The sequence below is a fragment of the Caldanaerobacter sp. genome (assembly GCF_049701115.1).
In the GTDB taxonomy this organism is placed as follows: domain Bacteria; phylum Bacillota; class Thermoanaerobacteria; order Thermoanaerobacterales; family Thermoanaerobacteraceae; genus Thermoanaerobacter.
The window spans coordinates 1-44648 of sequence record NZ_JBNATX010000013.1; the positions used below are offsets into that span (position 1 = coordinate 1).

Sequence of the window (44648 nt, forward strand, 5' to 3'; positions counted from 1 at the left end):
TTACAAAACCATATAACGTATATGAAGTAATAAAGCCATTTGAGGCATTGGAAGGTAAGACAGCATCATGGTTTAACCAGCCAGGAGGAGGGATACAATACAAAATGCCAAAGACAATAGAAGAATTAATAAATAAAGGATATATAAGATAGGTGGAGAAATAGTATGAATTTGAAGGAATTAAAAGAAAAATTAATAAAAAATAATATACCACAAGAATGGTGGGGTATTCCTGGACAATTTGCACCTTCTTCCGATTTCTGGTTAGAACAAAATGGTGATGGTACATGGATAGTGTATTATCAAGATGAGAGGGGAAATAAAGATACAATAAAAACTTTTAAATCGGAGGAAGAGGCATGTGAATTTTTTTACGATTTAGTAACTAAAGAATATGAAGAAGCAAAACCTTATATAGGTAAAGGCAAAAACTTGTAAAACTTATAAAACTTGGTACTACAGCTTTAAGCTATGGTACTGTTTTGAAAAATTATATAAATTTAACTGAGAAAACCTCGTAAAGACCAGATATAAAATTTTACCATAGTTTTTATTTTGTTATAACATCATTCTAACACAAAAATGATATGTTAAATTTATAAATACCCAAAATATAAAAGGGAATGATGTAATGAAAAACTTTTAATACTCACAATCGCCTTTTTGATATTGATTTCATACGTAATTTTACCTATCAGACAAAAGGGACGGTTCCTTTTGTCTGGTTTTTTCGGACAGGAGGAACCGTCCCCTTTGTCTGTGTGCTAAGGTGTAAACCCACATACAAGGGCTGTTGGAACATTTTCAATTCCTGTATCTTTTATAGGTATTACAATTGATGCAGCGGTTTCATAAGCAAGAAAATATCAAGCATATACCTCTTACTCAATATGCAAAAGAACTTAATGCACAAAAGTCTGATGAAATAAGGGCTATGAGTATATCATGGATAAAAGAAGGGGATATAAATATATGGCTTGTAGGAGATTTTAAAATTGGCCAATAAAAAACAGTAACGGGGGATGAAATTTATGTAGACACGGGGGACAGACACGGGGGACGGTTCCTTTTGTCTGGTTTTTTCAGACAAAAGGAACCGTCCCCTTTGTTTGATATGATTTTATTGTTTATCAATAAAAATATATTGAATTTCAACAAATCGTGTATTATAATTAAATAAAATAATTGGATTTGAGGTGGAGTTATGAAAATATGGATGTTGAACTCATTAAAAATTTCTTTAGTTATCATAGGCTTTACAATACTTATGATTTCAATTTTCTGGCTTCCAAGTGTTGCAAATACATTAGCTGACCAAAATCCAGAATACGCTTATCTAAAATATCCTCTTCTTTTTGGAATTTATCTGACTTGCATTCCTTTTTATATAGGCGTTTACAATGGCTTTGTAATTTTAAGGCTTATTGAAAAAGATAAAGCTTTTACAGAATATACTAACAGATCTCTTACCTATGTATTTTACTCGTCTATTGCTATAATTTTACTTTATATAATAGGCATGTTATATCTTTTGCTTAATAATGCATTGCATCCGAGCCTGTTTTTATTAGGTATAGGCATAATTTTTATGTCTTTTATCATAGCATCTACGGCAGGAGTAATTAAAGCGCTTTTAATAAAGGTTATAGAAATAAAAAATGAGCATGACCTGACAATTTAGGGGGTTAGAGCGTGATTAGAGTTAATCTTGATGTAATGCTAGCGAAAAGGAAGATGACCTTATCAGAACTTTCGGAAAAGGTCGGTATAACAATGGCAAATTTATCAATTTTAAAGACGGGTAAAGCTAAAGCGATTCGTTTTTCAACTTTAGATGCTATTTGTAGAGTTTTAGAATGTCAGCCAGGAGATATTTTAGAATATGTAGAGGATGAATAAAGAACCATTTCCGTTGTCTTTATGGTAATAGGTAAAGGTACTTGGGAACAGAAAAAATGGGTTTTTGAGTAAACCTGGAGGAAGTAAACTTATTTTACTTCCTCTGGGTTTTTAATTTACAGAGAAAAAAGGAGTAAAAGTTTGAAATTGAGAGTTTGTGAGAGATAAATTGGCTTAATCAATAATAGAGGGCATTTTTAACACTTTAATAAATTTTACTGGAAATTTAAATAATGTTATTATTAAAACAGTAAAATTTAAAAAAATTAATTTAAAATTTATATAATTTAAATAAAAGAATAAAAAATAGGAGGGAGTCGTTTGGACTTTGTAAGAAGAGGAAAAATTTTTATAGGCTCTTTGTTTATAGGTGCAGGTTTGGGAATATTCTTAGGTCATTTCATTGGAGGTCTTTTCTTAGGCTTTGGAATGGGAATTGTATTAGGAGAAATTTTTGGGAGGTGAGGGTGTGAAAAAGTATTTTTTTAAAAATAAATTGCTTTTTACTGGGAATATAATTTTAACTCTGGCAGAAAGTATTTTGAGCGTTATGTTAGCATTCATTTTAGCAAATTTTGTAGATGCAGCGGTAGAGTATGACATGGCACTTTTATATAAAACATGTATAATTTTTTCGCTGTATTTAATTTCTGTATTGATTGTATGGTATTCCCTTAGGATTGTAAGAGCAAGCTATATAAGGCAAATGCTTTTTGATTTAAAAAATGACATATTCTCTAGGGTAATAAATAAAGAGATTGACCAGTTTCAGAAAGGCAACAGCGCTTCGTATATTTCCACATTAAATAACGATATAACGATACTGGAGCAAGATTATTTTAAAAATATCTTGACGATGGTAGCGCTAATATTTTCTTTTATAATTGCAACAGTTGCAATTTTTAAATTGAATTTTTTCATCGCTGTGGGGGTTTTTGTTATAAGTATTTTTCTTGTGGCTATTCCTTATTTTTTTAGAGAAAAAATAAGTAGAGCTAAAGGTAGCAATTTATCAGGAGGGGAAAGGCAGAGGATAAGCATTGCACGGGCATTAATCAAAGGTACACCTATATTGGTTTCAGATGAGCCTACCTCATCACTGGATAAAAAAACAGCTTTGAGCATAGAAAATTCCATTTTAAGCATAGGAGGATTGACAGCACTGGTAATAACTCACAATACTTCTGAAGAAGTTCCTAAAAAATATGACAAGATAATTTTTGTAGAGGACGGAGAAATAGTAAAAGTAGGCGCTTTTGATGAGATTTTTACTCCCGCAAGTGTAGTTTTATCTATAGTAGGTTAATGAGTATAAGCCAAAAAGATTGTGAGAACTACGGAGATTACGCATTTGTAAAGTTAAAGGTAGTTTTTAAGAAGATTATAATAGGATATAATTTATTTTCCCAAAAAGAAGTAAAAATTGTGATAAGACAGATTGATCAAGCAACTTTTAGTATATATGGAATAAAAGTCAGTTTTATAGCTTGTCCTTTTTCTTTAGTTGAACCATTGGTGTCTGGAGACATAATAGACCCAAATCTTGAGGGCATTAATTTAGCGTCGGCTAAGGAAATAGCATTAATGAAAGCATATACCATAGGAAGGCGTCCCACCTACAGAGATTACATTGAATTTATATTTTTTGTTTAAGAAAAACATTGTGACATTGGAATATATTTTAGAAAAAGCACCTCAAAAATTTGTAATAGAAGGAGAAGCTGTTTTTTCAAGAAACCTGTTTTTAGAGCAATTGATGTATACAGAAGATATTTATGATAAAGAAAAAACAGCATTAGCATCTATAATAAAAGAGTATTGGGATTAGAGAAAAAGAAGAAGTAAAAGGAAACTTTCGGAGATATGGGAGCAAAAAAGGACTGTTAAGGGCAGTTTCTAATCTTGCGTTTATCAGACAAAGGGAACGGTTCCATTTGTCTATGTGTGCCATTTTCTATTTTTTAACATTTCACCCCGATTCAAATCGGGTTGAAATTATTTACTTTACCATATATTATATAGTTAAGGGGAAGATATGTAAAGGAGATAGAGAAGAAAGTTTAATAAGATGGTATTCTGTAATGTCTGGAAAGTCATGTGAAAGTAGTAATGAGAGAACTTAATTTAGTGGAAAGATGGGGTTTTAAATTTTTTTTAAATTTTTATTGAGTAAAATTTTAAAAATATTGGTATATAGGAGATATTTGTATGGGGAAAAAGTATTATATAATTGTCTTTTCGTTAGTTTTTATGTTCATTGCAATATTTCTCATAAACTTTTTAATTCTTTTTAATCAGCAAAACAGAGAGCATTTGGTTAAGGAAATGGACATAAAACGCGAAGTTACAAATCCGGGAATGGGAAATTTCAGAGATAAATTCGAAATTCAAAATATAGAGGCAAGGGAAGTATCATTTGAAGAAGGTGGATTGAATTTTAAAGGAATAGAGTATCAGTTGTTCTTCAAAATCTCTAAAGAAGTCAAAGAAATTAGTAGCGTAGGTATTGAGCTAAAATATCCTGATGTAATTTCAAAAGTTTTGGGCACTACCTCATCGGCGATAAGTTATGGTTTAACTAAGGTTAAAGAAGACGTTGATTATGATATTTTCAATATAAACTTTTTAGAAGCAAATAATAATTTATCTGACAGTGATATAAAAGAATTGATAAATAATAGAAACGAAATTGAGATAGTAATATATTTTAATGATGCCATTGTGAAATGTATTAAAAATTACCATTTTTAACTTTGTTTTTGATTATGGATTTATCAAAAGTTAATAATTATCTATGCATCCGGAATTAGGTTTATAAATAAAATAAATATTTATTTAAGGAACTAACGATGTTAAAATTTACTGTAGTATATGCAAAAAATTTTTGTATAAAATATTAATTTTCCATGGGTTAGGAGGGATTTTATTGACTGGGATCGACTTAATAGTATTGTCTATTTCTATATTAGTTTTTCTTCTAGTGTCCGTATACAAGTCTTGGAGTAATACAATTGAAATAAAAAAAGAACTGCAGGAAATTAAAGAATTATTAAAACGAAAAGATAATGAAAACTAAAATGTCAAACAGTGGGGACGGTTTTCTTGAATTCAGACGGTTAGAACCGTCCCTTTTGTCTGAGATAGTGTGTAAGCAAGGAAGCTAATTTTGTGTTTAAAAGATTTTATTAATATTTAGGAGGTAGAATTAAAAATGAGGAGAGGAAAAACATTAATTTTAATTAGCTTAAGTGTTTTGCTAATTTTTATTTTAGCTATCGGTGCCTTTTCATTTTCGGCAAAAAACCCTCAGGGAAAAGCAAACGAATTACAATTTGATAATATTATGAAAAAGGTATCTTCTTTTTTCAAAAGCAACAAGGATAAGTTAGAAATTAATAAAGGGGATGTAATTGCAGAAGTTAATGGTATACCCATATACAAAAATGAATTTGAATTGAGAAAGGGATTAGCATTAGCCTCTGGAGTGCAAGCAGATAATATAGACAATTATATACTGCAAAAATTGATTAGAGAAAAAGTACAAGAATACCTGGCAAGTAAATACAATATAAAGGTTTCAGAAGGAGAAATAAATGAATATATAGAAAAAGAAAAGAAAGAGTTTAATGAATACCCAGAAGCAAAGAAGAAATTAGATGAATTGATTGCTGCAAGTGGAATGACAGAAGATGAGTATTGGAACACTTACGAAAAGTATAATGCAAAAAGGATATTACTGTTTAACAAGTTGTACGATTTTATTATAAAAGAAGGGATAAAGAGCGGAGAACTGAAAAAAGCTGAACAAATGACGGCTAATTTGCAAAATGAATACAAAAAATATTTTGACAGTATAGTAGATAAGTATATAAGAACTGCTAAAATATCAATTAATAACGAGTATAAGGCTATGTTTAAAGGTTTTTGATAGATCTACGCGGACAGACATGAGGGACGGTTCCTTATGTTCAATTTTTTCATACGGGAGGAACCGTCCCCGGTGTTTGAAGTAAAATTCGAACAAAAAGGACCCCGTATAATATCAACAAGAACCATCTATTGGGATATCTATATTATAAAATTTCTTACAATTTTCTATAGCCATTGTTTTCAATTTTTCCTGCCCAAATATTTCAAACAAATGCATTGCCTTTATAAGAGAATCTTTGTAATTTTTCTTTTTAAGGTGATATTCTGCAATTCCTTTTCTGAAGTATAAAAGACTTAGGCCATCTAAGGCTCTGGCTTCTATGCAGGTTTTTATGCCCAAATCAGCATAATACAGTGCTTTTTCATGGTTTGAAAGCAAATGATAGGAATATGAAAGGTTATAATAAAGTTTTATCTTATCCTTTATATCTTCCGCCTCTAATTGGGACAGACAAAAAAGAAGAATTTCTATGGATTTTTCTATAGATTCTTGTTTTTCTAATATAAAGGCTATATTCATTAGGATTCTAATTTCTATGCTATTATAGACAAAGGCAGTATAATCAGAAAGAGCAAAATCTGGTATGGTTATTTTCATAGCTACGATTAATTTTTCTAAAGCCTTTTCATAATTATTATTTATAGTTTTTTCAATAATAGACTCAACCAGATATAAAAGCTGTTTTAATAATCGTTCATAGTAAAGGCTCATTTTACCTTCTTGAATTATTTTTTTAAGCTTTAAAGCTTCTTTTTCCAATTCTTCAAATTCGCCACTTTCAAGCTTAGTTTCAATAGAATTTTTTATTTTATCAAAAGTAGAGTAATCTTTTAATCTATATCTAAGTAATGTTTCATTTAAGTCCTTTTTAAAAACAACAGACAATAAATCAAGTGTCTCTTGGTGAGGCATAACTTTGCCATTTTCGATTTTTCTAAGAGTATCAATATTGATATAAATTTGTTCTGCTACATCTTTTTGAGTGAGGTTCAAAGATTTGCGAATATTTTTGAGTTCTTCACCAAAAGACTGTAAATCGTAATAGAATCCATCCATTTTTTAACACCCCATCCCGATTCAAATCGGGTTGAAATTATTTACTTTACCATATATTATATAGTTAAAGGAAAGATATGTAAAGGAGATAGAGAAGAAGATTTAATAAGATGGCATTATATGCCTGGGAGGTGATGCTGTTATATAAGAAAAAAGTTTAAATTATTTTTGTGAGGTGGTGATGATGGAGTTTTAATTTAGCGGTAAGATGAGCTTTTGAAGCTTGATTGAGTAAAATTGTAAAATATTGAAGACGAGAGGAAGAATATGTCAAAAAAGCAATTTCATTATTTTTAATTTTGCTGCTTTTTACTGTCTCATCCTTTGAGGTAGTATTTGCTGCGGATAAAGCATCTGCTAATAAATCATAAATTTCCTCTGAAATGTATATTTCTGAAATGTATATTATAGAAGGAAATAAATATGCAGTAAAAATAGTTGAAGATAATAACAGTATAAGGAAAGTGTTTGTAGAGTAGGAAGATAAGTTAACGGTTGTTACATGTAATAATAAAGATACTACGGTAGGGATAGGAACTATAATTGGATTACTTGCAGGAGCAGGTGGAGTGGTAAGTGCTGCAATATATTTTTACAATGCTAAACAAGATGCTAATCATTGTGATTATTATTTTAATAGAGTTCAATTTTAAGAAGGTGTTTTTATGATTCTTCTTAGGCTTATGTTAATTACGGTCTTAATACTTAATAACATTTTAGTTTATCAACATTACAAGTATTTACATAAAAAAAATATCAGCGACATCGCACCACGAATAATAGTTCTTGTTTTGGTAGCAAATGTTCCAGCATTATTTGTTTTAATTAGTACATTTATTCCTCCTGGTAGATGAGGATTATTATCAAACAAAGGGGACGGTTCCTTTTGTCTGATTTTTTTCGGACGGGAGGAACCGTTCAGTATCTTGATGATATCTTCTGCGTTTTTTAACAGCTTAAATACATCTATAACCAAAATAGTCAGCTATTTTTCTCATAATAATTTTGACTAATCAGTAATGTTATAAACATGACCACTATTAAGGCAAATAGAGTTAATCCCATGACCATAAAAAGAAAATTGGATGTGATACCATACAGTACTAAAAATAAAACTCCAAAAACCCAGCAAATGTTGTTTATAAACTTTAAGGTGCCCTGAGCGCTTTTCATGGCAATATAAAGATCTCGTTCATCTGCATTTTTAAGTAAAACATCTTTAAAAACCTCATTTTTTCTAGCTAGAAATATGCTTATTACCACCAAGCCAAAGGCAAATGCAGCAGCAATTAAGAATTTTATTTCATGCCCTTTTGTCATATAAGCATAAAAACTTACAATTAGCAAAGAAATACCGAGGATTATATTTATAATTTTTTCACTTTTTATTTTCATATTTTTTATCCTCCTCTTTCATATTTTCCTCTAAACAGTACAAATCTTCAATTGTTGTCCCAAATAAAACAGCCAAGCGGTACGCCAGCATTAGTGATGGATTGTATTTTCCTTGTTCTAATGAAATAATGGTTCTTGTCGAGACGTGTACAGCTTCGGCTAATTGTTGCTGAGTCATGCCTTTCTTCAATCTATATTCTCGTATTTTATTTTTCAATAACATCCCTCCTAAATATGAAGCAAACTTCACGTGAAGTTTGCTTCATATTATAGCTGGTATTTTTTATTTTGTCAATATCAAGAAATGAGGTAAATGACATTTCTATGAGATTGGAAGTTTACGCTTTATTCTCTGAATCGGGTGGCTGTTTGTTTTTCAAAATATATTTATAATAAATAAAAATGGCTATTAAAAGAGCTATGCCGCCCAAAATGAAATATTTTTTAAGATGTGTATGGATTAAAGTCCAGTTATATCCTAAAAATCTTCCCAATGTAACAAATGTAGTTGTCCATATTAATGCTCCAGGGTAGGCATGTACCGCAAATTTTAAGAATGATAGCCTTGTTATGCCAGAGAAATATCCTGTTATGTGCCTTACACCTGGAATAAAATAGGCAAAGAGAAGCAAATGATTTCCATATTTATCAAACCACTTATGAGCTTTTTCCAAATTTTGGGGAGTAAGGTGTATGTATTTGCCGTATTTTCTTATAATAGTTTCATTTAGAAGGATACCAAGGAAGTAAGAAGTTGTTATGCCTGTAATAACAGCGACTGTAGCGATTATTATAGTCAAAAAATAATTTAGCTTGCCCTGGAAAACTAAAAAACCACAGTAAGTAAGGAGGGTTTCACCAGGAGTTGGAGCTCCAATTAGTTCTATAGTCAGAACAGAAAAAATGATGATGTATCCATGTAAAGCAAACAAATTGGCTATGGTTTCAAAATTCATTTCTCATTCACTCCTATGAAGGGTAGATATAATGAATAATATCACAAAAAATCTTTCTTTTAAATACAAAACAGACAAAAGGGACGGTTCCATTTGTCTGAAAATAACGGACAAACGGAACCGTCCCCTTTGTCTGAGTTATAAATTGCGGTTTTCTTTGAATCTTGATAGGAAAGCTTGCAATCTTTCGCTTTTTGGGTCATTGAGGATTGATTCGGGTTTTCCCTGTTCTAGAATATATCCTTCGTTTATAAAAATTATGCGGTCAGATATTTCACGGGCAAAATCCAACTCATGGGTTACAAAAATCATAGCCATGTCTTTTTCTTCTTGTGCTATTTCGTTTAAGACATTTAAAACTTCTCCTACCATTTCTGGGTCAAGAGCAGAGGTAACCTCGTCAAGTAGAAGGATTTTAGGCCTCATTAAAACTGCTCTTGCAATGGCTACTCTTTGTTTTTGTCCTCCTGACAATTGATTCGGATAGTAGTTGATTTTGTCTGCCATTTTGACTCTTTTTAACATTTGAATGGCTTGCTCTTTTGCTTCTTCGGGGTCCACTCCTTTTACTTTTATAGGCGCAATAGTACAATTATCTAAAACTGTCATGTGAGGAAACAGATTATATTGCTGAAATACCATTCCTACTTTTGACCTCATTTTTCTAAGGTGTGCTTCATCTGCAGGAACAATTTTTCCATTCTTCGTCATAGTCCATAGGGATTCTCCTTCAATTTCTATGGTTCCGCTTGATGGCTTTTCTAATGTCATAAGCATTCTTATGAGGGTTGTTTTTCCTGAACCTGAAGAACCTATAATAGTTAATTTTTCTCCATAACCTACTTCAAGGTCAATTCCTTTTAAAACCTGCAATTTCCCAAAATTTTTCTTTACATTTATATATTTCACTAAAGGATTGTCAAAGCTAGTTATGGTACCTTCATGTACAATCATCTCTGGCTTTATATCCTTTTTTTGAACCCTACTTTTTCTGGTGGTTTTTATAATAAAGTCTGTACTTTCCATTGTTAACCTCCCCTTTTACATTCTTTTTTCTGCAGGACTTTTAAATTTTATTTCTAGATACTGTACGAGCAAAGAGGAAGGATAGCTAAAGATGAAAAATATTATCCCTACTAAAGTGAATACTTCTAGATATTGAAAATATTCTGAACCTATGATTTTTGCCTGTTGCAAAAGTTCAACAACAGAAATGGCGGCAAGTAAAGGTGTTTCTTTAAAAAGTGTTATTAAATAGTTCCCCATCATTGGTATAATTGGTGGGATAGCTTGAGGCAATATGACCAACGTCCAAGTTTGGTAAGGGGTAAAATTTAATGACTTTGCTGCCTCCCATTGTTCTTTTTCAACTGCTTCAATTCCGGCTCTGTAGACCTCTGACAAGTAAGTGCTGTAATGAAGTCCTAATCCGATTATTCCAACTGTAAGAGCGGGTAATCGTATATTAAAACTTGGTAATGTGTAGTACAGGAAGAATAACTGGATTAATAAAGGAGTACGGCGTATAAATTCTACTATGGCTGTGGCACTGGAGGATATCCATCGAATTTTTACTCTTTTTAAAAGTGTCCAGGCAAGACCTAAAATTGAGGCCAATAAAAACCCCAAGATTGTTGCAATAAAGGTGATTTTTGCGGCCGATAAAAGTTTTGGCAAGACTTTAAATGTAAATGGCCAACTCCACATTTTTATGCCCTCCCTACATTGGCGCGTTTTTCCAATAGCTTAAACCCTGATGCAAAGATTGTAGATATTGCATAGTAGATTAGCAGTATTAAGATGAATATTATAAAGGTATCTGCTATGTTATTTGTTCTCATTATCACTCCTGAGTAAGTTAAATCTTCTAGGCCTATTAAAGATACTAAGGCTGTACCCTTTATGAGTTCTATCATTTGGTTTCCTAATCCAGGTAGCATTATTCTGATGGCCTGGGGGAATATGATATATCTCATCCTTTGTGAAGACGTAAAATTTAGAGCTTTTGCAGCTTCTATTTGTTCTTTGGGTACGGATAAAAAACCCGCTCTTACTATTTCTGCCGAATAAGCTCCGTAGTTTAAGGCTATTGCTACGACTCCAGCTGTGAATTTAGGTAACTCTATACCGAAAAAAGGGAGAACGAAATATATCCAGTAAAGTTGAACAAGCAATGAAGTTCCTCTGAATATTTCAACGTAAGTGCGTACAAGAAATCGAATTATTTTATGCCTATTTAGCAATAAAATTCCTGAAACAAAAGCAATCACAGAGGCTAGTAAAGCTGCAACAATTGTTAAAGAAATTGTAACTTTTGAGGCATCTACTAATCTTAGCAAGATGTTTAATATCTTGTCTATTTTAATCACCCCCGTATTTGTTTGGTAAAAAGGAGTGCAGGGAGAAATTTTACTCCCTGCAAAATTTAAAAGGTCATTTGCATATGTCTTTGGCTTTTACGTCGCCAGGCAGTTCGTTTTCTGTGAATCCAAATTTTTTAAGGATTTTTAATAATTCTCCTGACTGTTTCATCTTTTCTAATTCTTCATTGTAAGCTTTGACAAAATCTGTATCTTCTTTTCTGAAGGCAGCTGCTCCATAGTTTCTCAAGACTTTTCCGTTGATTACTGGGTCTTTGAAGTCCATTACTCTTTCTATTTTGTCACTTTTAGCTGAGTCCAACATGGCCTGTAGTGAAGGTCCAGTCATTGTAACTGCGTCTACTCTTCCAGACTCTAACTCTGCGATGGCTGATGGCTGGTCATTAACAATCACAATTTGGTTTTCTTTTACTCCCACTTCTTTTAAGATTTTGGCTTCCTGTGCACCAGCCATAACAGCGACTTTTATACTCGAGTCTTTGGCTATGTCCTCATAACTGTGTAAATTTTTGGGGTTTCCTTTTTGAACAGCTAATGCTTCTCCGATTGAATATTCTGGGTTTGCGAAGGCAACCTGCTGGCATCTTTCAGGGGTTATAAACATTCCTGCTGTTATTACATCAAAGCGCTTCGCTTTAAGGCCAGAAATCAAAGAACCAAATTCTGTTAATTCGCCGTGTATCTTTTTTATGCCGAGCCTTTCAAAGATTACTTTTGCTATTTCTACTGCTTCTCCTGTTAGTTGTCCGTTGTCATCTTTATAGGCGTAAGGTTTTTCATTTGCGAATCCAATTTTTATTTCTCCCGTTTTTTGAGCTTTTTGTAAAGTCGTTTCTCCTGTCGTTGTGTTTCCACACCCGGCTAAAAATAGTGTGAAGGTCAGAGTTATAAACATTAAAATAACCAAAATTTTTTTGTACATTTTTTATTCCTCCCTTTTGATTAAAAATTTATAAAAAATAAAAGCCTGAACACTCTACCAGTAAAGAGGGTAGAGTGCCCAGGCTTCGCCTTCAACTTTTAGTTGAAGACTCACCTTAAACCATGCTTTCGCATAGTCTATCTTTGGCCCAGCGGACCAAAGCGAGCCCCAGCCTCTTTTAGCATTTTTCTGTACAGGTTTCGGAATTAAATTTCGTGATGACTTATTATAGTCTACTTTTGAGGTAAACTCAAAAGCATACTATAACTCGCCATCTTTCCTACTACCTGCACATACTTCATGATAAAAGAGGATATTTAATTTTTATTTTATATTATACCATATGTGAAATAATAGTCAACCTATTTTTTACAGTCCTTTTATAAATCCACCATCAATTGGCAGTACTACTCCTGTTATGTAGGAAGCTTTTTCTGATGCTAAAAACAAAACGGTTGATGCAAATTCTTCAACAGTTCCTAACCTTTTCATAGGAATGTCTGTAATCATGGATTTTTCAGCTTCTTCAAAGGTTATACCTTCTTTTTCAACTCTTGCTTTAAGGAGATTTTCTATTCTTTCTGTCATTGTGTAACCAGGGGCTACGGCATTTGCAGTAATTCCAAAGGGCGCTAGTGCATTTGAGACAGATTTTATAAATGATATTACTCCCATTCTTGAGACATTGGAAAGGATTAAATTATCAAGGGGCTGTTTTACTGATATTGATGTTGAAGCTATTATCCTTCCCCATTTTTGATTTATCATAAAATCTTTTACTGCATACACTGCATATATTGTGCTCATTAAATTTAATTCAACTGCTTTTAAATAGTCTTCAGGCTTTACATCAAAAAATCCACCAGCAGGAGGACCTCCTGCATTTGCAAAGAGGATGTGGATTGTGCCGAATCTTTCTACCGTTTCTCTTACAGCTCTTTCAATGTCTTCTTTACGGGTTACATCGCCTACAATTGTTAAAACTTCTTTTCCTGTTGCCGACTTTATTTCATCGGCCGTTTTTTTGAGGTTTTCTTCGCTTCTTGAGATTATAGCGACATTGGCTCCTTCTTTTGCAAGTTCTAAAGCGACTGCTTTTCCAAGACCTTTACTTCCAGCCATTACAAATGCTACCTTATTTTTAAGGCCGAGGTCCATTTTACCTTACCCCCTTGTAAAACCCTTATTAAAGTTATTTTATCACTTTGTAGAAATTTTTTCTACCAGAATCAATTCGGGTTGAAAAGGTGCAATGTTTGGTATATCATTTAAGTACACGAAAGTAGATGTGATGTTGGGGGTGTGATATTTGTTAAAGGCTATAGGAGCTATTATTCTGGGGATTGTAATAGCTGTGAGTGCTATTAGTGGAGGTATCGATAAAAAAGCAGATTTGGCTGTAATTGATAGTGTGAAAAGAGTTGAAACAGCTGACAATAAGTTTTCAAACGGGCTTATTGATGAGAAAAATTATCTTGCCAGCATAAAAACACTTTTTGTCGAGAGCTATGATGAGAGTAGAAATTGGGAAAGACGGTATCAGTTTTCAGAAGCTTTAACTGGGGACCATCTCATAAATATAGAAGTGGAAATTTCTAAGGTTTACACAAAAGGAGATAAAAAATATGTTTTTACAAGGGCTAAAGTTACTAAGGAGGCTTCTTCTTATCTCGAAGAGCTAATTATAACTAAAAAATATGCTTTTGTTAAAGAAAAGGGTGAATGGAAAATTTTCTACATCGATGTGGGAATTTATTCTTCAGATACTTCCCTTGATAAGATGGCTTTTACTACTTTTGAGGGGAAAGCTTTGGAGTATGTGGATAAATTTAATCCGCTCATATGATTTAGGTTATACGTTTGCAAATTTTCATTTGCAGGGTTATAATTTTGGTAGTGAAAGTAAAAATTAGAGAGGAGGATTTTTTTGAGTACTCATCTTTTGGAGAGAAAACAAGTGGATGAAAAGCTTACTTGGGATTTGTCTTCTATATTCAGGACAGAAAGGGATTATGAGGAAGCACTAGAAGAAGCAAAAGTGATGGCAGATGAGATAGAGAGGGAATTTAAGGGGAGGCTTGATTCGCCAGAAAGGATAAATAGGTGTCTAGACAAGTATAGAATGTTAGCAGAAATTGTAACGAAACTATGGCATTACGCTTTTTTAGCCGTAGCAGTTGACCAGACCGATGTTGCCCTGGTAGAAAGGCAGTCCAACTTAAAAAATATAGCTGCAGATATTGAAAGTCGCCTTAGTTTTATAGAGTCAGAAATTATACAGCAGAAGCAGGAAATTATAGAAAGAGCCATAGAAGAGTCAAAGGAGAATGCAAATTATCTCAAAGAGATTTTAAGAAAGAAAACACATGCTCTTCCTCCTGAAGTGGAGAAGGCTTTATCGGCGCTTTCCCCAATTATCGATTCCTTTGAAGATATCTACAACATGGCAAAACTAGCGGATATGAATTTTGGGACTTTTAAAGTAGAAGATAAGGAGTATCCTTTGAGTTTTTCGTTGTTTGAAACAAAGTGGGAGTACGAAAAGGATACAAAAGTAAGAAGAGCAGCTTTTGAAGCTTTTTATAGTAAATTAAAGGAGTACCAAAATACGATAGCCACTGTTTATAACTTGCATGTGCAAAAAGACAAGATACTGTCCAAATTGAGAAATTTTGATTCTGTCTTTGACAGCTTGCTTTTTCCCCAGAAAGTGGACAGGGAGATGTATGAGAGGCAAATAGACCTCATAATGGAGCATCTGGCTCCCCATATGAGAAAGTTTGCAAAGCTTCTTCAGAAAATACATGGGCTAGAAGAGATGACTTTTGCTGACTTAAAGCTGGAAGTAGATCCTGATTTTGAGCCGGAAATCTCTATTGATGATGCAAAAGTGTACATAGAAGAAGCACTATCGGTTTTGGGCGAAGATTATAAAGAGATGATAAAAAGAGCATTTGAGGAAAGATGGATAGACTTTGCCGAAAATAAAGGGAAGATGACAGGGGCCTTTTGCGCTACCCCTTATGGTGTACATCCTTATGTGCTAATAAATTGGGCTAATCGAATGAGAGAAGTTTTTGTTTTGGCTCACGAATTAGGGCATGCTGGCCATTTTTACTTGGCTCAGAAGTTTCAAAATATTTTCGATACCAGGCCTTCTCTCTATTTTATAGAAGCTCCTTCTACTATGAACGAACTTTTAATGGCAAATTACCTTATGAATAAGAACAGCAGCGATAAAAAAATGAAGAGATGGGTGTTATCCACATTGGTTTCAAGAACTTACTACCATAATTTTGTAACGCACCTTTTAGAAGCGGCCTATCAGAGAGAAGTTTATAAGATAGTTGATAGGGGAGGGTCTGTTACTGCACCTACTTTGAATAAGATTAAAAGGGAAGTTCTGGAAAAGTTCTGGGGAGATGCTGTTAAGATAAATGAGGGAGCAGAGCTTACCTGGATGAGGCAGCCTCATTATTACATGGGACTTTACCCATATACTTACAGTGCAGGACTTACTATAGCAACTCAAGTCAATAAGAGATATTTGCAAGAAGGGCAAAAAGCTTTGGAAGACTGGAAAGAGGTATTGAAAGCTGGCGGTACAAAAACTCCTCTTGAACTTGCTCAAATGGCAGGTGTTGATATAACTACAGAAAAACCTCTTTTAGATACAATTCAGTATATCGGGGATATGATAGACGAAATTATTCGGTTGACTGACGAGATAGGCAAGTGATTGGAAGGCATTGGCGGTAAGCCGATGCCTTTTTTAATGGGAAATTGTATTAAAAAGAAAAGCCTTATGGTATAATAAAATTAAAGATTTGCCAGGAAAGGCGGGATTTGAATGGAGAAAGAGACTTTAAAAAGATATGATGCATGGCTTAATGACCCGGCTATATCGGATAAGGATAAGGAAGAGCTTAAAAAAATGTCTCCGGAGGAAATACAGGATGCCTTCTTTATGGATTTGGAGTTTGGAACTGCTGGGTTAAGAGGCATTATGGGGCTTGGGGCAAATAGAATGAATTTCTATACGGTGGGTAAAGCGACACAAGCCCTTGCTAATTACATAAATAAGACAGTAGAGGGAGAAAAAAGTGTAGCTATTTCTTATGATACGAGAAGATTTTCAAGGGAATTTGCTGAAGAAGCTGCTCAAATACTTGCAGCAAATGGGATAAAGGTGTATCTTTTTGACGATTTTAGACCCACACCTCTTTTATCTTTCGCTGTCAGGTTTTTAAAGGCTACAGCTGGTATAATGATAACAGCGAGCCACAATCCTCCGGAATACAATGGATACAAGGTATATTGGTCAAATGGCGCTCAGATTATTCCACCTCATGATAAAGGCATTATAGAGGAATACGAGAAACTGTCTTTTGCGGATGTAAAAAGGATGTCCTTTGATGAGGCTAAAGATAAGGGTTTTGTGGTCATGGTAGGGAAAGAGGTGGACTCTGCATATTTTGAAAAAGCCCTTTCTTATTCTTTTGGCATTTCTTCAAAGGATTTAAAGATAGTGTATACTCCTCTCCATGGGACAGGTATTAAAATTGTCCCGCCGCTACTTGAGAAAGTAGGGTTTGATGTATATATTCAAAAAGAACAGCAGATACCGGATGGAGGCTTTCCTACAGTGAGCTATCCTAATCCAGAGTTTGATGAGGCCTTTGAGCTTGCTTTGAAAGATGCAAGAAGCATTGATGCGGATATAGTTGTGGCTTCAGACCCGGATGCAGATAGGATGGGAGTTTTGGTAAAGCATAGAGGAGATTATGTGAGAATAGATGGAAATCAGATGGGCATTTTGCTTTTAAATTTTCTTCTTACGATGTATTCTCGAAAGGGCATGCCCAAAAATCCGGCTGTGATAGAGTCTATTGTGTCTTCCAAACTCTTTGCTAAAATTGCGAAGGCGCACGGGGTCGAGGTTTCTGAAGTACTTACAGGTTTCAAGTGGATATGCAATGAAGCTGACAGGCTAAGAGCCGAAGGCAAAACGGTGTTTTTTGCCTATGAAGAAAGCTATGGATACAATGTGGGAGATTTTGTGTATGACAAAGACTCAGGTACTCCTATAATGGTAACCTGTGAAATGGCAGCTTATTATAAAAAGAAAGGCATGACTTTAGTTGATGCTTTAGAAGAGATTTATAAAAAATACGGTTACTACCTTGAAGACCAGCTTTCTCCTGTATATGAAGGGGAAAAAGGGCTTAAGAAGATAAAAAGGATTATGGAAAGACTTAGAGAAGACCCCATAAAAAGTTTGGCAGGGCACAAACTTACAAATGTTATAGATTATTTAAAAGGATATGGTAAGATACCACCTTCAGATGTTTTGAAAATGGAGTTTGGTGAGAGGTTAATCGTATATGCAAGGCCTTCAGGTACTGAGCCAAAAATAAAGTTTTACTTCATGGCTATGGAAATGGAAGGAATTGATGAGGCAAAGGAATTACTAAGGAAAGCCAAAGAAGAGCTTGTAAAAGAGCTTGATCTGGAAGAATAATGACCTATGGTGAGGGAAAAGAATGGGGAAAAAGGGTTTTGTTGCAAAGGCACTGTTTTTCCTTTTGATAGTCGGAGTCTTGATGGTATTTTTTAAAGTCTCTGTAGATAAAGGGGCGTCAAAAGCCGTTGTTTTAGAGCAGGAAGAGAATTTGTTGCCTGCAAAGGAAAATAAGAATCTGGGTGAAGAAAAAGTATCCCAAGATATCGAAATAGTTTTAAGTGCTGTGGGAGATTGTACTTTAGGCTCGGACGAGAAATATTCGAGATATGGTAGTTTTGATGAAGAGTTAAAAAAGCAAAATTACGACTATTCCTACTTTTTTAAAGATGTAAGGCCAATTTTTGAAAAGAGTGACCTCGTTATAGCCAATTTAGAGGGTCCGTTGACAACTTCTAAAGAGAGAGCAGATAAAGAGTTTGCTTTTAAGGGAGACCCTTCTTATGCCAAGATATTGAAAGAAGGGAAGATTGATGCGGTAAATTTAGCAAATAATCATTCTTTTGATTACGGTAAACAGGGTTTTTATGACACTGTAAAGGCTTTGAAGAAAGAAGGTATAGGCTTTTTTGGTTATGGATACAATTATATAACCGAGGCTAAGGGAGTAAAAATTGGGGTTTTAGGGTATACGGGTTATGACGATACGTTGGAGACAAAGCAGATGATAAAAAAAGATATAGAGAAAATGAGACAGATAGTAGATATTCTTGTGGTAAGTTTTCATTGGGGAGAGGAAAACAAGTATTATCCAAACAAAGTGCAGATAAATTTGGGGCATTTTTCAATAGATAAAGGGGCGGACGTAGTTGTAGGACATCATCCTCATGTGCTTCAAGGGATAGAGGTTTATAAAGGTAAGTACATAGCATATTCACTGGGGAATTTTGTATTTGGGGGCAATAAAAATCCTAGAGACAAGGACTCCATGATTTTTCAGCAAATTTTTACCTTAAATGAAAAGAAAGAGATAGTGGATATAAAAGTAAAAATAATACCCGTATCTATATCGTCTGTAAAAGATAGAAACGATTATAAACCTAAGATTTTAGAGGGGGAAGAAAGGGATAGGGTGTTGCAGAAGATACGTAATTTATCATATTGGAATTCCCTTTTTCTCCAGTGAGAGGTTTGAAAAATCAAGCAAAAAAAGGTATAATGAAAATATGAGCATAAGTTCAAGAAGGAGGAAGAAAAATGCCCAAGCGCTATGTAATTGTGGGTGGAGATGCAGCTGGAATGAGCGCAGCTTCTCAAATAAGAAGGATGGATACGGAAGGAGAAATTTTGGTTTTTGAAAAAGAAGGAGTGATTTCTTACGCACAGTGCGGCCTTCCCTATTGGGTGGGGGGAGTTGTAAAAGAACAGAAAAAGCTTATTGCTCGTACGGCAGAGGAATTTTTAAATCGCTACAATATTAATGTAAAGCTTTATCACGAAGTGGTAAAAATAGAACCTTCTAAAAAGGAGATAAAAGTTTTTCGGAGGAAAGAAAAAGATGAAATTTCTGTGCCTTACGATGTGCTTTTGATTGGAACAGGGAGTACTGCGATAGTGCCTCCATGGGAAGGCAGGAATTTGCCGGGAGTATTTACATTAAAGACTATGGGCGATGCGGAAAAACTTCTTGACTGGTTGAACTCTCATACTCCCACTAAGGCGGTAGTTATAGGGGGAGGTTATATAGGGCTTGAAACTGCCGAGGCGCTTCATGGAAGAGGTTTTAAGGTTACGGTTTTGGATTTGGCACCCCAGTTAATTCCTACTTTTGACAAGGAAATTGCTGAAATAGCTCAGGATGCTCTCACAAGACATGGAGTGGAAGTGTATTTGAATGAAGAAGTCATAGGGCTTGAAGGAGATGAAAAAGGAGTAAAAGCCGTTGTCACGAAAAATGGAAGGTTCGAGGCTGATTTAGTAATAATTTCTATAGGAGTAAGACCTGTAAGTGAGTTGGCTAAAGAGGCAGGGATACAATTAGGGCCTAAGAATGCTATTCTGGTTAATGAAAGATTGGAAACGAATATCCCCGATATATACGCTGCTGGCGATTGTGCTACGCATTTTAATAGAATAAAGAAAACTGCAGATTACATACCGCTGGGTACTACTGCTAATAAACAAGGCAGAATTGCGGGTATAAATATGGCAGGTGGAAATGCTGAATTTAAAGGGGTTGTGGGGACTGCCATTGTGAAGGTTTTTGATAGGACCATAGCGAGAAGTGGGTTTGGAGAAAGGGACTGTGAGTCTTTAGGATGGCCTTACAAAGTGGTTTTGATAAAGGCAAGACCTGTCAGTCATTATTACCCGTGGGAAGACGAAATATTGACGGTGAAGCTTTGTTACCATGAGGGGAGTAGAAAGCTTCTGGGAGGGCAAATAGCAGGCGGATTAGTAGGTGTGGACAAGAGAATAGATGTATTAGCCACAGCTCTTTTCCATGAAATGACCATTGATGACTTGCAAGCTCTCGACCTTGCTTATGCTCCACCCTACAATTCAGTGTGGGATCCATTACAGCAAGCGTCGACTGTGGCTCAGAGGGGATAAATAGAAAGGTCTTACCGGCCGGTAAGACCTTTTTTGATAAGTGGAAAAGGGGTGAAAAGGTGAAGTTTATAGAAAGATATGTGTTTTTGACTTTGGGTGCCTTCCTTGCGGGTGTGGCTTTAGAGATTTTTTTAGTGCCAAATTACATAATAGATGGTGGTATAACGGGCATTTCTATAATGTTAAGCTATCTTACAAAGTTACCTTTAGGAGCGTATATTTTTCTTCTCAATATACCCTTTTTGTTTTTAGGATACCGACAAATAGGGAAGAGCTTTGTTTTGTCTACTTTTTATGCTGTTTTAGTTCTGTCTTTATCTGTTACATTGTTAGAAAAGGCTCCAGCACTTACTAATGATACGCTTTTGGCCTCGGTTTTTGGTGGCATTATTCTGGGTATAGGGGTAGGGTTAGTAATAAGACATGGAGGTTCAATGGATGGTACAGAAATTGTTGCCGTTGTTATATCAGAAATAACAGCATTTTCTGTAGGGGAAATAGTGTTATTTATAAATATCTTCATATTAGGAAGCGCAGGTCTGGTATTTACATGGGATAGAGCTATGTATTCTCTTATCACTTATTTTATAGCCTTTAAAGTAATAGACCTGACAATAGAAGGAATAGATGAAGAAAAAGCAGTAATGATAATTACGGAAAAACCAGAAGAAATTGTAGAGACTATTACCGCGCGATTAGGAAGAAGTGTTACTTTTTGGGAAGGCATAGGAGGATATACAAAAAGCAAAAAGGGTGTGGTGTATGCGGTAGTGAGCCGTTTGGAAATTGCAAAATTAAAGAATATAGTAAAAGAACATGATGAAAATGCTTTTGTGACGATTCATGATGTGTATGACATGTTAGGAGGCCAGTTTAAAAAGAAGTCTATTCATTAGTTTATTGAATTGATATAATTTCGACAGATTATAAAAAAGATTATAAAAAATAAAGAGGGCATCACTATGGGAAAGGATGTAAAAAAACTTCTACTCACGAGGTTTTTAAGGAGTCTGGGACAAGGGCTATTAGCAGTGGATTTTGCCCTTTACCTTAGGGACCTTGGTTATTCCAGCACTTTTATAGGATTTATTTTTACCTTAGCAGGACTTTTTGGAGCTGTTGGGAGTGTAATGATAGGGTTTATAAGCGATAAGACTAGTCGTAAGGCTTTTATGATGGTGTACACTTTCATGTTGATGATAGCTTCTTTGGCTATGTTTATCTCTGTAGAAAGGTGGTTGATAGTATTAGCTTCAGTTTTTGGCAATTTTGGGCAAGGAGCTAATGGCTCTGCGGGCCCCTTTTCACCAGCGGAGCAGGCATGGCTTTCAGAAAAAGTTTTGCCAGAGGACAGAGGCAAGATTTTTAGCATAAATTCCGCAATGGGCTTTACCGGTATGTCCATTGGAGCGCTTTTGGGGGTAATCCCGGCTTTTTTGAAAAATTTAGGGGATTACTATAATTACCGTGTATTGTTTCTTTTCGTTTTTGTTTTATCGACGATTACCCTCTTTGTACTCAAAGGTATTTCTGAAGAAAAGAAAAGAAAAATAAATAAGAGTGCGAGTGATGAAAACATAAAAGCTGAATATTCTAATTTATTAAAGTTGGTTCTGTTAAACGCTTTGAATGGATTTGCGATAGGTCTTAAAGGACCTCTTATATCCTATTGGTTTGCCTTAAGGTTTGGAATAGGTGCAGAGAAAATTGCTCCTATTATGGCTTTTACATTTTTTGTTACAGGACTTTTGTCTTTTTATACAGGATTTCTTACAAAGAAAATAGGTATCATTAACTCTGTGGTTTTGGAAAGAACAATTGGTTTAGTGTTTTTAATATTACTGCCCCTTGCTCCAAGCTATCTAATGGCTTCAATTTTCTACATGTTTCATCAGGTCTTTAACAGAGGTTCAGCAGGAGCAAGGCAGGCTCTTGCTGTGAGTATTGTGGGGGATGAGGAGAGAGGGCTGGCTGTGGGACTTAATGCAGCTTCAATGCAACTTCCAAGGTCGGCTGGCCCTTATGTGACGGGTGTTTTGTTAGGCGAGGGGCAGTTTGAGATGCCCTTTTTCATGGCAGCTTTTTTACAAGGAGTTTATCTTGTTCTATACAGGAAGGTATTTTTAGGGTTTAATTTCCCTAAGGAATAACCGACAATATAATCATCCTTCTTTTACTAGAAAAGAGAAGAAGAAAGCTACAAATAGGGTGATGGAAGATGCTATTGGCAAAATGCTGTAGCTACCAAGGTGAGCGAGTATTCCTCCTAAGAAAGACCCTAAAGAGTTGGAGAGAGCATTATTGGCGCTAAAAAGTCCTAAAGAGGGGCCTTTGGGCAGGGAAGAAGAGGTTGCTAAGTCGATGCCAGTTACTGCTATAAAAGGCCAAGTAAGCACAATAAGTGTAAAAAAAGCTAGTACCAGTATTTCTTTAAAGGAAAAAGTTAAATAGGCAGCTAACCCCATTAGGAGTAAGGATAAAGAACGCGCGAAAACGGCTGTCTGGAGCACTTTTTTGTTGCCCAAATTTTTTGCGTAAATTCCAGCGGGCTTATAGACTAATATACCAAGGGCAGCTGCAACTGAAAATACGGCGGAGGCTAAGGTTGGATTTACATGAAACGAGTTTTTCATTATAAGGGGATAAAAGGAAAATAAAAAGGCTGAGCCCATGCTCATCAAAAACCAGTGAACATGAAAAATGACGACATTGGAAGGAATTTTTGGTAAATGTTTTTTTAAATCTTTTAAGTGGAGAAGATGGTAAGCCTGGCTTATGGACGCTAAAAGGGGCTGTATTTGAGGATGAAAATGAAGTATGATAGGGCGTTTTTTCTCTACTTTTTCAAGTACAGGCATTTTAGTGTACACACTCATGGCTAAGAATGGCAAAACGGAAGTGGCAGCTAACGCTATTTTTAGATGGGTTGCTGCTAAAAGGCCTGCTATGGCGAGGCCAATTACCTGTCCCATGCCGTAAGTTCTCTGTAAAAGCCCTTCTCTTAATGGGATTTCCGATTGAGGAAATCTCTCCACTATCCAAAGATTTGCCAGTGTATTTGCAAGAGAAAACCCCATGCCTGCACTAAGGCTGAAAAAACCTATAAGCTGGAATTTTGGGAAGAAAGTGATGGCAGCCATTGAAAAACCAATGATAGCTAATCCCAGTATAAATAAAGACCTCTTTAATTTAAGGTGATCACCTATTTCGCCCCATACCGGTGAAGCTAATTGTCCCAGACCAAACAAAGACATTACGATTCCAACTTGAGCTGCTCCCAAGTGAGTTTGGGTCCACAGAGGGAGCAAAATAGGTATAAGGCCAGATGCTACAGTGCCTAAGATACCATAAGCAATAAACCAAGTTTCAAACTTACTTGTCATTTTTTATTTCCCCTTTTTTCACAAGCCTTTATAAATTCTTTAAATAGTTTTAGCATGTTTTCATTTCCTTTAGAAGCCATGAGTTCAGGATGCCATTGTACTCCAATTGCAAAATAATCTTCGTCTTCGGCTTCAATTGCTTCAACGACTCCGTCCTTAGACCAGGCTACCGCTTTGAATCCCTTTGCTACTCTCTTTACTGCCTGATGATGGAAACTGTTTACTACAGTGTTTTTTCCAAATATATAGTAAAGGCGACTTCCTTCTGCAATGTCTATTGAATGGGTAGGGTGATCAGGTTTTGCCTTTTGAGAATGCTTTATATAATGGGTTGGGATTTGTGAAAGGTCTTGATACAAATTGCCACCCAGTGCTACATTAATTGCCTGAATACCTCGACATATGCCTAATAGAGGTTTTTTTAGGTGAAAAGCGTATTTTATGACCTCTATGTCATACCAATCCCTGTCAGGAGTTATGCCTCCCTGTTTTTCTATGGGTTCCTCGTTATAAATAAGAGGATTGATGTCTTGTCCTCCAGTTATTACTATTCCGTCAACACTTTCTACTTGCTCTTTAAGCACATCGAAATCCAGTGTAAGCGGCATCACCAAAGGAATTCCTCCGGCTTTTATAATGGAATCTACATAGGCTCTCATTACAAAGATCTTTTCTTCTCCTATTGTTACGCCCTCTGTTTCGTAAGTTATATTTCCTACTATGCCTATTTTAGGTTTCACTATTTTTCTCCCCCTGTATTTATTTTCATTCAATATTATACCATATTTTTCAGATTTAAAAATTTAAAAGAAGCAGTTAGATGTCTGACAATATAAAAGAAGTATGATATAATTATTTTTTGGATATAAGGATACAATAGCAAATAAAATCACAGGCAAAAGGGGTGTTAATGTGAAAGATACATTATTAGCTCTTCTAACAGGATTGTTAGTAGGTCTTATATTTTCGTTTTTTAAGTTGCCTATTCCTGCACCCAGTGTGCTTCCAGGAGTTGCAGGAGTGGTAGGAATATATTTGGGAGGATTATTGATGGAGTATTTAATAAAATTGTTTGGAAGATAATAAAATAGGATAGGCAAAGAAGCCTATCTTTTATTTTTAAATAGATTAACGAACGTTTATTAATAAATCTATATAAAAATTCGCTTTTTTGATTGATTTAAAAGAAATTTTTTGATAATATAGATTACGGGTTTTCACATTGCCTTGGAGGTAGATAAATATGAAAAAATATGATGTCATAATTGTAGGAGGAGGCCCAGCAGGTCTTTTTGCTGCAATAGAATTGATAGACAAAAAAGAAGATTTAAATATATTGTTGCTTGAAAAGGGGAAAGACATTCATAAAAGGATATGTCCCATGAATGTATATGGTACTAAATGCCTTGACTGTAGACCTTGCGCGATAACTACCGGAATAGGTGGAGCAGGAGCTTTTAGTGACGGCAAACTCACCTTGACATCGGAGTTTGGCGGCGTATTAGATGAATACATGTCAAAATTAGAACTTAATCAACTTATAAGCTATGTAGATAATATATATGTTAGGTTTGGAGCTACTACAGAAGTCCATGGTACTGACAGAGAAAAAATAAGGGAAATAGAGAAAAAAGCTCAAGCAGCAGATTTAAAATTGATTCCTGCTGTTATAAAACATTTGGGAACAGACAAAAGTTTTGGAATAATAAAAAACATGAGAGATTATTTGATTGAAAAAATCGATATTTTAACAGAAACACCAGTATCGGAAATAATTGTGAGAGATGGAAAGGCAGTTGGGGTGGTTACAGAGAAAGGGGAAGAATATTATGGAGAGTATATAATAGTAGCTCCGGGAAGAGAAGGAGCCAAGTGGTTTAAAAAAGAGGCAGATAGACTTGGCCTTAAGACCAGAAACAATGCGGTGGATATAGGTGTAAGAGTGGAGATTCCTGCTGTAGTCATGGAAGATATAACAGATGTTGTATATGAATCCAAGTTTATATATCATTCAAAATCTTTTGATGATAGGGTAAGGACGTTTTGTATGAATCCTTATGGAATGGTAGTTATAGAAAATCATGATGGAATTAAAACTGTAAATGGGCATAGTTATAAGGATATAAAGACAGAAAATACGAACTTTGCTATTCTTGTAAGCAAAGAATTTACTGAGCCTTTTAATAGGCCTATTGAGTACGGCAGGTATATTGCAGAACTTGCTAATATGTTAGGGGATGGGGTAATAGTTCAAAGACTTGGGGATTTACTATCAGGGAGAAGGTCTACCCCTGAAAGAATAAAAAGGGGACTTGTAGAACCTACTTTGAAAGAGGCTACACCGGGTGATTTGAGTTTGGTTCTTCCTTATAGATTTTTGCAATCAATAATTGAAATGCTTCAAGCTCTTGACAAGGTGGCGCCAGGCGTATACTCAAAACATACACTTTTATACGGTGTCGAAGTAAAGTTTTACTCTTCAAGAGTAGAATTGACAAATAAATTAGAGACACAGATACGTAATTTATTTGCTGCAGGAGACGGAGCTGGGATAACAAGAGGCTTAGCTCAGGCTTCTGTTTCTGGAGTTGTTGTGGCAAGGGAGATCTTGGAGAGAGTCAAATAAAGGAAGGAGAAAAAATATGTCTGTTACTGTGATTGTTGGTTTGCAATGGGGTGATGAAGGTAAAGGCAAGATAACAGATTATTTAGCCGAAAGGTCCGAAGTCGTGGTAAGATATCAAGGTGGGAATAACGCAGGGCATACTGTTGTTAAAAACGGGATTTGGTATAAGCTTCATTTGATACCTTCTGGAGTATTATATCCTGACAAAATATGTGTGATTGGCAATGGGGTTGTAATTTATCCTAGAGCCCTTTTAGAAGAAATAGAAGAACTGAAAGAGAAAGGAGTAAAAATTGACCAAGAAAATTTAAAGATAAGTGATAGGGCTCACATAGTTTTCCCTTACCATTTAATAGAAGATGAACTTGAAGAAGAGGGGAAAGGGGTAGAGGAGATAGGTACTACTAAGAGAGGAATAGGGCCCTGTTATAAAGATAAATCAGAGAGAATAGGGATAAGAATGTGCGATTTGGTAAGGGAAGATGTATTAAGAGAAAAATTAAAGAAAAATATAGAAAAGAAAAATAAAGTTTTTAAGAATATTTATGGGAAAGAATCTGTGGATTTTGATGAAATTTTTAAAGATTATAAAGAATACGGAGAAAAGTTAAAGCCGTATATGATGGATACCTCTCTTTTTCTTTATGAAATGGCTAAGAAAGGTAAAAAAATTCTCTTTGAAGGAGCACAAGGGACACTTCTTGATCTGGATTTTGGAACTTACCCCTATGTTACAGCTTCTCATCCTGTTGCTGGTGGGGCTTCAATTGGTGGAGGCATAGGACCCACAATGATAGATGAGGTCGTTGGGGTTATGAAAGCTTATACCACAAGGGTAGGTCAAGGCCCTTTTCCCACAGAACTTAAAGATGATATTGGGAATTTTTTAAGAGAAAGGGGTTATGAATACGGGACAACAACGGGCAGAGCAAGGCGATGTGGATGGTTGGATTTGGTGATGATTAAATATGCAGTGAGAGTTTCTGGTGTTACTACTCTTGCTCTAACTAAATTAGATACTTTAACGGGACTTTCTACGATAAAAATTTGTACAAAGTATAAAATTGGTGAGGAAATTGTTGATAATTTTCCTGGGAGCCTTGAAGATTTGAATCACTGTGAACCTATCTATGAAGAAATGGAAGGATGGAATGAAGATATAAGAGGGGCTAGAAGTTTTGATGACCTTCCACTCAATGCTCAAAAATATGTAAGAAGACTCGAAGAATTGATAGGAATTGAATTTGGAATTATATCTGTGGGTCCTTCAAGAGAAGAAACCATAATGTTGAGGAATTTTTGATAAAAGGCTTGACATTATTTTGATGGCCAAGTATAATATATTACTGTCAGGAGAATTTAATAAAGGATAGCGGGCTGGCGTAGCTCAATAGGTAGAGCAGCTGACTTGTAATCAGCAGGTTGAAGGTTCGAGTCCTTTCGCCAGCTCCAATTTTTTTAATTTCAAAATCAAATTTGGTCACAAAATGGTCACATAAAATAAGAAGGACACAGTAACCCTTTGGTGTCCTTCTTATTTTTTTAGGGGGTGTAAGGGAAAAGAATAAAAAAGGCACTTATTCTGGATGCCTGCTATAATAGAAATGGTTAAAACAACCCAACAAAAAGAAGCATCAGAATAAGTGATGTAATTTGGGGAGATATAATCGATGTTAGTATATTATTGTAGACACTTTAACTCGAACAGGATAAAATAAAAATATAAAGAGAGGAAGTGTCTACAAGATCAGGTTGGTTAAAATAATGAAAACCGATAAATTATAGACAACAAAAGCACAGCAATTACATCGGGATAATATCAGGCTATGTTAAAAAGATGGCAAAGCCTCAAGAGGAGAATGAAATATTAAAAAGCCATGGTCATATTTGCAAAGAAGTAAGCTTTGTATTTGAGCATATTGAATCATGGTATAATTAGGAAAAGACTACAATAGTACTATAGGGTATTAGACTTTGCAACAATTTGAAGATTTAATTAAAAAGTCAGCGTAAAGATTTTGCGTTTTTGTGTCTACTATAGTGAGATAAATACAAAAAGGGGAGGAACCAAAGATGAAGAAAGTGATTATTTCCCTTATTGTATTTATACCTGTTCTAAGCATTATAATTTTTTTTTATTCACACAAATAATCCCGACCAGGCTCAGAGTCAAGATATGAATATAACAGAAAATAAAACCACACAAAAAATAGATGAAAAACTTAGAAATGTAAAAAGTTTTGCATATCAATTGCAAGATATTGATTTAAAAGCAATAGAAAAGACGAATTTTGACCTTATTATAATTGACTACTCTAGAGATGGTACCGATGAAAATAGATTTACAAAAGAAGAAATTGATTCTTTAAAAAGCAGTTTTAAGATTGCCTTATCGTACCTTAGCATAGGAGAAGCAGAAAATTACAGATGGTATTGGAATAATGCATGGGATAAAAATAATGATGGAATACCTGACAGTGGAGCACCTTCATGGCTTGGTCCTGAAAATCCTGAATGGCCGGGAAATTATAAAGTTAAATACTGGGATCCAGAATGGAAGCAGATAATTTTTAAATACTTAGATAAAATAATAGAAGCGAATTTTGATGGTGTGTATCTTGATATTATAGATGCTTATGAATATTGGGGCCCAGGAGGAGAAAGCGGGCTTAATAGAAAAACTGCAGAGCAGGAAATGATAGATTTTGTGAAATCTATTGCTAATTATACGAGGGTAACAAAAGGCAAAAAAGATTTTCTGATTTTTCCGCAAAATGGGGAGAAACTTGGGACTCATATAGACTATGTTAATACAGTAAATGGTATTGGAAAAGAAGACCTATTTTATTTAGATAATACTCCACAACCAGAATCCTATGTGAATGAATCTATTAGCTATCTTAACATGTTCAAAGACAATGGGAAACTTGTTTTAATAATAGATTATCCAACAGATCCTTTCCTAATAAACGAATTTTACAAAAAAGCTCGAGAGAAAGGGTACATTCCTTACTTTTCCTCTACTCAAATCAAAAATCCGGTCAAGTAAGCACTTCTTAAAACAGACGCCTTTTTTGCTTGCTCACGTGTCATAGACTATATGCCTCCCTGCCTTTAGGCCGGGGGGCAAGCCTATGGTTGGTGAGCATATCCTTCCTCGTTTGTGCTGGGGCCTGTATCCCCTCCGGACCTTGAACTATGGCTCACAAGCCTTTTATCCTTTACTATTTCACATTTATAAAGTGGTGTGATAAAATAGATATAAAATCATTCTTAGAAAGGATGAGATTGATGGCTATTGTGAAACCTTTTAAAGCCTTAAGACCCCTCCCGGATTTAGTTAAACAGGTTTCATCGCCTCCATATGACGTTTTATCAAGGGAAGAAGCGGAAGAACTGGCGAAAAATAATCCATATTCTTTTTTGCATGTAGAAAGAGCAGAAATAGATCTTGAGAAAGATGTAAATCCCTACAGCGACCTTGTATATGAAAAGGCAAGAGAGAATTTTTTAATGCTTAAAGAAAGAGCATTTATGAAGGAAGGGGAAAAATGTTATTACATATATAGGGAAGAGATGAAAGGGAGAGAACAGACAGGACTTGTAGCTCTTGTATCTGTAGATGACTATCTTAAAGGCATTATAAAGAAACATGAAAATACTCTTCCAGAGAAAGAAGAAGATAGAATAAAAGTTATGGAATACTGCAATGCCCACACAAGTCCAGTGTTTTTGACTTATAAATCAGATGATGAGATAAAAAGGTTGATAAATATGTGGATTGCAAGGGAAACTCCTGTTTATGATTTTACTTCAGAAGATGGTGTTAGGCATCTTTTCTGGGTAATCGATGAAGTTATTGTTTTAGAAGAGATTGCAAAAATTTTTGATGAAATAAATTCTATCTATATAGCTGATGGACACCACAGGGCAGCTGCCTCTGTTGCGTTGGGTGTTAAAAAAAGAAATAATATTAGAAATTATTCGGGTACAGAAGAATTTAATTATTTTCCCGCTGTGCTTGTTCCTCATGATGAGGTGTATATAATGCCTTATAATAGAGTGGTGAAAGATTTGAATGGCTACTCGAAGGAAGAATTTATAAAAAAGGTGGAAGAAAAATTTTTTATTGATGAAATTGGCAAAGAACCGATTGAGCCAGAAGATAGGCACATATTTGGAATGTATTTGGAGGGGAAATGGTATAGGCTTAAGGCAAAGGAAGGCACATTTGATTCTTCAAACCCAATTGAGAGCTTAGATGTATCAATTTTGCAAAATAATTTATTAAAACCTATTTTGGGTATAAATAACCCCAGAGAGGATAAAAGGATAGAATTTATAGGTGGGATAAAAGGTGCGAAGGAATTAGAAGAGAAAGTAAATAAAGGGATGGCTGTAGCTTTTTCACTATATCCTACTTCTATAGAAGAGATTTTTGCTATAGCAGATAAAGGCGAGATAATGCCTCCGAAATCTACTTGGTTTGAACCTAAATTAAGAAGTGGTATTTTTGTTCATGAGATTGATGACATTTAAGTACATTAATTTTTATTAAACTTGTTCTAATGTGAGCTCCCCTTAACTAATATATAATGTGAGGATAAAATGGGGGAGCTGGTATTATGGATGCCAAGAAAAAACTTCTTTTAGGGATTTTGGCAGTAGTTGTAGTCGTCTTGTTTGTATATTTTGTCCTTCCCGAAAAATCAGTTACAACTTATTTTATTGAAGCGAAATACAACGACGAGGTTAAAGTGGTAGAAGCCAACCAAACTGTGAAGTACGTAAATAACACAGGTTCCTCTTTAAAAGAGGTCTACTTTCATTTGTATCCCAATGCTTTTAAGTCCGAAACGAGTCTACCATTTACAAAAGAAGAGCTTTCTTTTGTGTATCCTGAAGGATTTGAGCCGGGTTTTATTGAAATTGAAAAAGTTACAATAAATGGGTTACCAGCTGACTATACTTTGATGGAGCCAAATGATGAGATTTTAAAACTCACACTTCCAAGAGAAATTAAAAAAGGTGAGTCTATCAACATAAAAATAAAGTACAAGGTGAAGATTCCCCCGGCTAAAAGTAGATTTGGTTACGGCAAAAACACTGTTCAGCTGGGCAATTGGTACCCTGTATTGTCGGTGTACGATAAAAACGGATGGAATAATGACCCTTATTACATTTTTGGTGACCCTTTTTACAGTGATGTAGCCAATTACAGAGTGGAAATCGTAGTTCCAGAAAGGTTTATAGTTGCTTCAACAGGCGAAGAAAAAGAAAAGAAAGTGGAGAAAGGTTCTAAAAAGCTTGTGTTGGAAGCAAACAAAGTACGGGATTTTGCCATTGTAATGAGCGACAAATTTAAAGTGGCAGAAGCAACAGTAGATGGAATAAATATAAGGTCGTATTATTTGACAGATGGCTATGGGGATAAGACACTAAAATTTGCTTCTGATGCTATAAGATTTTACAATGAATATATCGGTAAATATCCTTATAAGACCTATTCTGTAGTGGAAACCGATTTTTACTTAGGGGGGATGGAATATCCTCAACTTGTGATGATATCCAAAGACTTATACAATAAGGCTAATCTTTTTAATCTCGAATATGTTATTGCTCACGAGACGGCTCATCAATGGTGGTATGCGGTAGTGGGAAATAATCAAATAAGAGAATCATGGCTGGATGAAGGGCTTACAGAGTATTCTACCCTTCTATACATAGAAAGATACTATGGTAAGGCGACAGCGGAAGAGATATACAGACTTGTGATTGAAAGAGGTTTTAACAAATTTTTAAGCAATAGTTTAGATACTTCGTTTGCAAAAACGCTAGCAGATTTTAAAGAATGGCAGGAATACACAAATATAGTGTACAATAAAGGGGCAATGGTGTTTTACAATTTAAGAAAATTAATAGGGGAGGAGAATTTCAGAAAAGTTCTCCAAACTTATTATGAAAAATATAAATATAAAATAGCCACTACGCAAGATTTGATCGACGTAGTGGACAGCGTGACAGGAAAAGACACAGGTGGATTTTTCCAATCATGGTTTTATTAGATTATCATCTTTTTCTTTAACCTTATGTCTTCACCGTAAAAATTCAGCAGTTTGAAATGGCCAAAAATTCTAGAATAAATTCTTTCCGGATATATGGCCATTATTTCAGAAAGAGGTAAGTTAGTAGAGATTATAAATTTTTTACCCATCAAAAGTCGAGAGTTTAGTATATTGAAAAACTCTTGAAGGCTGAAGGCAGTAATGGGTTCAGTGCCTAAGTCATCTATTATTAAGAGGTCGCACTCTTTAAGCAATTCTAAATATTCGTTGTAAACTTCACTGTCAGGATTTAATTTGTTTACCCTCAGACCTTCGATTAGCTCTGGAGCAGTTCTATAAATTACACTTTTGCCTCTGTCAAGAAGCTCTTTTGCTATACAATTTGCTAGAAAAGTTTTACCTAAGCCCGAGTTACCGTAGAAAAAGAGGCTTTCCTGAATGGTATCAAAGTGTTTGATAAAGTTTAAAGCGTATTCCACTATATTTTTCATGTTAGCTCGAGGAGAAGGCTTATCCCCATAAGGTTTATCTGAATAATATTCAAAATTAAAATTCGAGAAATTTTCTCTTTGCAATATTTCTGCAATGCTAGACTGTTTGTAGTATATATTTATGAGTTTTTGATTAAAGCATTTGCAGCGTTTGCCATTTACGTATCCTGTGTCTTTACAGATATTGCATTCATATTTTGGTTCTAGATAATCCTCAGGATATCCGTGAGATTTTAATATTTGTATTTTCTTTTTTTTTAGGAGGTTTAACCTTTCTTTGAGAGAATTCAATAATTCCTTGCTTTTTTCTGGTTCTCTGAAAACGGCTTGAGTTATCTGGATCCCTATTTCCTTTATCTTATCGTCTATTTTTTCAAGCTCAGGGATTTCTTTATACAGTTGATTTCTCCGCAAAATGGCTTCTCTTTCAGCCCTGTCTCTTTTCATTTCGTACTCTTTTAGTATTTCATGAATTATATTTTCATTCATTTAATTCACCTCTAGAATGGGCCAAAAGCCTTTTTTCTAAATCTTCTATATCATAGGTTCTTTGCGAATAACTGTTAAAGTAATTTTTAGGAGCTTTAAAAGAGGAAGTAGCTGTTTTCTTTTTAGAAGTTAGCTTTTTGTTTTCTAGATCCTCCACAGTTCTTATTCCATCGTTAAACCAATTTATCAAAATTTTATTTATATATGGAAAACTTGGCTCACCAAGCTTAGCCATGCACTCTTCTCCAGCCTTTATTATTATATCGACATCGAAGCCCAGCTCGTCCATCCACCTATCTATCATTTCTCTTTGCATTTCTGTTGGCTCTTCATCTTTCATATTCAAAGCCTTTAATATTTTCTTATAATCTTGCCACTTTTTACTTTCTGCCTTGAGATATTCTTCTACATCCAAAGCAGTTTTTAAGCCGGCATCGTGCCAGGTTATAGCAACTTTTTCCATATACTTTAAAGAAGTTTTATTTTTTGAAGCGCAATAGCTGACTAGCATTGTTATTACTTCCAGCGAAAAGCCGTATTCGTCAACCCAGCTTAAATAAGTTTCCATTTCAGTTGGTGTGAGGGGCCTTCCAAGAGTAAGCTCTATTGCTTCAAAGGCTTGTTTTACCTGTGGATCGTAAAGGGAAAGCGAATGGCCATTGGAAGATGGGGGAACTACAGGGAGATATTCTACCGTGTATTCGCCATCTATGTACTTTAACTTTACAAGGCCAGACTTTTCCCAGTATTTCAAAGCTTTGTCAATTTCTAAATCTGTCATAAAGAGCTTGTCTGCCAGTTCTTTTAAGGGGATTTGATTGCCATAAAAGCAGTATTTAAGACCTAATATATATACTTTAACGTATTCTCCTGGTGCATCTAGCATGTGATGATTTATGAAGTAATTGCTAAGAGGAGTACTTCCCCAGTCGTCGTTTTCTCTCCAAAATTTGAAAACGCTCATTCTCCCCACCTCGAATATATTATAGCATAGGGGGATATAGTCTTCAATTAAAAAGAATTTTTAACATATTTATCGGTTTTTTAAAAAGGAATATTAGCTTAGATTTTGACATAAAATAATGGATAGAATTTCAAGTTTTGCTTTTTGGGAAAACTATGGTATAATTAAAACGATTAGATAAAGAAAGGATGGGGAAAGTGGGGAGTGAAAGCTGTAAGTTTTTGCTCTTTTTAAAAGAGTATCGCAAAAATCTTATAGCTTTTTTATTTGCTCTCTTTTTGGGACTGGCTTTTGTAGTATATGAGAATGGGTTTGCCTACAATGTGATGGTAGATGGTGTAAGTATTGGTGTTACAAGGGACCTACGAGGTGTCAAAGAGGTTGTAGAAAAGATAAAGATGGAAGAGGCAAGAAAATGGGGTGATGTGGCCTTTGACCAAGAGATAAGCTTTAAGAAAGTCAAGGTATCTGGAGAGGTCAAGGGAGTACATCAAATAGAAGCCGACCTCAAAAGAGTTTTAAGTTTTACCTGCAAAGCTTACGCGATAGAAGTTGATGGAAAGCCAGTTGCCTTTTTAAAGTCAAAGGAACAAGCCTTTAGAGTGCTGGATTACCTAAAGGAACTTTATGATAAAAATGTGGATGAGGTGTCTTTTAAAGAAGACGTCTCTGTAAAAGAAATGTACATACCTCCGTCCAAATTGGTGAGCGAAAAAGAAGCGCTGGATATATTAAAAAGCCCCTCTAAAGAAGCTGTCAAATATGTCGTAAAAGAAAATGACAGCCTTTGGAGTATAGCTAGAGCGCACGATATGTACATAGAGGAGTTGTTGAGATTAAATCCCGGCCTTACTGAAAATCTCAAACCGGGACAGATAATATATCTTGCCAAGGAAAAACCTTTAGTGACCGTTATCACAAAGAAAGAAGTTGTCTATAATGAAGAAATACCATTTGATACTAAATTCACAAAAGATGACAAACTTTTTGTCAATCAAACTAAAGTTCTGGTAAATGGGGAAAAAGGGTTAAAAGAGATAAGGGCAGTAGTGATAAGTGAAAACGGTGTGGAAGTTAAGAGAGAGATAAAAGAAGAAAAAATCCTTAAAAATCCTGTTTCTAAGGTTGTGGCAGTGGGTTCAAAAAGGATTTCTTATGTAGCTACAGGGTATTTTAGTTACCCCGCAAGGGGTACTATAACCTCGAGATTTGGCCCGCGGTGGGGTGGTTTTCACACTGGAGTAGATATTGCAGCACCTTATGGGAGTCCAATTTATGCCTCGGATGGCGGCACGGTAATTTTTTCTGGATGGGAAAGTGGATATGGTTATCTTGTAAAAATTGATCATCACAATGGTTATGTGACTTATTACGGGCACGCTAGTAAACTTTTAGTAAAAACCGGCGATAAGGTTGAAAAAGGCCAAAAAATTGCGTTAGTAGGAGCGACTGGACATGCGACAGGTCCCCATGTGCATTTTGAAGTGAGGAAAAACGGGGTACCTCTTGACCCCATGCGCTTTTTAGGAAGATAGCCCTTTTTGGGCTCTTTTCTTTTTTAATAAACTTGCCCCCTTTGAATAGGAATGTTATAATACAAAATGAAGGAAGAGTTTTAAGCTGTATCACTCAAAAGAATGTACATAATTTTGGTTTTGGGGTGATACAGCATGGGAAAGAAGATTTTAGTTCTTATTACAATAATTATTTTTATTTTCTTGCTATTAGTCTATAACAAAGCCAATACTGCCTTTTATCCGTATGTCAGGGATTTGGGAAAGCTTAAATTGGTGGAAAGTGTAAAAGATTTCAAGACTGCAGAAAGCGATCACTTCATCTTAAAATACTCTCCGCAAGATGAAAAATATGTGCCTTTGGTACTTCATATAGCAGAAAAGCATTTTAAAGGTGTGACAGAAGATCTAGGATATGTTCCTCGAAAAAAAGTACTAATCATAATGTATAGCGATGCCGATAAAATGAATAGAGATTTTTCGCTAGCTAAAGGCTCCAATGCAATAGGCCTCTACCTTAATGGAGTCATAAGCATACAGTCCCCGTCTTTATGGATTGATGATTACAAGGTCCTTCCGAAAGTTTTTGAAAAAGAGGGGCCCATAGTCCATGAATTTGCCCATTTCATAGTAGATGAGGTGGCAAAGGGGAACTATCCTGTTTGGTTTACAGAGGGCGTTGCCCTTTTGGAGGAGTACAGAGAAAATGGAGTCTCATGGGGGGAGGGTATTGAAGGGAAGCCCTACTCTTTAGAGGATCTAAATTATAGATTCAATGAATTAGATGAGGTGCTGGCGTATAAGAGGTCGTTTGAAATCATGAAGGCTATTTCTTCTAAATATGGGATGGAGAGTATAAGGGAGATTCTCAGACTTTTAGGAGAGGGACTTTCTCTTGATGCCAGCTTTAGGAAGGTCACAGGAGATGACCTTAAAAGTTTTGTTGATGCTATAAGCTAAAGCAAGAAGAAGTTTCTTCTTGCTTTAGCTTCTATAAAATAAGGGGGCGTAGAAAATGAGCAATAAGATCTTGATTGTAGATGATGAGAAGCCGCTTGTAGATATAATAAAATACAATTTAGAGAAGGAAGGTTTCACTACCTTTGAAGCTTATGACGGAGAAGAAGCTGTAAAGGTAGCGAAAGATCAAAATCCCGACCTCATAATACTGGATGTTATGCTTCCTAAGATGGACGGCTTTACTGTATTAAGGACTTTACGTCAATCCATGACGGTTCCGATTTTGATGCTCACAGCAAAAGAAGAAGAGGTAGACAAGGTTTTGGGGCTTGAATTGGGAGCGGATGATTACATAACGAAACCTTTTTCAATGAGGGAATTGATAGCTCGAGTTAAGGCTAATTTAAGACGAATAAGTTTTAATGGAAGTGAACAAAACCACATTTTGAAGATAAAAAACCTAAAGATAGACATATTAAAGTATAAGGTAGAAAAAGACAATAAGGAGATAGAGTTAACTTCGAGAGAGTTTGAACTTCTGAGATTTTTGGTTTTAAATAAAGGGATGGTATTCTCACGAGAAGCCCTTTTGGAAAAAGTTTGGGGTTACGAGTATTTCGGAGATATTAGAACGGTGGATGTCACCATAAGGCGATTGAGAGAAAAAATAGAAGATGACCCAAGCAACCCAAAGTTCATTCATACAAAAAGAGGGGTTGGTTACTATTTTAGCGATGAAAAACCGCTTTAAGAGCATCCAGTGGAAGATAATATTATTATACAGTTTGCTCATTCTAGTTGCAATGGAAATTATATGGATTTATTTATATAAATCCCTGGAAAATTATCACTTAAACAATTTTGATAATTATTTAGAAGCTCAGGCAAAGGGCATCTCTTTTACATTAAAAGATAACATCGATATAAAGAGTCTAAGAAGTGTAATAAGCATGTACATGGGACCAAATTCCAACATAAAATATGTATACATATTAGATAACCGTGGTAACATATTGGCAAGTTCTACAGGTGATACAGGCAAGATGATGACTCCAGCTATAGCTAAAGCTCTTTCTGGTGAAATTGGGAGCGAAGTTACAAAAGACTATTATTCTAATAATACTCTCAAAAACTTTGCCATGCCCATTTATGACAGTAGAGGGGAAATAAGCGGGGTTGTTTATCTTAGTGGGTCTTTAAAAGGTATATACGATACTTTATGGGATGTAAACTTGATTTTAGCAAGTGCTACTCTCTTTGCACTCATAATAACTATGATACTTGGCTATGTACTTTCAAAGACTATAGCGGACCCCATAAAAGAAGTTACAAAATATGCTCAAAAAATGGCTGAAGGGGATTTTGATGTAAAAATAAATGTAAAATCCGATGATGAGATAGGAAAATTAGGGGAGATGTTTAATTTCCTCTCTTCTCGCTTGAAAGAGACTTTAAATGACATACAAGGGGAAAAGAACAAAATAGAAGCTATCATTAAATTCATGAAGGATGGGGTTGTGGCGGCTGACGCAAAGGGTAACATCATACATTATAATGAGGCTGCCGAAAAAATGTTAAGTAAAAAATTAAGCTTGGATATGCCTGTTAAAGAGATTTTTCCATTAAAAGAAACAGAAGGACCGGTTCCTATGATTTTGAATAACAGAGTATTAATGGTTAATGCTACCTCTGTTAAAATTAACAATCAGGTGGAAGGATATGTATACGTGATGCATGACATTACAGAGCAGCACAAACTGGACCAGATGAGAAAAGAATTTGTAGCTAATGTGTCTCACGAATTGAGGACTCCTCTTGCTACTATAAAGAGCTATGTAGAAACTCTTCTTTACAATGAAGTGGATGCCGAATATTCAAAGAAATTTTTACGAATAATAGAAACAGAGATAGATAGGATGACGCGGCTCGTGAGAGACCTTTTGCTTCTTTCAAAGATGGATTCCGAAGAGAACAGTCTGAAACTTCAGATGTGCGATTTTAACGAATTAGTAAAAAATGTAGTAAACAGTCTGTCTATTGAGGCTTACAAGAAGGGACATAATATAATTTTAAATTTAGGAGAAGACGTTAATAAATTGGAAATAGATAAAGATAAAATGGAGCAGGTCATAATGAATATAGTGAACAATGCAATAAAATATACCCCTGAAGGAGGAGTCATAGAAATCACCACTTTCTATGATGAAAAGGGGGTCATTTTTACTGTTAAAGACAATGGTATAGGCATTCCAAAAGAAGATTTACCTCGCATATTTGAAAGATTTTATAGGGTAGACAAAGCAAGGTCTAGAGAATTGGGGGGTACAGGGTTGGGGCTTTCCATTGTAAAGCAGATTGTAGAATTGCACAAAGGAAGTGTAAAGATAGATAGTGAACTTGGCAAGGGTACTACTGTTACAGTATATGTGCCTTATTCTAAAAATTCGTAATCGTAATTTAATATTGCTGTAACATTGCTGTAATAATATTGGTATATAATCTTAGATGTAGAGGAAAAGGAGGGATATCCTTGAAAAAAATAACCGCATTGGCTGTACTAGTTTTAATGTTACTGGTTGTATCTATTTCATCAGCCTATGCAGCAAACCTTATAATATTAAAAACAGATATTGACAATGTGAAGACAAATAATAAGTATTTTATACTCTCTGGCAATGGACAACCTGATACCACAGTAGAATTAATTTTAAATGATAATTTAAGTGATAAATGGATAATAGATGACTCAGAGGTATTTGCAAGGCTTGTTATTTTAAATCCCGGGGAAAATACACTTTTATTAAAGGCCTATAATAAAGATCAGGTCCAGATAATAAAGGGCAAAGTTATATTGACTAAAAAAGACGGTATATGGCAGATAACTATAACAGCTATTGAAGAATTGATAAAGTCATTATTAAAGTAAGAGGGCTTAATTTATGAGGGAGAAGATAAAGACTCTCGTGCTTTTATTTCTTGTTGGTGTTAGTGTTTACATGACTTACATCTTATGGATATCCTTTCCTCAGAAAGAGATTTCTTTTGAAAGTAAAAAGTCCACTAATCGAGAAGTGGACATTTTTCGTATAATAAGGCCGCAATATGCCTTTCTTATTGAAAATGGCAAATCATATCTTATAGCCCCAGAAGAGATATGGGGGAAGATATGGGAGTTATTGCATAAAGAGCGAGAGATAAAATTTGCCCTTGAAGATAAAAAAGATTCTTCTATATCTAATTCCTTTGAGGGAATCAAGCTTGTGATAGATGGAGGATGGGGAAAAGAGGTTTTAAAGCAGATCTTTGTGAAAGACAATCTTGCTAAAAGATTTGAAGCTAATGTAAGGATAAACCGGATTTTGGTAGACTTTAACAAAAGTCAAATAGTATTTGAAGATGTCTACAATGGAAAGACATATTCCTTTTTCTATGATGACCTGACTAATTTGAAATCTATTTCAGATCATTCCATTACAGTCTTTGATTCCGTTTACGATATGCCTTTTACTGCGCTATCCATGCCCAATATATACAATAAGGCGTTATTAAAAGACTTGGACCAGGCGCTTTTGGATAAAATTTTTGCCAATATATCTATAGTGAGGAAAATCACTGAAAATAATGGGATGACGGTCTATACAGATGGAATAAAGAGTTTAAAGGTTTTTGAAAATGGAATTATTGAATTTTACAGCACATCGCCAGAATCTTTTCCTGAGGGGAAAACGGACCTTGAAAAAGCTGTGTATTTTTTAGAGAGATTAGGTTTTGACTGGAGAAATTTCTATCTTACAGATGTAAAAGTTGAAAATGGTCAGTTTTATTTTTTCTTCAACTATTCTTATGAGTATCCTATATGGTTTGATAAAAGAGATTTTTCACCTATAGAAGTAACTGTCTCAAATGGAGGGGTAAAAGCAGCAAAAATTCTGTACTTTGAATTAGAAGAAAAAGGGAAAATAAATTTTCCCCGCGAAAAAATTAGAAATCTCGTCAGCCTAGAGACAAACTTTTCAAAAACCAAAGGTTCTTTAGTAGGAGTTAAAATTGGTTATGTGTACACAAATGGCCATTTTATTCCTTCAGCGAAGATGGAGTTTAAAAAAGGTAGCATTTTTGTGAATATGTTTAATGGAAAATTGATTAGCATTGGAGATTGAATATGAATTGGTCTAGAGCAAAGACTGTGATGATAGTTACTTTTCTCATTTTAAATCTTCTCCTTTACTTAGCGGTAGTGAAATCTCACGTTCCTCAAACTACCGTGTTTACTTCTGAAGATTTTACTGCCTTTAAGAAGGTTCTTGAGGAAAATGATATTTTTTTGTCTACTTCCCTTCCTGAAAAAACTCCTTTACTGCCGCTTGTGAAGGTAAAAAGAGAGATTTTTGATGATAATTTTGTGCTGGATTACTTTTTAAAAGACATGCCCTATGAAAAGAAAGGGCAAAATGGGGAAATAATATTTAAGTCCGGTAAAATTTCAATAAAAATAACGCCTTTTGAGTTTTTCTTTCAAGAAAAAGATGAGAAATTTTTAAAGATGTCACTTGAAGACAAAGAAAAATACATAAAAAATTTTTTGAATAAATATTCTTTAAGTGAAAAAGATGGGAAGCAAGTGAAAGTAGAGCAAAAAAACAGCGGGGTTTTGCTGGAATATAAGCAATTTTACGGGGATTACTTTATCGAAGACAGTTTCATTGAGGCAGAGATTTTTGACAATAACTTTACAGTGCGCAAAAAGTGGTTTGAATCTGTAATTCCAGAAAAAGACCGTAAAGAGATAGTGAGTGCTATTTTTGCCGTGTTAGAACTTGTCAAGATAAAGGCGGAAGGGATTTACCTTGACATAGAAGACGTAAAATTGGGGTATTACTTCAATTGGCCAAATGCAGTAAAAGGCGAAGCTGTTCCTGTGTGGAGGATAATTACTAATAAAGGTACTTATTACATAAACGCCTATACAGGCAATCTTGAAAAGGGGGAATAACCCCTTTTTATTTTGAAGATTTTTCTACAACCTTTTCCTTTACAAACACTTGTAAAATATTACGAATTGTATTAAAGTATATAGTGGTGGTAGTATCTGATTTTTAGATGATTTTCTGGATGAAAGGAAGATGTATATGGAAAAGTTTGTTATAAGAGGGGGGAAGCCTCTTTACGGTACTGTCCAGATAAGTGGAGCAAAGAATTCTGCTGTTGCGATCTTACCTGCGGCTTTACTGGCAGATAGTCCCAGTGTAATAGACAATCTGCCTGATATAAAAGATATTGAAACTTTAGGAGAAATGATAGAAAGATTGGGAGGGAAAGTAGAAAAAGGGAAACACGAGATAAAAATAGACCCTTCGGGGCTTAACTCCTTTCACCCGCCAAGGGAATTAGCGAGCAGAATGAGGGCTTCATATTATCTCATAGGTGCACTTTTAACCAAGTTTAATGAGGCTATAATTCCCATGCCGGGTGGATGCAATATAGGAGTAAGGCCTATTGACCAGCATATAAAAGGTTTTGAGGCTTTAGGTGCTGAAACTACTATAGAGCACGGCTTTATAAGGATTAAAGCGAAAAAACTAAGGGGAGCTCATATATATTTTGATGTGGTAAGCGTTGGAGCTACAATAAATTTGATGCTAGCCTCTGTAAAAGCTGAGGGAACAACTATTTTGGAAAACTGTGCGAAAGAGCCGCATGTAGTAGATGTAGCAAACTTCTTAAATGCGATGGGGGCAAATATAAAGGGAGCTGGTACAGATACTATAAAGATTACAGGTGTTGACAAACTTGAAGGTTGTCACTACACCATAATTCCTGACCAGATTGAGGCTGGTACCTATATGGTAGCAGCAGCGGCTACAGGTGGGGATGTATATGTAAAAGGTGTGATTCCCACTCATTTAGAAGCGATAATTGCAAAGTTGGTAGAGATGGGAGTAACTGTAGAAGAATATGATGACGTAATTAGAGTGAGAAGAGAAGGTCCTTTAAAAAGGGCAGATATTAAGACATTGCCATATCCTGGCTTTCCTACGGACATGCAGCAGCCTTTTGCAGTACTTTTGGCTTTAGCAGATGGGATAAGTGTAATAACAGAGAACATATACGAGAACAGGTTTAGGTATTTAGAGGAATTAAAAAAGATGGGAGCAAAGGTGAGAGTGGAAGGCAGAAGCGCTATTATAGAAGGAGTTGGGAAACTCACGGGAGCACCGGTTTATGCTACAGATTTAAGGGGAGGCGCTGCAATGGTGATAGCTGGTCTTGCAGCAGAGGGCATTACAGAGGTTTTAGATATTTACCATATAGATAGAGGGTATGAAGCAATGGAAGTAAAGCTTCAGGGGCTAGGTGCGGATATAAAAAGGGTAAAAGAATAAAATCTGTGTATAACAAGCTGCATAGCATCTAATCCTATTAATGGGGTGATGTTATGCAGCATAATTTTAATAGAATACTGGCTATAGCTATAATTTCATCTTTTATTACTTCATTGGTTTTTGTGTATGTTGCTCCTAATTTTTTATGGGGTAAAATAATACCCATACCGTATCCACCCGAGACCAGTCTAAAAAAAGAGATAATAATCCCTAAAAAAGAAACTCCTACTGTGGCTGAAGCTGTTGCAAAAAAGGCGATGCCTGCTGTTGTAGGCATTACTACTCTTGAGTTTGAAAGGAAATATTATTTTTTAGAAAGAGCTGTTGAAGGCGTGGGGTCAGGCTTTATAGTTCACCCCGATGGTTACATAATAACGAATAATCACGTGGTAAATGAAAATTCAAAAAACGTAAAGGTCTATTTGGGAAATGGGAGTGTATTGCCGGGGAAGGTACTGTGGACAGATGCTATTCTGGATTTGACTATTCTTAAAATAGATGCTAAAAATCTGCCAGTAATTGAACTTGGCAATTCTGATAATCTTTCTGTCGGGCAGACTGCCATTGCCATAGGTAACCCTTTAGGGCTTAGGTTTCAAAGGACAGTTACTATGGGAATAATAAGTGCTCTTAATAGAAGTCTGCCCATAACGGAGGGAAGCAGGCCTAAAATAATGGAAGACTTAATACAAACTGATGCTTCCATAAATCCTGGTAACAGCGGAGGGCCCCTCATGGATTCCCAGGGATATGCGATAGGAATAAATACAGCAAAGGTAACTACTGCAGAAGGATTAGGGTTTGCCATCCCAATAAATATTGTTAAGCCAATTCTCAAAAAAGTAGTAAAGACGGGTACTTTTAAGCCGCCTTATCTGGGGATAGTTGGGTATGACAGGGAAATTGCCAGTTACATAGCTGCTGACGTATATATTTATGAAGGGATATATGTAGCGGACATAGACCCTACAGGGCCAGCCTACAAAAGTGGGATAAGAAAAGGTTATATAATTTTGGAGGCAGATGGCAAACCAGTAAATACAATGACGGCTTTAAAATGTATAGTGTATGAAAAAAATCCTGGTGACAGGATAAAAGTTAAGTAGATAGTGTAAAATTTCAGTAGGTGATGAAGCAGGAAAATGGGGTATGGATGTAG

At 35.2% G+C, this 44648-nt stretch carries 47 protein-coding genes, 1 tRNA gene and 1 pseudogene; 36 read left to right on the forward strand and 13 right to left on the reverse strand.

Translation table 11 applies throughout. From position 1 onward, the window contains the following. The 12 genes from ACPLVE_RS05495 to ACPLVE_RS05550 form a co-directional block, all read left to right on the forward strand. The coding region (locus tag ACPLVE_RS05495) for a TNT domain-containing protein (RefSeq protein ID WP_424610608.1) at positions 1 to 152 on the forward strand (152 nt) is incomplete at its 5' end. A gap of 13 nt (positions 153 to 165) precedes the next feature. Continuing rightward, positions 166 to 438 (forward strand): hypothetical protein, encoded by a 273-nt coding sequence (locus tag ACPLVE_RS05500; protein ID WP_072969591.1) that lies wholly within the window; start codon positions 166 to 168, stop codon positions 436 to 438. 400 nt (positions 439 to 838) lie between these two features. Then, the gene (locus tag ACPLVE_RS05505; RefSeq protein ID WP_159428535.1) at positions 839 to 1006 is read left to right on the forward strand and encodes a hypothetical protein; all 168 of its coding nucleotides are present in this window, start codon (positions 839 to 841) and stop codon (positions 1004 to 1006) included. Between the two features lie 198 nt (positions 1007 to 1204). After that, entirely contained in the window at positions 1205 to 1681 is a 477-nt protein-coding gene (locus tag ACPLVE_RS05510; RefSeq protein ID WP_424610540.1) for a DUF2975 domain-containing protein, read from the forward strand. Positions 1682 to 1716: 35 nt separating this feature from the next. After that, a complete protein-coding gene (locus tag ACPLVE_RS05515; RefSeq protein WP_259082545.1) occupies positions 1717 to 1899 on the forward strand; it encodes a helix-turn-helix domain-containing protein in 183 nt (60 codons plus the stop codon). 321 nt (positions 1900 to 2220) lie between these two features. After that, a complete protein-coding gene (locus tag ACPLVE_RS05520; RefSeq protein ID WP_424610542.1) occupies positions 2221 to 2364 on the forward strand; it encodes a hypothetical protein in 144 nt (47 codons plus the stop codon). Between the two features lie 4 nt (positions 2365 to 2368). Continuing rightward, the gene (locus ACPLVE_RS05525) at positions 2369 to 3205 is read left to right on the forward strand and encodes an ATP-binding cassette domain-containing protein (protein WP_424610543.1); all 837 of its coding nucleotides are present in this window, start codon (positions 2369 to 2371) and stop codon (positions 3203 to 3205) included. Continuing rightward, entirely contained in the window at positions 3205 to 3552 is a 348-nt protein-coding gene (locus tag ACPLVE_RS05530) for a hypothetical protein (protein ID WP_424610544.1), read from the forward strand. Before ACPLVE_RS05525 ends, ACPLVE_RS05530 begins: the two co-directional genes overlap by 1 nt. Then, positions 3545 to 3727, forward strand: coding sequence for a hypothetical protein (locus ACPLVE_RS05535; RefSeq protein WP_424610546.1), 183 nt, complete (start codon positions 3545 to 3547; stop codon positions 3725 to 3727). Before ACPLVE_RS05530 ends, ACPLVE_RS05535 begins: the two co-directional genes overlap by 8 nt. A 380-nt stretch (positions 3728 to 4107) precedes the next feature. Next, positions 4108 to 4650: a hypothetical protein gene (locus ACPLVE_RS05540; protein WP_424610548.1), complete on the forward strand. Its 543-nt coding sequence runs from the start codon at positions 4108 to 4110 to the stop codon at positions 4648 to 4650. A 175-nt stretch (positions 4651 to 4825) separates the two neighbouring features. Further along, a complete protein-coding gene (locus tag ACPLVE_RS05545) occupies positions 4826 to 4975 on the forward strand; it encodes a hypothetical protein (protein ID WP_159428536.1) in 150 nt (49 codons plus the stop codon). 135 nt (positions 4976 to 5110) lie between these two features. Continuing rightward, the gene (locus ACPLVE_RS05550; RefSeq protein WP_424610550.1) at positions 5111 to 5827 is read left to right on the forward strand and encodes a SurA N-terminal domain-containing protein; all 717 of its coding nucleotides are present in this window, start codon (positions 5111 to 5113) and stop codon (positions 5825 to 5827) included. 114 nt (positions 5828 to 5941) lie between these two features. Here the strand turns inward: ACPLVE_RS05550 and ACPLVE_RS05555 are convergent, their stop codons facing one another. Next, complete coding sequence (locus ACPLVE_RS05555) at positions 5942 to 6886, reverse strand: helix-turn-helix domain-containing protein (protein WP_424610552.1); 945 nt, start codon at positions 6884 to 6886, stop codon at positions 5942 to 5944. 509 nt (positions 6887 to 7395) lie between these two features. Here ACPLVE_RS05555 and ACPLVE_RS05560 point away from each other — a divergent pair. After that, positions 7396 to 7539 (forward strand): annotated as a pseudogene (locus ACPLVE_RS05560) (geobacillin-26 family protein); the annotation flags it as partial. Between the two features lie 328 nt (positions 7540 to 7867). Here the strand turns inward: ACPLVE_RS05560 and ACPLVE_RS05565 are convergent. The 8 genes from ACPLVE_RS05565 to ACPLVE_RS05600 all read right to left on the reverse strand — a co-directional run bounded on the left by ACPLVE_RS05565 (position 7868) and on the right by ACPLVE_RS05600 (position 13698). After that, entirely contained in the window at positions 7868 to 8281 is a 414-nt protein-coding gene (locus tag ACPLVE_RS05565; RefSeq protein ID WP_072969587.1) for a hypothetical protein, read from the reverse strand. Then, positions 8265 to 8498, reverse strand: coding sequence for a helix-turn-helix transcriptional regulator (locus ACPLVE_RS05570; RefSeq protein WP_072969586.1), 234 nt, complete (start codon positions 8496 to 8498; stop codon positions 8265 to 8267). The genes ACPLVE_RS05565 and ACPLVE_RS05570 overlap by 17 nt, the downstream gene beginning before the upstream one ends. A gap of 121 nt (positions 8499 to 8619) precedes the next feature. Then, entirely contained in the window at positions 8620 to 9237 is a 618-nt protein-coding gene (locus tag ACPLVE_RS05575) for a DedA family protein (RefSeq protein WP_424610554.1), read from the reverse strand. 138 nt (positions 9238 to 9375) lie between these two features. Then, complete coding sequence (ehuA, locus tag ACPLVE_RS05580; protein WP_072969592.1) at positions 9376 to 10191, reverse strand: ectoine/hydroxyectoine ABC transporter ATP-binding protein EhuA; 816 nt, start codon at positions 10189 to 10191, stop codon at positions 9376 to 9378. An 87-nt stretch (positions 10192 to 10278) separates the two neighbouring features. Further along, the gene (ehuD, locus tag ACPLVE_RS05585) at positions 10279 to 10944 is read right to left on the reverse strand and encodes an ectoine/hydroxyectoine ABC transporter permease subunit EhuD (RefSeq protein WP_424610556.1); all 666 of its coding nucleotides are present in this window, start codon (positions 10942 to 10944) and stop codon (positions 10279 to 10281) included. 2 nt (positions 10945 to 10946) lie between these two features. Next, entirely contained in the window at positions 10947 to 11576 is a 630-nt protein-coding gene (ehuC, locus tag ACPLVE_RS05590; RefSeq protein ID WP_424610558.1) for an ectoine/hydroxyectoine ABC transporter permease subunit EhuC, read from the reverse strand. A gap of 94 nt (positions 11577 to 11670) precedes the next feature. Beyond that, positions 11671 to 12540, reverse strand: a complete 870-nt coding sequence (ehuB, locus tag ACPLVE_RS05595; protein WP_072969582.1) for an ectoine/hydroxyectoine ABC transporter substrate-binding protein EhuB — start codon at positions 12538 to 12540, stop codon at positions 11671 to 11673. A gap of 369 nt (positions 12541 to 12909) precedes the next feature. Then, complete coding sequence (locus tag ACPLVE_RS05600) at positions 12910 to 13698, reverse strand: SDR family oxidoreductase (RefSeq protein WP_424610561.1); 789 nt, start codon at positions 13696 to 13698, stop codon at positions 12910 to 12912. 151 nt (positions 13699 to 13849) lie between these two features. On the opposite strand from ACPLVE_RS05600, the gene ACPLVE_RS05605 reads away from it, so the two are divergent. The 7 genes from ACPLVE_RS05605 (at position 13850) to ACPLVE_RS05635 (ending at position 22764) form a co-directional block, all read left to right on the forward strand. Continuing rightward, positions 13850 to 14386 carry a hypothetical protein gene (locus tag ACPLVE_RS05605; protein WP_424610563.1) on the forward strand — a complete coding sequence of 179 codons (537 nt, stop codon included), beginning with the start codon at positions 13850 to 13852 and terminating at the stop codon, positions 14384 to 14386. 81 nt (positions 14387 to 14467) lie between these two features. Further along, positions 14468 to 16279, forward strand: a complete 1812-nt coding sequence (gene pepF, locus ACPLVE_RS05610) for an oligoendopeptidase F (RefSeq protein WP_424610565.1) — start codon at positions 14468 to 14470, stop codon at positions 16277 to 16279. 111 nt (positions 16280 to 16390) lie between these two features. Beyond that, positions 16391 to 18061, forward strand: coding sequence for a phospho-sugar mutase (locus ACPLVE_RS05615; RefSeq protein WP_424610567.1), 1671 nt, complete (start codon positions 16391 to 16393; stop codon positions 18059 to 18061). Between the two features lie 22 nt (positions 18062 to 18083). Further along, the gene (locus ACPLVE_RS05620) at positions 18084 to 19187 is read left to right on the forward strand and encodes a CapA family protein (RefSeq protein WP_424610569.1); all 1104 of its coding nucleotides are present in this window, start codon (positions 18084 to 18086) and stop codon (positions 19185 to 19187) included. Positions 19188 to 19258: 71 nt separating this feature from the next. Then, on the forward strand, positions 19259 to 20614 hold the full coding sequence (locus ACPLVE_RS05625) for an FAD-dependent oxidoreductase (protein ID WP_424610571.1): 1356 nt from the start codon (positions 19259 to 19261) through the stop codon (positions 20612 to 20614). Positions 20615 to 20673: 59 nt separating this feature from the next. Beyond that, on the forward strand, positions 20674 to 21510 hold the full coding sequence (locus tag ACPLVE_RS05630) for a YitT family protein (protein ID WP_424610573.1): 837 nt from the start codon (positions 20674 to 20676) through the stop codon (positions 21508 to 21510). A gap of 66 nt (positions 21511 to 21576) precedes the next feature. Then, positions 21577 to 22764, forward strand: a complete 1188-nt coding sequence (locus ACPLVE_RS05635; protein WP_424610575.1) for an MFS transporter — start codon at positions 21577 to 21579, stop codon at positions 22762 to 22764. Between the two features lie 12 nt (positions 22765 to 22776). Here the strand turns inward: ACPLVE_RS05635 and ACPLVE_RS05640 are convergent, their stop codons facing one another. Both ACPLVE_RS05640 and ACPLVE_RS05645 read right to left on the reverse strand, forming a co-directional pair. After that, entirely contained in the window at positions 22777 to 23997 is a 1221-nt protein-coding gene (locus ACPLVE_RS05640; RefSeq protein ID WP_424610577.1) for an MFS transporter, read from the reverse strand. Then, entirely contained in the window at positions 23994 to 24737 is a 744-nt protein-coding gene (locus ACPLVE_RS05645) for a gamma-glutamyl-gamma-aminobutyrate hydrolase family protein (protein WP_424610579.1), read from the reverse strand. Before ACPLVE_RS05645 ends, ACPLVE_RS05640 begins: the two co-directional genes overlap by 4 nt. Before the next feature lie 172 nt (positions 24738 to 24909). On the opposite strand from ACPLVE_RS05645, the gene ACPLVE_RS05650 reads away from it, so the two are divergent. From ACPLVE_RS05650 to ACPLVE_RS05680, 7 genes are all read left to right on the forward strand, one after another. Continuing rightward, positions 24910 to 25080: a XapX domain-containing protein gene (locus ACPLVE_RS05650; protein ID WP_424610581.1), complete on the forward strand. Its 171-nt coding sequence runs from the start codon at positions 24910 to 24912 to the stop codon at positions 25078 to 25080. Positions 25081 to 25240: 160 nt separating this feature from the next. Continuing rightward, positions 25241 to 26623 carry an NAD(P)/FAD-dependent oxidoreductase gene (locus ACPLVE_RS05655; protein ID WP_424610583.1) on the forward strand — a complete coding sequence of 461 codons (1383 nt, stop codon included), beginning with the start codon at positions 25241 to 25243 and terminating at the stop codon, positions 26621 to 26623. A 16-nt stretch (positions 26624 to 26639) separates the two neighbouring features. After that, entirely contained in the window at positions 26640 to 27926 is a 1287-nt protein-coding gene (locus ACPLVE_RS05660; RefSeq protein WP_424610584.1) for an adenylosuccinate synthase, read from the forward strand. Positions 27927 to 27999: 73 nt separating this feature from the next. Beyond that, a tRNA-Thr gene (locus tag ACPLVE_RS05665) sits at positions 28000 to 28075 on the forward strand. Between the two features lie 685 nt (positions 28076 to 28760). Next, positions 28761 to 29672 (forward strand): MJ1477/TM1410 family putative glycoside hydrolase, encoded by a 912-nt coding sequence (locus ACPLVE_RS05670; protein WP_424610611.1) that lies wholly within the window; start codon positions 28761 to 28763, stop codon positions 29670 to 29672. 242 nt (positions 29673 to 29914) lie between these two features. Then, the gene (locus ACPLVE_RS05675; protein WP_424610612.1) at positions 29915 to 31162 is read left to right on the forward strand and encodes a DUF1015 domain-containing protein; all 1248 of its coding nucleotides are present in this window, start codon (positions 29915 to 29917) and stop codon (positions 31160 to 31162) included. A gap of 86 nt (positions 31163 to 31248) precedes the next feature. After that, positions 31249 to 32688, forward strand: coding sequence for a M1 family metallopeptidase (locus tag ACPLVE_RS05680; protein ID WP_424610586.1), 1440 nt, complete (start codon positions 31249 to 31251; stop codon positions 32686 to 32688). On the opposite strand, the gene ACPLVE_RS05685 is transcribed toward ACPLVE_RS05680, so the two are convergent. Both ACPLVE_RS05685 and ACPLVE_RS05690 read right to left on the reverse strand, forming a co-directional pair. Next, on the reverse strand, positions 32685 to 33668 hold the full coding sequence (locus ACPLVE_RS05685) for an ATP-binding protein (RefSeq protein ID WP_424610588.1): 984 nt from the start codon (positions 33666 to 33668) through the stop codon (positions 32685 to 32687). The genes ACPLVE_RS05680 and ACPLVE_RS05685 overlap by 4 nt on opposite strands. Next, the gene (locus tag ACPLVE_RS05690) at positions 33661 to 34632 is read right to left on the reverse strand and encodes a DnaD domain protein (protein ID WP_424610590.1); all 972 of its coding nucleotides are present in this window, start codon (positions 34630 to 34632) and stop codon (positions 33661 to 33663) included. Before ACPLVE_RS05690 ends, ACPLVE_RS05685 begins: the two co-directional genes overlap by 8 nt. A gap of 188 nt (positions 34633 to 34820) precedes the next feature. On the opposite strand from ACPLVE_RS05690, the gene ACPLVE_RS05695 reads away from it, so the two are divergent. The 9 genes from ACPLVE_RS05695 to ACPLVE_RS05735 all read left to right on the forward strand — a co-directional run bounded on the left by ACPLVE_RS05695 (position 34821) and on the right by ACPLVE_RS05735 (position 44595). Further along, positions 34821 to 36167: a LysM peptidoglycan-binding domain-containing M23 family metallopeptidase gene (locus tag ACPLVE_RS05695; RefSeq protein ID WP_424610592.1), complete on the forward strand. Its 1347-nt coding sequence runs from the start codon at positions 34821 to 34823 to the stop codon at positions 36165 to 36167. 135 nt (positions 36168 to 36302) lie between these two features. Beyond that, complete coding sequence (locus ACPLVE_RS05700) at positions 36303 to 37106, forward strand: hypothetical protein (RefSeq protein ID WP_424610594.1); 804 nt, start codon at positions 36303 to 36305, stop codon at positions 37104 to 37106. Positions 37107 to 37161: 55 nt separating this feature from the next. Further along, a complete protein-coding gene (locus tag ACPLVE_RS05705; protein WP_424610596.1) occupies positions 37162 to 37857 on the forward strand; it encodes a response regulator in 696 nt (231 codons plus the stop codon). Then, positions 37841 to 39556 carry an ATP-binding protein gene (locus tag ACPLVE_RS05710; RefSeq protein ID WP_424610598.1) on the forward strand — a complete coding sequence of 572 codons (1716 nt, stop codon included), beginning with the start codon at positions 37841 to 37843 and terminating at the stop codon, positions 39554 to 39556. The genes ACPLVE_RS05705 and ACPLVE_RS05710 overlap by 17 nt, the downstream gene beginning before the upstream one ends. Before the next feature lie 80 nt (positions 39557 to 39636). Further along, the gene (locus ACPLVE_RS05715; RefSeq protein ID WP_424610600.1) at positions 39637 to 40032 is read left to right on the forward strand and encodes a hypothetical protein; all 396 of its coding nucleotides are present in this window, start codon (positions 39637 to 39639) and stop codon (positions 40030 to 40032) included. 13 nt (positions 40033 to 40045) lie between these two features. Next, on the forward strand, positions 40046 to 41266 hold the full coding sequence (yycH, locus tag ACPLVE_RS05720) for a two-component system activity regulator YycH (protein ID WP_424610602.1): 1221 nt from the start codon (positions 40046 to 40048) through the stop codon (positions 41264 to 41266). Positions 41267 to 41268: 2 nt separating this feature from the next. Continuing rightward, positions 41269 to 42099, forward strand: coding sequence for a two-component system regulatory protein YycI (gene yycI, locus ACPLVE_RS05725; protein ID WP_424610603.1), 831 nt, complete (start codon positions 41269 to 41271; stop codon positions 42097 to 42099). Between the two features lie 136 nt (positions 42100 to 42235). Then, positions 42236 to 43489: a UDP-N-acetylglucosamine 1-carboxyvinyltransferase gene (locus ACPLVE_RS05730; protein WP_424610604.1), complete on the forward strand. Its 1254-nt coding sequence runs from the start codon at positions 42236 to 42238 to the stop codon at positions 43487 to 43489. A 53-nt stretch (positions 43490 to 43542) separates the two neighbouring features. Next, positions 43543 to 44595 (forward strand): S1C family serine protease, encoded by a 1053-nt coding sequence (locus ACPLVE_RS05735; RefSeq protein ID WP_424610606.1) that lies wholly within the window; start codon positions 43543 to 43545, stop codon positions 44593 to 44595. Positions 44596 to 44648 lie beyond the last annotated feature (53 nt).

Bases quoted from the DNA above. Each gene is read 5' to 3' on its own strand.
- ACPLVE_RS05500 (WP_072969591.1), top strand. From the start codon at position 166: ATGAATTTGAAGGAATTAAAAGAAAAATTAATAAAAAATAATATACCA.
- ACPLVE_RS05505 (WP_159428535.1), top strand. From the start codon at position 839: ATGCAGCGGTTTCATAAGCAAGAAAATATCAAGCATATACCTCTTACT.
- ACPLVE_RS05510 (WP_424610540.1), top strand. From the start codon at position 1,205: ATGAAAATATGGATGTTGAACTCATTAAAAATTTCTTTAGTTATCATA.
- ACPLVE_RS05515 (WP_259082545.1), top strand. From the start codon at position 1,717: ATGCTAGCGAAAAGGAAGATGACCTTATCAGAACTTTCGGAAAAGGTC.
- ACPLVE_RS05530 (WP_424610544.1), top strand. From the start codon at position 3,205: ATGAGTATAAGCCAAAAAGATTGTGAGAACTACGGAGATTACGCATTT.
- ACPLVE_RS05540 (WP_424610548.1), top strand. From the start codon at position 4,108: ATGGGGAAAAAGTATTATATAATTGTCTTTTCGTTAGTTTTTATGTTC.
- ACPLVE_RS05550 (WP_424610550.1), top strand. From the start codon at position 5,111: ATGAGGAGAGGAAAAACATTAATTTTAATTAGCTTAAGTGTTTTGCTA.
- ACPLVE_RS05555 (WP_424610552.1), bottom strand. From the start codon at position 6,886: ATGGATGGATTCTATTACGATTTACAGTCTTTTGGTGAAGAACTCAAA.
- ACPLVE_RS05565 (WP_072969587.1), bottom strand. From the start codon at position 8,281: ATGAAAATAAAAAGTGAAAAAATTATAAATATAATCCTCGGTATTTCT.
- ACPLVE_RS05575 (WP_424610554.1), bottom strand. From the start codon at position 9,237: ATGAATTTTGAAACCATAGCCAATTTGTTTGCTTTACATGGATACATC.
- ehuA (WP_072969592.1), bottom strand. From the start codon at position 10,191: ATGATTGTACATGAAGGTACCATAACTAGCTTTGACAATCCTTTAGTG.
- ehuD (WP_424610556.1), bottom strand. From the start codon at position 10,944: ATGTGGAGTTGGCCATTTACATTTAAAGTCTTGCCAAAACTTTTATCG.
- ehuB (WP_072969582.1), bottom strand. From the start codon at position 12,540: ATGTACAAAAAAATTTTGGTTATTTTAATGTTTATAACTCTGACCTTC.
- ACPLVE_RS05600 (WP_424610561.1), bottom strand. From the start codon at position 13,698: ATGGACCTCGGCCTTAAAAATAAGGTAGCATTTGTAATGGCTGGAAGT.
- ACPLVE_RS05615 (WP_424610567.1), top strand. From the start codon at position 16,391: ATGGAGAAAGAGACTTTAAAAAGATATGATGCATGGCTTAATGACCCG.
- ACPLVE_RS05620 (WP_424610569.1), top strand. From the start codon at position 18,084: ATGGGGAAAAAGGGTTTTGTTGCAAAGGCACTGTTTTTCCTTTTGATA.
- ACPLVE_RS05625 (WP_424610571.1), top strand. From the start codon at position 19,259: ATGCCCAAGCGCTATGTAATTGTGGGTGGAGATGCAGCTGGAATGAGC.
- ACPLVE_RS05635 (WP_424610575.1), top strand. From the start codon at position 21,577: ATGGGAAAGGATGTAAAAAAACTTCTACTCACGAGGTTTTTAAGGAGT.
- ACPLVE_RS05640 (WP_424610577.1), bottom strand. From the start codon at position 23,997: ATGACAAGTAAGTTTGAAACTTGGTTTATTGCTTATGGTATCTTAGGC.
- ACPLVE_RS05655 (WP_424610583.1), top strand. From the start codon at position 25,241: ATGAAAAAATATGATGTCATAATTGTAGGAGGAGGCCCAGCAGGTCTT.
- ACPLVE_RS05660 (WP_424610584.1), top strand. From the start codon at position 26,640: ATGTCTGTTACTGTGATTGTTGGTTTGCAATGGGGTGATGAAGGTAAA.
- ACPLVE_RS05675 (WP_424610612.1), top strand. From the start codon at position 29,915: ATGGCTATTGTGAAACCTTTTAAAGCCTTAAGACCCCTCCCGGATTTA.
- ACPLVE_RS05680 (WP_424610586.1), top strand. From the start codon at position 31,249: ATGGATGCCAAGAAAAAACTTCTTTTAGGGATTTTGGCAGTAGTTGTA.
- ACPLVE_RS05685 (WP_424610588.1), bottom strand. From the start codon at position 33,668: ATGAATGAAAATATAATTCATGAAATACTAAAAGAGTACGAAATGAAA.
- ACPLVE_RS05690 (WP_424610590.1), bottom strand. From the start codon at position 34,632: ATGAGCGTTTTCAAATTTTGGAGAGAAAACGACGACTGGGGAAGTACT.
- ACPLVE_RS05695 (WP_424610592.1), top strand. From the start codon at position 34,821: ATGGGGAAAGTGGGGAGTGAAAGCTGTAAGTTTTTGCTCTTTTTAAAA.
- ACPLVE_RS05700 (WP_424610594.1), top strand. From the start codon at position 36,303: ATGGGAAAGAAGATTTTAGTTCTTATTACAATAATTATTTTTATTTTC.
- ACPLVE_RS05705 (WP_424610596.1), top strand. From the start codon at position 37,162: ATGAGCAATAAGATCTTGATTGTAGATGATGAGAAGCCGCTTGTAGAT.
- ACPLVE_RS05710 (WP_424610598.1), top strand. From the start codon at position 37,841: ATGAAAAACCGCTTTAAGAGCATCCAGTGGAAGATAATATTATTATAC.
- yycH (WP_424610602.1), top strand. From the start codon at position 40,046: ATGAGGGAGAAGATAAAGACTCTCGTGCTTTTATTTCTTGTTGGTGTT.
- yycI (WP_424610603.1), top strand. From the start codon at position 41,269: ATGAATTGGTCTAGAGCAAAGACTGTGATGATAGTTACTTTTCTCATT.
- ACPLVE_RS05730 (WP_424610604.1), top strand. From the start codon at position 42,236: ATGGAAAAGTTTGTTATAAGAGGGGGGAAGCCTCTTTACGGTACTGTC.
- ACPLVE_RS05735 (WP_424610606.1), top strand. From the start codon at position 43,543: ATGCAGCATAATTTTAATAGAATACTGGCTATAGCTATAATTTCATCT.